At 71.9% G+C, this 54,941-nt stretch carries 51 protein-coding genes, 1 tRNA gene and 3 pseudogenes (2 of these 55 running past the window's edge); 25 read left to right on the top strand and 30 right to left on the bottom strand.

The window, feature by feature from the left end:
* A protein-coding gene (locus tag HGN31_RS12020) for an ATP-dependent DNA helicase (protein WP_168783339.1) crosses the window boundary here: on the top strand, positions 1–1,198 show its 3' portion. The gene continues 374 nt to the left of window position 1, outside the view; only the last 1,198 of its 1,572 coding nucleotides appear in the window; its start codon lies beyond the left edge, outside the window; its stop codon occupies positions 1,196–1,198.
* Between the two features lie 72 nt (positions 1,199–1,270).
* Here the strand turns inward: HGN31_RS12020 and HGN31_RS12015 are convergent, their stop codons facing one another.
* Both HGN31_RS12015 and HGN31_RS12010 read right to left on the bottom strand, forming a co-directional pair.
* Positions 1,271–2,095, bottom strand: coding sequence for an EcsC family protein (locus HGN31_RS12015; protein ID WP_052172179.1), 825 nt, complete (start codon positions 2,093–2,095; stop codon positions 1,271–1,273).
* 181 nt (positions 2,096–2,276) lie between these two features.
* Positions 2,277–2,750 (bottom strand): annotated as a pseudogene (locus tag HGN31_RS12010) (GNAT family N-acetyltransferase); the annotation flags it as partial.
* Between the two features lie 551 nt (positions 2,751–3,301).
* Here HGN31_RS12010 and HGN31_RS12005 point away from each other — a divergent pair.
* Positions 3,302–3,898: a flavin reductase family protein gene (locus tag HGN31_RS12005; RefSeq protein ID WP_168783337.1), complete on the top strand. Its 597-nt coding sequence runs from the start codon at positions 3,302–3,304 to the stop codon at positions 3,896–3,898.
* Positions 3,895–4,443, top strand: coding sequence for an adenine phosphoribosyltransferase (locus HGN31_RS12000; RefSeq protein WP_036703864.1), 549 nt, complete (start codon positions 3,895–3,897; stop codon positions 4,441–4,443). Before HGN31_RS12005 ends, HGN31_RS12000 begins: the two co-directional genes overlap by 4 nt.
* Here HGN31_RS12000 and HGN31_RS11995 read toward each other — a convergent pair.
* The 11 genes from HGN31_RS11995 to coxB all read right to left on the bottom strand — a co-directional run bounded on the left by HGN31_RS11995 (position 4,440) and on the right by coxB (position 14,055).
* Positions 4,440–4,919, bottom strand: coding sequence for a PACE efflux transporter (locus HGN31_RS11995; protein ID WP_342355771.1), 480 nt, complete (start codon positions 4,917–4,919; stop codon positions 4,440–4,442). The genes HGN31_RS12000 and HGN31_RS11995 overlap by 4 nt on opposite strands.
* Positions 4,920–5,022: 103 nt before the next feature.
* Entirely contained in the window at positions 5,023–6,420 is a 1,398-nt protein-coding gene (locus tag HGN31_RS11990) for an FAD-binding oxidoreductase (RefSeq protein WP_168783336.1), read from the bottom strand.
* Between the two features lie 52 nt (positions 6,421–6,472).
* Positions 6,473–7,057 carry a GNAT family N-acetyltransferase gene (locus HGN31_RS11985; RefSeq protein WP_168783335.1) on the bottom strand — a complete coding sequence of 195 codons (585 nt, stop codon included), beginning with the start codon at positions 7,055–7,057 and terminating at the stop codon, positions 6,473–6,475.
* On the bottom strand, positions 7,057–8,265 hold the full coding sequence (locus HGN31_RS11980; RefSeq protein ID WP_244961222.1) for a M16 family metallopeptidase: 1,209 nt from the start codon (positions 8,263–8,265) through the stop codon (positions 7,057–7,059). Before HGN31_RS11980 ends, HGN31_RS11985 begins: the two co-directional genes overlap by 1 nt.
* Before the next feature lie 53 nt (positions 8,266–8,318).
* Entirely contained in the window at positions 8,319–9,710 is a 1,392-nt protein-coding gene (gene thrC / locus HGN31_RS11975) for a threonine synthase (protein ID WP_168783333.1), read from the bottom strand.
* Complete coding sequence (locus HGN31_RS11970) at positions 9,710–10,390, bottom strand: SURF1 family protein (RefSeq protein ID WP_168783332.1); 681 nt, start codon at positions 10,388–10,390, stop codon at positions 9,710–9,712. Before HGN31_RS11970 ends, thrC begins: the two co-directional genes overlap by 1 nt.
* An 81-nt stretch (positions 10,391–10,471) precedes the next feature.
* Positions 10,472–11,290 (bottom strand): cytochrome c oxidase subunit 3, encoded by an 819-nt coding sequence (locus HGN31_RS11965; protein WP_036703875.1) that lies wholly within the window; start codon positions 11,288–11,290, stop codon positions 10,472–10,474.
* 87 nt (positions 11,291–11,377) lie between these two features.
* Positions 11,378–11,899: a cytochrome c oxidase assembly protein gene (locus tag HGN31_RS11960; RefSeq protein ID WP_231572826.1), complete on the bottom strand. Its 522-nt coding sequence runs from the start codon at positions 11,897–11,899 to the stop codon at positions 11,378–11,380.
* 71 nt (positions 11,900–11,970) lie between these two features.
* Positions 11,971–12,273, bottom strand: a complete 303-nt coding sequence (locus HGN31_RS11955) for a hypothetical protein (RefSeq protein WP_168783331.1) — start codon at positions 12,271–12,273, stop codon at positions 11,971–11,973.
* A complete protein-coding gene (gene cyoE, locus HGN31_RS11950) occupies positions 12,273–13,220 on the bottom strand; it encodes a heme o synthase (protein WP_425325320.1) in 948 nt (315 codons plus the stop codon). The genes HGN31_RS11955 and cyoE overlap by 1 nt, the downstream gene beginning before the upstream one ends.
* 4 nt (positions 13,221–13,224) lie before the next feature.
* Positions 13,225–14,055: a cytochrome c oxidase subunit II gene (gene coxB / locus HGN31_RS11945; protein WP_244961220.1), complete on the bottom strand. Its 831-nt coding sequence runs from the start codon at positions 14,053–14,055 to the stop codon at positions 13,225–13,227.
* A 240-nt stretch (positions 14,056–14,295) separates the two neighbouring features.
* Between coxB and tldD the strand changes: the two genes are divergently transcribed.
* The 3 genes and pseudogenes from tldD (at position 14,296) to HGN31_RS11930 (ending at position 17,320) form a co-directional block, all read left to right on the top strand.
* Complete coding sequence (tldD, locus tag HGN31_RS11940) at positions 14,296–15,714, top strand: metalloprotease TldD (RefSeq protein ID WP_168783328.1); 1,419 nt, start codon at positions 14,296–14,298, stop codon at positions 15,712–15,714.
* A gap of 100 nt (positions 15,715–15,814) precedes the next feature.
* A pseudogene (gene dprA / locus HGN31_RS11935) lies at positions 15,815–16,723 on the top strand (DNA-processing protein DprA); the annotation flags it as partial.
* 342 nt (positions 16,724–17,065) lie between these two features.
* Positions 17,066–17,320, top strand: coding sequence for a DprA-like winged helix domain-containing protein (locus HGN31_RS11930; protein WP_168783930.1), 255 nt, complete (start codon positions 17,066–17,068; stop codon positions 17,318–17,320).
* Between the two features lie 897 nt (positions 17,321–18,217).
* Here the strand turns inward: HGN31_RS11930 and HGN31_RS11925 are convergent.
* The 5 genes and pseudogenes from HGN31_RS11925 to HGN31_RS16545 all read right to left on the bottom strand — a co-directional run.
* Positions 18,218–19,579: a FliM/FliN family flagellar motor C-terminal domain-containing protein gene (locus tag HGN31_RS11925; protein ID WP_168783327.1), complete on the bottom strand. Its 1,362-nt coding sequence runs from the start codon at positions 19,577–19,579 to the stop codon at positions 18,218–18,220.
* A gap of 139 nt (positions 19,580–19,718) precedes the next feature.
* Positions 19,719–20,561 carry an ATP-binding protein gene (locus tag HGN31_RS11920; protein WP_168783326.1) on the bottom strand — a complete coding sequence of 281 codons (843 nt, stop codon included), beginning with the start codon at positions 20,559–20,561 and terminating at the stop codon, positions 19,719–19,721.
* The gene (gene tatC / locus HGN31_RS11915) at positions 20,551–21,402 is read right to left on the bottom strand and encodes a twin-arginine translocase subunit TatC (protein WP_168783325.1); all 852 of its coding nucleotides are present in this window, start codon (positions 21,400–21,402) and stop codon (positions 20,551–20,553) included. The genes HGN31_RS11920 and tatC overlap by 11 nt, the downstream gene beginning before the upstream one ends.
* A gap of 3 nt (positions 21,403–21,405) precedes the next feature.
* Positions 21,406–22,047 carry a Sec-independent protein translocase protein TatB gene (gene tatB / locus HGN31_RS11910; protein ID WP_168783324.1) on the bottom strand — a complete coding sequence of 214 codons (642 nt, stop codon included), beginning with the start codon at positions 22,045–22,047 and terminating at the stop codon, positions 21,406–21,408.
* Between the two features lie 226 nt (positions 22,048–22,273).
* Positions 22,274–22,435, bottom strand: a pseudogene (locus HGN31_RS16545) (twin-arginine translocase TatA/TatE family subunit); the annotation flags it as partial.
* Between the two features lie 270 nt (positions 22,436–22,705).
* Between HGN31_RS16545 and HGN31_RS11900 the strand changes: the two are divergent.
* Entirely contained in the window at positions 22,706–23,281 is a 576-nt protein-coding gene (locus HGN31_RS11900; protein WP_036710207.1) for a retropepsin-like aspartic protease family protein, read from the top strand.
* On the opposite strand, the gene HGN31_RS16335 is transcribed toward HGN31_RS11900, so the two are convergent.
* The 3 genes from HGN31_RS16335 to HGN31_RS11885 all read right to left on the bottom strand — a co-directional run bounded on the left by HGN31_RS16335 (position 23,221) and on the right by HGN31_RS11885 (position 25,863).
* Entirely contained in the window at positions 23,221–23,607 is a 387-nt protein-coding gene (locus tag HGN31_RS16335) for a DUF6525 family protein (RefSeq protein ID WP_211096295.1), read from the bottom strand. The two genes, HGN31_RS11900 and HGN31_RS16335, sit on opposite strands and share 61 nt — an antisense overlap.
* Positions 23,608–23,744: 137 nt before the next feature.
* Entirely contained in the window at positions 23,745–24,191 is a 447-nt protein-coding gene (locus HGN31_RS11890; RefSeq protein WP_168783323.1) for a DNA polymerase III subunit chi, read from the bottom strand.
* Between the two features lie 4 nt (positions 24,192–24,195).
* The gene (locus HGN31_RS11885) at positions 24,196–25,863 is read right to left on the bottom strand and encodes a leucyl aminopeptidase (RefSeq protein WP_168783322.1); all 1,668 of its coding nucleotides are present in this window, start codon (positions 25,861–25,863) and stop codon (positions 24,196–24,198) included.
* 178 nt (positions 25,864–26,041) lie between these two features.
* On the opposite strand from HGN31_RS11885, the gene lptF reads away from it, so the two are divergent.
* The 6 genes from lptF to rsmA all read left to right on the top strand — a co-directional run bounded on the left by lptF (position 26,042) and on the right by rsmA (position 34,188).
* Positions 26,042–27,208 carry an LPS export ABC transporter permease LptF gene (lptF, locus tag HGN31_RS11880; protein WP_168783321.1) on the top strand — a complete coding sequence of 389 codons (1,167 nt, stop codon included), beginning with the start codon at positions 26,042–26,044 and terminating at the stop codon, positions 27,206–27,208.
* Positions 27,205–28,326: an LPS export ABC transporter permease LptG gene (gene lptG / locus HGN31_RS11875; RefSeq protein ID WP_036710192.1), complete on the top strand. Its 1,122-nt coding sequence runs from the start codon at positions 27,205–27,207 to the stop codon at positions 28,324–28,326. The genes lptF and lptG overlap by 4 nt, the downstream gene beginning before the upstream one ends.
* Positions 28,323–30,734: an LPS-assembly protein LptD gene (locus tag HGN31_RS11870; protein ID WP_211096294.1), complete on the top strand. Its 2,412-nt coding sequence runs from the start codon at positions 28,323–28,325 to the stop codon at positions 30,732–30,734. Before lptG ends, HGN31_RS11870 begins: the two co-directional genes overlap by 4 nt.
* A 31-nt stretch (positions 30,735–30,765) precedes the next feature.
* Positions 30,766–32,253 carry a peptidylprolyl isomerase gene (locus HGN31_RS11865; protein ID WP_168783320.1) on the top strand — a complete coding sequence of 496 codons (1,488 nt, stop codon included), beginning with the start codon at positions 30,766–30,768 and terminating at the stop codon, positions 32,251–32,253.
* Positions 32,250–33,236, top strand: coding sequence for a 4-hydroxythreonine-4-phosphate dehydrogenase PdxA (pdxA, locus tag HGN31_RS11860; protein ID WP_168783319.1), 987 nt, complete (start codon positions 32,250–32,252; stop codon positions 33,234–33,236). The genes HGN31_RS11865 and pdxA overlap by 4 nt, the downstream gene beginning before the upstream one ends.
* Positions 33,237–33,336: 100 nt before the next feature.
* Positions 33,337–34,188 carry a 16S rRNA (adenine(1518)-N(6)/adenine(1519)-N(6))-dimethyltransferase RsmA gene (gene rsmA / locus HGN31_RS11855; RefSeq protein ID WP_168783318.1) on the top strand — a complete coding sequence of 284 codons (852 nt, stop codon included), beginning with the start codon at positions 33,337–33,339 and terminating at the stop codon, positions 34,186–34,188.
* Between the two features lie 39 nt (positions 34,189–34,227).
* Here rsmA and HGN31_RS11850 read toward each other — a convergent pair whose 3' ends face one another.
* From HGN31_RS11850 to prfA, 3 genes are all read right to left on the bottom strand, one after another.
* Complete coding sequence (locus HGN31_RS11850; protein WP_168783317.1) at positions 34,228–35,166, bottom strand: DUF4167 domain-containing protein; 939 nt, start codon at positions 35,164–35,166, stop codon at positions 34,228–34,230.
* A gap of 215 nt (positions 35,167–35,381) precedes the next feature.
* Entirely contained in the window at positions 35,382–36,245 is an 864-nt protein-coding gene (gene prmC / locus HGN31_RS11845) for a peptide chain release factor N(5)-glutamine methyltransferase (RefSeq protein ID WP_168783316.1), read from the bottom strand.
* Positions 36,242–37,309 (bottom strand): peptide chain release factor 1, encoded by a 1,068-nt coding sequence (gene prfA, locus HGN31_RS11840; protein ID WP_168783315.1) that lies wholly within the window; start codon positions 37,307–37,309, stop codon positions 36,242–36,244. Before prfA ends, prmC begins: the two co-directional genes overlap by 4 nt.
* 415 nt (positions 37,310–37,724) lie before the next feature.
* Between prfA and HGN31_RS11835 the strand changes: the two genes are divergently transcribed.
* The gene (locus tag HGN31_RS11835) at positions 37,725–38,795 is read left to right on the top strand and encodes a cytochrome-c peroxidase (protein ID WP_168783928.1); all 1,071 of its coding nucleotides are present in this window, start codon (positions 37,725–37,727) and stop codon (positions 38,793–38,795) included.
* Positions 38,796–38,871: 76 nt separating this feature from the next.
* On the opposite strand, the gene HGN31_RS11830 is transcribed toward HGN31_RS11835, so the two are convergent.
* Positions 38,872–39,600, bottom strand: a complete 729-nt coding sequence (locus tag HGN31_RS11830; RefSeq protein WP_168783314.1) for a YceI family protein — start codon at positions 39,598–39,600, stop codon at positions 38,872–38,874.
* A 293-nt stretch (positions 39,601–39,893) separates the two neighbouring features.
* Here HGN31_RS11830 and rpsF point away from each other — a divergent pair, with 293 nt between their 5' ends.
* From rpsF to HGN31_RS11805, 5 genes are all read left to right on the top strand, one after another.
* Complete coding sequence (gene rpsF, locus HGN31_RS11825; RefSeq protein WP_036736128.1) at positions 39,894–40,388, top strand: 30S ribosomal protein S6; 495 nt, start codon at positions 39,894–39,896, stop codon at positions 40,386–40,388.
* Between the two features lie 19 nt (positions 40,389–40,407).
* Positions 40,408–40,635 (top strand): 30S ribosomal protein S18, encoded by a 228-nt coding sequence (gene rpsR, locus HGN31_RS11820; protein ID WP_036700444.1) that lies wholly within the window; start codon positions 40,408–40,410, stop codon positions 40,633–40,635.
* 11 nt (positions 40,636–40,646) lie between these two features.
* The gene (gene rplI / locus HGN31_RS11815) at positions 40,647–41,243 is read left to right on the top strand and encodes a 50S ribosomal protein L9 (RefSeq protein WP_036700447.1); all 597 of its coding nucleotides are present in this window, start codon (positions 40,647–40,649) and stop codon (positions 41,241–41,243) included.
* Positions 41,244–41,438: 195 nt separating this feature from the next.
* Positions 41,439–42,344, top strand: a complete 906-nt coding sequence (locus tag HGN31_RS11810) for a hypothetical protein (RefSeq protein WP_168783313.1) — start codon at positions 41,439–41,441, stop codon at positions 42,342–42,344.
* A gap of 73 nt (positions 42,345–42,417) precedes the next feature.
* Positions 42,418–43,593, top strand: a complete 1,176-nt coding sequence (locus HGN31_RS11805; RefSeq protein WP_168783312.1) for a YihY/virulence factor BrkB family protein — start codon at positions 42,418–42,420, stop codon at positions 43,591–43,593.
* Positions 43,594–43,705: 112 nt separating this feature from the next.
* Here the strand turns inward: HGN31_RS11805 and tig are convergent, their stop codons facing one another.
* The 3 genes from tig to HGN31_RS11790 form a co-directional block, all read right to left on the bottom strand.
* Positions 43,706–45,040, bottom strand: a complete 1,335-nt coding sequence (gene tig / locus HGN31_RS11800) for a trigger factor (protein ID WP_036700451.1) — start codon at positions 45,038–45,040, stop codon at positions 43,706–43,708.
* 21 nt (positions 45,041–45,061) lie between these two features.
* Positions 45,062–45,146: transfer RNA gene (locus HGN31_RS11795), tRNA-Leu, on the bottom strand.
* Positions 45,147–45,314: 168 nt separating this feature from the next.
* The gene (locus tag HGN31_RS11790) at positions 45,315–46,994 is read right to left on the bottom strand and encodes an NAD(P)H-hydrate epimerase (RefSeq protein ID WP_168783927.1); all 1,680 of its coding nucleotides are present in this window, start codon (positions 46,992–46,994) and stop codon (positions 45,315–45,317) included.
* A gap of 189 nt (positions 46,995–47,183) precedes the next feature.
* Between HGN31_RS11790 and HGN31_RS11785 the strand changes: the two genes are divergently transcribed.
* Together HGN31_RS11785 and glnA are read left to right on the top strand one after the other, a co-directional pair.
* Positions 47,184–47,522, top strand: coding sequence for a P-II family nitrogen regulator (locus tag HGN31_RS11785; RefSeq protein ID WP_036700453.1), 339 nt, complete (start codon positions 47,184–47,186; stop codon positions 47,520–47,522).
* Between the two features lie 59 nt (positions 47,523–47,581).
* Entirely contained in the window at positions 47,582–48,994 is a 1,413-nt protein-coding gene (gene glnA, locus HGN31_RS11780) for a type I glutamate--ammonia ligase (protein WP_168783311.1), read from the top strand.
* Positions 48,995–49,082: 88 nt separating this feature from the next.
* Here the strand turns inward: glnA and HGN31_RS11775 are convergent, their stop codons facing one another.
* On the bottom strand, positions 49,083–49,868 hold the full coding sequence (locus tag HGN31_RS11775; protein WP_168783310.1) for a heme-dependent oxidative N-demethylase family protein: 786 nt from the start codon (positions 49,866–49,868) through the stop codon (positions 49,083–49,085).
* A 148-nt stretch (positions 49,869–50,016) separates the two neighbouring features.
* On the opposite strand from HGN31_RS11775, the gene purB reads away from it, so the two are divergent.
* From purB to gap, 4 genes are all read left to right on the top strand, one after another.
* Positions 50,017–51,345 (top strand): adenylosuccinate lyase, encoded by a 1,329-nt coding sequence (gene purB / locus HGN31_RS11770; RefSeq protein ID WP_168783309.1) that lies wholly within the window; start codon positions 50,017–50,019, stop codon positions 51,343–51,345.
* Between the two features lie 57 nt (positions 51,346–51,402).
* Complete coding sequence (locus HGN31_RS11765) at positions 51,403–52,443, top strand: flagellar motor switch protein FliG (RefSeq protein ID WP_244961002.1); 1,041 nt, start codon at positions 51,403–51,405, stop codon at positions 52,441–52,443.
* A gap of 202 nt (positions 52,444–52,645) precedes the next feature.
* Positions 52,646–52,789 (top strand): hypothetical protein, encoded by a 144-nt coding sequence (locus tag HGN31_RS11760; protein WP_168783307.1) that lies wholly within the window; start codon positions 52,646–52,648, stop codon positions 52,787–52,789.
* Positions 52,790–53,312: 523 nt separating this feature from the next.
* Positions 53,313–54,314: a type I glyceraldehyde-3-phosphate dehydrogenase gene (gap, locus tag HGN31_RS11755; protein WP_036700467.1), complete on the top strand. Its 1,002-nt coding sequence runs from the start codon at positions 53,313–53,315 to the stop codon at positions 54,312–54,314.
* 465 nt (positions 54,315–54,779) lie between these two features.
* On the opposite strand, the gene HGN31_RS11750 is transcribed toward gap, so the two are convergent.
* A protein-coding gene (locus HGN31_RS11750; protein ID WP_168783306.1) for an antibiotic ABC transporter crosses the window boundary here: on the bottom strand, positions 54,780–54,941 show its 3' portion. The gene runs 141 nt beyond the window's last position; only the last 162 of its 303 coding nucleotides appear in the window; its start codon lies beyond the right edge, outside the window — the gene reads right to left on this strand; the stop codon is at positions 54,780–54,782.

Raw genomic sequence — 54,941 nt, 5'->3', positions numbered from 1 at the left:
CATCCACCGCATCCTCTATACCCCCGTCTACGACCCGCAATACGAACGCCTCGCCGACTGGCTGGCGGGGACCGGCGAGCGCCCGGTGATCGAGGGGCTGAGCGAGCCGGCGCTCGACCGGGCGCTCGCGTTCTACCAGCAGCACGGCTCGATCCCCGGGGCGCTGGCGGCGGCGGGGCTGCGGGGGTCGGACTTCATCCAGGGGTGGAAGCGGCGCGCGGATGCGCTCGACATCGGGCTGATCGACGAATCCTCGATGCTCGACGAGCGCCAGTTCGACGATTTGCGCGAGATCTTTCCGGTGCTGGTGCTGTTCGGCGACCCCGCTCAGCTCGCCCCGGTGGGGCAGTCGGGCGAGATGGTCTTCGACCGCCTCGCCACGGCGCAGAAGCTGATCCTGCACCGCGTCCACCGGCAGGCCGACGACAGCCCGATCCTCGACCTCGCCCATGCGCTCGGCGACCCCGAGGTGGATTTTCCCGCCTTCGAGCGGCTGGTGCGCGAGGCCGCCGCCGGCGACCCGAGGGTGATCTGGGCCGAGCGGGTGGAAAGCGACCTGATGGCGCGCAGCCCGGTGCTGGTCTGGCGCAACGCCACGCGGGTACGGCTGATCTCGGCCTTCCGCGCCGCCCACGGGGCGCCCGGGGACGCGCTTCTGCCCGGCGAGCCCTTGATCTGCGACGGGATCGAGCTGCCGCTGAAGCACCGCAAGAAGCGCATCGACCTCGAGGCGCGGGGCCTCATCAAGGGCGCGCAGGTGGTCTATCTCGGGCCCGGCCGCAAGCCCGGCTTCTCGCGGCTGCACGTGATCGGCGCGCCCGAACCGCGGCTGTCGGCGGCCAGCATCGTCAAGATCGAGACGCCGGACGTCGAGGAACCCTTCATCCCCTTCGCCGCCCGGATGGGCGCGGCGTTCCTGCACGGGGCGGCGGTGACGATCCACAAGGCGCAGGGCTCGCAGTGGCCCGATGTGCAGGTCTTCGCCCCCGACATCTCGGCCGCCGCTTGGTCCAACCGGACCGAGGCCGGGCTGCCGCTGTGGAAGCGCCTCGCCTATGTGGCGATCACCCGCGCGCAGGAGCGGCTGTTCTGGGTGACGCGGGCGCGGCTCGCACGGCCGCAGACGGGGCTGTCGGTGGACGACCTCGCCGCCGAAACGGCGCCGCTGTCGCTCGAGGCCGAGGCCGAGGCGGACTGAGTTCTTTCTTGCCCAAATATCCCGGGGGACGCGCCAACGGCGCGGGGGGCAGCGCCCCCTCTGCTTCCCCCGTCAGCGCCCCGAGGCCCGGCGGGCGTGCCGGACGATGTCGGCGTCCTGCAACTGCTCGATCCGCAGCCGCAGCGCCTCGGTCAGCGCCTCACGCGGCAGGCCGGTCTCGCGCGCCAGCCGCAGCACGCCGAAATGAACCCGCGCGATCTCCTGATAATACCGCGTGAAGGTATAGTTGATGGACGCCCCGGCGAGCGCCCCGAAGACCGGGGTCGCCTGTGCCGCAAGCTTCTGGCCCAGCACCGCGGCAAAGCGCGGCGCGATGCGGGCGATCAGCGTCTGCACGGTCTGGCCGGTGACCGACAGCCGCGCGGCGAGCAGCCCGAGGTCGGTGCCGTCGTCGTCCGACATCGGCCCCGCGGCGGCAAAGACGCGCAGCGCCTCGGACCGGACCTCTTCGCTGGCGGTGTCGAAGCCGTGCTCTTCGGCGATGTCGAGGATGGCGCGCAGCAACATCGTCACCGTCACCGGCAGCTCGACCATCGCCCCCGGCAGCCCTGCGACCCCGCCCGCCGCACCCGAGACGGTCGAGGCGAGGCGGTTGAACCAGTCGCCGCGGTCACGGACGTAGTTGCGCGACCGGCTGGCCGCCCCGAAGGCGCCGTTCAGCGCCCCCAGCGCGATGTCGTCCAGCCGCCCGCGCACGAAGCCCGGCAGGCGCTCGATCAGCCCCTGGGCGCTGCCGCCGATGCGGGCGAGGATGTCCATGCCCATCCCGCCGGCATCGACGTAGCGCCGCGCCAGCTTGTCGATCTGGACGTGGACCGACGGGTCGTCGATCGGCGGCAGGACGGCCTGGCGGCGGGATACGGAGCTTGCGGGCATTGTGTCTCTCTCCTCGGGCGGTCGGGTCGGGCGGTGGCGGTCAGGCTGAGCGGGCAGAGCGCGCGGCCCCCGCCGGGGTGGCGTGGGAGGCCTCGGGGGCCTCGACCTCGACGCAGGACGAACGCATCTCGGGTGTGTCCTCGATCTCGGCCAGCCCGGCCAGCACGTCGGGCCGGGTTTCGCGCGTCACCGCGCCCGCGACCCCAACCCAGGCGCCGGGGCGAAGTTCCAGACCCAGCACCCGGTCGGGGTTGGTGGGCGGCGGCATCTCGACCCCGGTGAGCTTGGCAAAGCCGAAGCGCTGGTAATAGGGCGCGTCGCCGACGAGCATCACCCGCCCCCAGCCCATCGCGCGGGCGCGGGCGAGGCTCTCGCGCATCAGAAGCCCGCCCAGCCCCTCGCCCTGCGCCGTCGGGTGCACCGCCACCGGGCCGAGCAGCAGGACCGAGCGCCCGCCGACCCGCACCGGCCAATAGCGGATCGCCGCCACCAGCGTGTCGTCGCTGCGCAGGGTCAGGCAGAGTTCGGGCACCGGCGGCACCCCGTCGCGCAGGCGATAGGAGGAGAGCGCCGTGCGCCCCGGCGCGAAACACAGGTCGAGCAGCGCCTCGACCTCGGGCGCGTCGGCATCGGTTTCGGGGCAGAGTTCATACATCGGCAACGGCCCTCGGCAGGGAGGAGGGGACGGCAGGCGCCGCACCGCCGCGGGTTAGCATCCGCAGCCGCGGCTTTGAACGGCAAAACTGCGTGTGCGGGGTGAGGGGGGGTGCGGCGGGGTTGGGGCGCGCGGTGCGGCGCTGTCGGCTGGAGCGCTCGGGGTGGCAGGCGGTGTGGGTTGGCGTTCTCTTGGGGTTGGGCGCAGGGGCGGGGTGCGACGCATGGCGGGTTGCAGCGCGGCGGGTTGCAGCGCGGCGGTTTGCGGCGCGCGGCGGAGTGCGGCGCTTGACGGGTTGCGGCGCCCCGCGATCCGGGGCGCGCGGCGGGTTGGGGCGGTAGGGTCGGCGGCCCGGGGCGGGTTGCGACAGCGGGGCCGCCGGCTCCAACGCACTCCGGCTTGCGGCGCGGGGGCGGGCCGGGCAGGATGCCGCCGGCCGGGCTGACCCAAGGGCCGGGCTGGACGCGGGCGGCCGGTGCACGGCCCCCTGCCCCCACGCACCGCCCTGCCGCCGACCCCGCCCCACCACCCGAACCGAGGAGGCCCTGCCGATGTTCTACCGCCCCGAGGCCGGCCACGGCCTGCCCCACAACCCGTGGAACGCCATCGTCGCCCCGCGCCCGATCGGCTGGATTTCGACCCGCGGGCGGCTGGGCGACAACCTCGCGCCCTATTCCTTCTTCAACGCCACCGCCTATGTGCCGCCGCAGGTGATGTTCGCCTCGACCGGGGCGAAGCCCGACCGGCCGGGGACCAAGGACACCGTGGCGCAGGTCGCGGAATCGCGGGTCTTCTGCATCAACATCGCCGATGGGGCGCTGGCGCAGGCGATGAACGCCTCGACCTCGGCGCAGCCGGCGGGGGTCAGCGAGTTCGACCTCGCCGGGGTCACGGCGCTGCCGTGCGAGACGATCGACTGCGCGCGGGTGGCCGAGGCGGCGGCCTCGATCGAGTGCCGCGCGACGCGGATCATCCGCCAGGCCGGCGAGGCCAACCACGTCGTGCTGGGGGTGGTGACCGGGGTCCACATCCGCCCCGATTGCCTGAGGAACGGGATCTTCCGTCCGGCGACAGGGTGGCTCGCGCGGCTGGGCCACAACGATTATTGCGTGGTCACCGACACCTTCTCGATGGACCGCCCCGCATGACCTCTCTGCGCCCGCAAAAGACCGTCAAGGACTACATCCGCAGCATCGTCGATTTCCCGGTCGAGGGGATCGTGTTCCGCGACGTGACCACGCTGTTCGCCGACGCGCGCGGGTTCCGCATGGCGGTGGACCAGCTGCTCTCGCCCTATGCGGGGGTGCCGATCGACAAGGTCGTGGGGCTCGAGGCGCGGGGCTTCATCCTCGGCGGCGCGGTGGCGCATCAGCTCACCACCGGCTTCGTGCCGATCCGCAAGAAGGGCAAGCTGCCCGGCACGGTCATCAGCCAGGCCTATCAGCTCGAATACGGCGAGGCGGTGATGGAGATCCACGACGACGCGCTGAAACCCGGCGAGCGGGTGCTGATCGTCGACGACCTGCTGGCCACCGGCGGCACGGCACAGGCGGCGATCGACCTCTGCCGCAGGCTCGGGGCCGAGGTGGTGGGCGCGGCCTTCGTCATCGACCTGCCCGAGCTCGGCGGCCGCGCGGTGGTCGAGGCGGCGGGGGTCGAGGTCCACGCCCTGACCGAGTTCGACGGCCACTAGCCCGCGGCGGCGTGGCCCGGCATCCCGGGCAGCGGGAAGATGCGGTCGTAGGCCCAGTTGAACAGGTAGCCGTAGACCACATAGAACCCCGCCACCCCGAGGTCGAAGAGGAAGGCGTGCCACAGGCTGATGCCGAGCACCCAGGCCACGAAGGGCAGCAGGATCACCAAGAGCCCCGCCTCGAACAGCACCGCGTGCAGCGCGCGGATCGGGTGCGTCTTGACCACGCTGCCGCGCAGGCGCCTCAGCGCATGGTCGAAGCCGAGGTTGTAGAGATAGTTCCAGATCGTCGCCACGACCGACGAGACGACCCCCACCACGCCGAGCGCGCCGAGGTCGAACCCGGTGATCAGCCAGCCGCCGCCGATCAGGAACACCAGCCCCACGATCTCGAACAGCACCGCATGGCGGATGCGGTCGGGGGTGGTGCGCATGACGGGCGCGGGTGCGGTGGCGGGGGAATCGAGGCTGGGCACGGCAGGCGCTCCGTCTGTCAGGCGGGTCGTCCCGGCAATCGCGGCCCGGTGCGGGCAACAGGTCGTCCTGTCGCGGCCCGGATACCGGCCCCTGCGCCCCGGTTCAACCCAGCACCGCGCCGGGGTTCATGATCCCCAGCGGGTCGAGCGCCGCCTTGATCGCCCGCATCGCCGCCAGCCGGGCCGGATCGCCCCAGCGCGCCAGATCGGCGGTCTTGAGGCGGCCGACCCCGTGCTCGGCCGAGAACGAGCCCTCGCGCGCGACGACCATCGCGTGGACGGCCTCCTGAATGCGGGGGCGCAGCGCGTCGTAGTCCTCGCGCCGGCGGCCGGGGGCGGGAAAGACGTTGTAATGCAGGTTGCCGTCGCCGAGATGGCCGAAAGCGTTGATCCGCATTTCGCCCATCGCGGCCAGCATGGCGCCGGCATCGTCGAGGAACCGCGGGATCTCGGACAGCGGCAGGCTGATGTCGTGCGACGAGATCGCGCCGATCCGCCGGTTGGCCTCGGGCAGATGCTCGCGCAGGGACCAGAACTCGGCCGCCTGCGCGCCGGTCTGGGCCAGCGCGCCGTCGGTGACGAGCCCGGCCTCCATCGCGTCCGCGAGCAGCCCCTCGAGCGCCGCATCCGGGTCGAGGCCCTGCGGCAGCGACAGTTCCAGCAGCACCGACCACGGCGCGCCGGGCAGCGGCTGGCGGATGGCGGGCAGCACCTCGGCGAGGAAGGCGAGCCCCTGCCCCGCGATCAGCTCGAACGCGGTGACGCAGCCGCTGAGCCGCGCCTGCGCCAGCGCCAGCAGCTGCAGCGCCTCCTCCGGGCCGGGGACGGCAAGCATGGCGGTCGCGACGCCGGCGGGCACCGGCGCCAGCCGCAGGCTCGCGGCGGTGATGATCCCCAGCGTGCCCTCGGCGCCGATCAGCAGGTCGCGCAGGGCGTAGCCGGTGTTGTCCTTCCTCAGCCGCTTGAGGTCGTGCAGGATCGACCCGTCCGGCAGCACCGCCTCGATCCCCAGACACAGCGCGCGGGCATTGCCCCAGCGCAAGACGGCCGTGCCGCCGGCGTTGGCGGCCAGCACGCCGCCCAGCTGCGCCGTCCCCTGGCTCGCCAGCGCCAGCGGGAACATCCGCCCGGCGGCGCGCGCGGCCTCCTGCACCGCGGCGAGGGTCAGGCCGGCCTCGGCCACCAGCACATCCTCGGCCGGCCAGACGGCGCGGACGGCGGCCATGCGTTCGAGCGACAGGATCAGGGGCGCGGGTCCGTCCGGCATGACCGAGCCGCCGACGAGCCCGGTCCCGCCGCCGCGCGGCACGATGCCGACGCGGGCGGCGGCGCAGGCGCGGACCACGGCCGCGACCTCCTCGACCGAGCGGGGCGCGGCGACCAGCCCGCCGCGGCCGAGATAGCGCCCGCGCGGGTCGTCGAGATAGCGGTCCTCGACCGGGCGCAGCACCCCCGGGGGCAGGGTCGCGGCCAGGCGGTCGTCGGCGGGCTCTCGCGTCATGTCTTCCCTGCCCAAATCTCCCGGCCATCGTCCGGGGCAGCGCGCTCGGCCCCTAACGGACCTCGGTCCTACCGCGCCGGTCGCCGCGCAGGTTGGCGTAGAGGACGTGATTCCGCCAGCGCCCGTTGATCTGCAGATAGGACTGCGCCACGCCCTCATACTTGAAGCCCGAGTGTTCGAGCAGCCCGCGGCTCGCGGCGTTCTCGGGCAGGCAGGCGGCCTCGATCCGGCTCAGGTCCAGCGTGCCGAAGGCGTGGCCCACCACCGCCGCCAGCGCCTCGCGCATGTAGCCCTGGCGCGCGAAGGGGGCCCCGACCCAGTAACCGAGCGTCCCCATCTGCGCCGGGCCGCGGCGGATGTTGTCGAGCGTGACGGCGCCGACCAGCGCGCCGTCGTGGCGGACGAGGAACAGCGGCAGCGCGGTGCCGCCGCGGCTGGCGCGCGCGGCCCAGTAGACGCGGTTGACGAAGGCGCGGCGCGACAGGTGCCCCTCGTGCCACGCCGGCTCCCACGGGGTGAGGAAGCTGCGGCTTTCGGCCCGCAGCCGCGACCACGCCGGGAAATCGCCGTGCGCGGGCAGGCGCAGCACCAGCCGTTCGGTCTCGAGCCGCGGCGCGGGGCTGCGGCGCAGGAACATCAGGCGGCGAGCCGCTCGGCCAGCGCCTCGCGCGAGGGGCCGCGGCGCACGGGGCCATAGAGCGCCAGCGCCGGGCGGGCGGCGGCGATGAGCCCGGCCGCGTGGTTGCGGACCTCGGCGGCGGTCACCGCATCGATGCGCTGCGCCACCTCTTCGGCATCCGGCACCCGGCCCCAGATCGCCAGCGCCCGGGCGATGCGCTCGGCCTGCCCCGAGGGGCTTTCCAGCCCCATCAGCAGCCCGGCCTTGAGCTGGGCCTTGGCGCGCGCGACCTCGGCCTCGGTCATCTCGTCGGCCGAGCGGCGGATCTCGTCGATGGTCAGATGCGCGAGGTCGGCCAACTGCTCGCCCGAGGTGCCGGCGTAGACGGTCACCATGCCGGTGTCGTCGTGGAACCCGGACTGGGCGAAGATCGTGTAGCAGAGCCCGCGTTCCTCGCGGATGCGCTGGAACAGGCGCGAGGACATGCCGCCCCCCAGCGCCGAGGTCCAGATCTGCGCCGCGTAGAAGTCGGGGGCGAGGTAGCCCGGCCCCTCGAACGCCAGCGCGAAATGCGCCTGCTCAAGCCGCTTGACGCGCCGCGCCTCGGTGCCCTGCCAGCGGGCCGGCTCGCGCCCCGGATCGGTGACGGGGGCGAGGTGGCCGAAGATCTCCTCGGCCTGACGGGCCAGCGTGTCGTGATCGACCGCGCCCGCGGCGGCCACGATCATCTGGCCGGGGCCGTAATGCTCGCGCACGAACCCCGCGAGGTCGTCGCGCGAGAAGCCCGAGACCCGCTCGGCCGGGCCGAGGATGGTGCGGCCCATCGCCTGCCCGGGATAGGCGGCCTCTTGCAGCCAGTCGAAGATCACGTCGTCGGGCGTGTCGAGGCTCTGGCCGATCTCTTGCAGGATCACCCCGCGCTCGACCTCGATCTCGCGCCCGTCGAAGGCCGGGTTCAGCACGATGTCGCCCAGCACGTCGAGAGCCAGCGGCACGTCGCCGGCCAGCACGCGGGCGTAATAGGCGGTGGTGTCGCGCGAGGTATAGGCGTTGATGTAGCCGCCCACGTCCTCGATCGCCTCGGCAATCTGCAGGGCCGTCCGCCGGGCGGTGCCCTTGAAGGCCATGTGCTCGAGGAAATGGGCGATGCCGTTCTGCTCGGCGCGCTCGTCGCGCCCGCCGGCGGTGACCCAGACGCCGACCGAGGCCGAGTGCAGCCCCTCCATCCGGCGGGTGGCGATGCGAAGACCGTTGGTCAGGGTGGTGATGCGAATGTCGCTCAAGCCGTTCTCCGTTCAAGGATCAGCGACTTAAGTGCGGCGTTGTCGTTTTCAACCCGGGTGACCCGCTCGGGCAGGTCCATCAGCCGCGCCATGTGCGGCGGCAGCGGGGGCCTGAGGCCGATCGCCTGCTCGACCGCGTCGGGGAACTTGGCCGGGTGAGCGGTGGCGAGCGTGATCATGGGCGTGCCGTCCACGCGGTGATCGTCGGCGACCTTGATGCCTACGGCGGTGTGGGGGCAGACGATCTCGCCCGTCTCGGCCCGGACGCGGGCGATGGTGGCGAGCGTCTCGGGCTCGGACACCCGGCCCGAGTCGTAGATCTCGGCCAGATGCTCGCGCGCGCCCTGGCTGATGGCGAAGCCGCCCTGCCCGGACAGCTCGGCCATGAGCTGCGCCACCGCCGCCCCGTCGCCGTCATAGGCGCCGAAGAGCGCGCGCTCGAAGTTGGAACTGACCTGGATGTCCATCGAGGGCGAGATAGACGGCTCGACCCGGCCGACGCGATAGTCGCCCGAGGTGAGCGCGCGGTTCAGGATGTCGTTCTGGTTCGTGGCCACCACCAGCCGCTCGACCGGCAGGCCCATCGCGCGGGCGATCGAGCCCGCGTAGATGTCGCCGAAGTTGCCGGTCGGCACGGTGAAGCTGACCTTGCGGTGCGGCGCGCCGAGGCTGACCGCGGCGGTGAAGTAATAGACGACCTGCGCCAGCACCCGCGCCCAGTTGATCGAGTTGACGCCGGCGAGCCCCACGCCGTCGCGGAAGTCGTGGTCGTTGAACAGGTCCTTCAGCCGCGCCTGCGCGTCGTCGAAGGTGCCGTCGATGGCCAGCGCATGGACGTTGGCATCGTCGGGCGTGGTCATCTGCCGCCGCTGCACTGCGCTGACGCGGCCGTGCGGGTAGAGGATGAACACGTCCACGTTGGGCAGGCCGCGGAACGCCTCGATCGCGGCCGAGCCGGTGTCGCCCGAGGTCGCGCCGACGATGGTGATCCGCCGCCCCTCGCGCGCCAGCGCGATCTGGAACAGCTGCCCGATCAGCTGCATGGCGAAGTCCTTGAAGGCCAGCGTCGGCCCGTGGAACAGCTCGAGCAGGTGATGGCCGGGGGCGAGTTGCACCAAGGGCGCGCGGGCGGCATGGCCGAAGCCCTGATAGGCGCGGCGGATCGCCTCGCGCAGTTCGGTTTCGGAAAAGCTTTCCGCAACGAAGGGCTGGACGATGCGGAAGGCGGCCTCCTCGTAGCTCACCCCCTCGAGCGCGGCGATGGCGGCGGCGTCCATCGTGGGCACCGTCTCGGGGACATAGAGGCCGCCGTCGCGGGCGAGCCCGGTCAGCATGGTCTCGGCAAAGGGCAAGGCGGGGGCCTGCCCGCGGGTGGAGATATAGCGCATCAGTCCCCTCGGGTTATCGGGCGCCGGATACGCCAGACCAGCGCGATTGTCATCCCGAGACAGATCGCGGCAAAGGAAAACCACTGGATCGCGTAGCTCAGGTGGTTGTTCGGAATCTCGGTGATGTCGAGCGGCATGGGCATCACCCCCTGCGCGTCGCCGCGCACGGCGGCGGCCACGATCAGCACCGGCTCGGTCCCCAGATGCGCGGCCATGCGCGGCACCTCGCGCGCGAACCAGATCCCGGCCTTGAGGTCCGGCTCGGGCGTGGCCGAGCCCTTCTCGTCGGGCCAGTGCAGGTTGCCGGCCACCGTCAGCGCCACCGGCGGGCGGGGCTTTTTGCGGTCGTCCTGCGGGATGAAGCCGCGGTCCACCATGATCCGCCGGCCGTCCGCGGTCTGGAACGCCGAGACGACGTTGTAGCCGCCGCCGAGGTCGCGGGTGCCCGACAGCACGAGGATTTCCTCGCCCGTGGTGGTGCCGTCCACATAGACGGGGCGGTATTTCATCGACGGGTCCACGGCGGCCGGCAGCGGCACCGGCGTCTGCTCGATCCCCCGCTGGATGGTGGCGAGCTGGTCGTTCTTCCAGGCCATGCGCTGCATCTGCCAGACCCCGAGGCTGGCGAGCACGCCGGTCACGATCAGACCGAGGATCAGGGGCAGCAGCCAGCGGCGCATGGGCTCAGGGTCCGGGTGGCGGCAAAGGCAACGGCGCGCGGGGGCTGGGCCCGCGCGCCGTGGGGTCTTGCGGATGCGGGCTCAGCGGCCCCAGACGTAGATCGAGGCGAACAGGAACAGCCAGACCACGTCGACGAAGTGCCAGTACCAGGCAGCGGCCTCGAACCCGATGTGGTTTTCCGAGTCCATCTCGCCGCGGGCGAAGCGGATCGCGCAGACGGCCAGGAAGATCGTCCCGATGATGACGTGGAACCCGTGGAAGCCGGTCGCCATGAAGAACACGCCGCCATAGACGTTGCCGGCGAGGTCGAACTGCGCGTGGCTGTATTCATAGGCCTGCAGCAGGGTGAAGCAGATCCCCAGGATCACCGCGACGACGGTGCCGCGCAGCGCGGTCTTGCGGTCGTTCTCGTGCACGAGGGCGTGGTGCGCCCAGGTCACGGCGACGCCCGAGAGCAGCAGGATCAGGGTGTTGATCAGCGGCAGGTGCCAGGGGTCGAAGGTCACGACGCCCTCGGGCGGCCAGACGCCGTCCTTGATCGGGCTCATCTCGCCCATCGGGTAGAGCGCGTTCTTGAAGAACGCCCAGAACCAGGCGGCGAAGAACATCACCTCCGAGATGATGAACAGGATCACGCCGTAGCGCAGGCCGATCTGGACGACCGGGGTGTGGTCGCCGGTGTTGCCCTCGTGCGCCACGTCCGCCCACCAGCCGTACATGGTGTAGAGCACCATGAGCAGGCCGATGGCGAACTGCGTCCAGGCGGGCAGGCCCAGGTGGCTCATGCCCTTCATCCAGAACACCGCCCCCGACAGCATGACGAAGGCACCGATGGCGCCGAAGAACGGCCAGACCGAGGGCGGCAGGATGTGGTAGTCGTGGTTCTTGGCGTGGGCCATGTCGTCGGCTCTCCCCGGGGTGTCGTTCAGATCAGGCGTGGTTCAGGCGAAGGCGGTTCAGTTCTGGGCAGGTCAGTTCTGGGTGGTTCAGTTCTGGGCGGTGGCCGGAGGCGCGGCGACGTCGGCCCTGGCCGATTTCTGCGCGTCCGAGCGGAAGAAGGTGTAGCTGAGCGTGATGTCGCGGATGCGGCCGGCGTCGCGGTCGTCGACCATGTCGGGGCTGACGAAGAAGGTCAGCGGCATCTCGATCCGCTCGCCGGGCGCCAGCGTCTGCTCGGTGAAGCAGAAGCAGGCGATCTTTTCGAAGAAATAGCCGGCGGCGTCGGGGCTGACGTTGTAGCTCGCCGTGCCGGTGACGGTCTCGTCCGAGGTGTTCACGGCCTCGTAGAAGGCCATCGAGGTCTCGCCGATGCGGACCTTCATCTCGGTCTGCATGGGCCGGAAGGTCCAGCCGAGGTTCGGCATCACGTTGGCGTCGAAGCGGACGGTCACCATGTCGTCCAGCACCCGGTCGGCGCCCTTGGTGGCGACCTGGGTGGTGCCGGCGAAACCCGTCACCTGGCAGAACCAGGAATAGAACGGCACCGCCGCCCAGGACAGCGCGCCCATCACCACGACGACCGCCACCAGCCGGCGGACCAGCCGGGCGTTGTCAGGCTTGCGGGGGGATTCGGGCGCGGTCACGGCTTCACCTCGGGCGTTGCGGCGGGGGCGGCGGGGACGCGGGCGTTCGGCAGCGCGGCGGCCGGGGTGCCCGGCGCGGCCACGGGGTTGGCGGCCGGGCCGCCGCCGGTGAACCCCGGCTCGGCCGGCAGCGCGGTGGCGCGCGGGCGGTGGTCGAAGGCCTGCATCAGGTCGCCCTGCTTGATCTTGGCGATCGACAGCCCGAACACCAGCGCCACGAACGCCACCAGCACGAGGGCAAGCCCGACGTTCCGGCCGCTGCGGCGGCGGTGCAGCTCGTGTTCGGGATGCAGCGCCATCACCATGTCCCCACGATCGCCTGCACGGCCAGCGCCGCGAAATGCGCGAAGAGGTAGATGAGCGACAGCCGGAAGAACGACTTCTCGGCGCGATAGTGGTCCGCGGTCGCCTCCTCTTCGCTGCGGCGCAGGATGATCCAGCCGCCGCGGATGAAGAGCGCGTTCAGCACCAGCGCGGTGGCAAGGTAGATCGGCCCGCCGATCGAGGTCAGCCCCAGCGCCAGCGCGAAGCCGGCCAGCACCAGCGTATAGCCGAAGATGTGGCGCCGCGTCGCCTGCCGGCCGTGGGTCACGGTCAGCATCGGCACGCCCGCGGCGTGATAATCTTCCTTCATGAACAGCGCGAGCGCCCAGAAATGCGGCGGGGTCCAGAAGAACACCAGCGCGAACATCAGCAGCGATTCGATCCCGATGCCGCCGGTCGCGCAGGCCCAGCCGATCATCGGCGGGAACGCCCCCGCGGCACCGCCGATGACGATGTTCTGCGGCGTCGAGCGCTTGAGCCACATCGTGTAGACGACGGCATAGAAGAAGATGGTGAAGGCCAGGAACGCCGCGGCAAACCAGTTGGCGGCCAGCCCGAGCATCACCACGGCGAGGCCCGACAGGAACAGCCCGACGCCCAGCGCCTCGTCGCGCCCGACCCGCCCGGCCGGGATCGGCCGCTTGCGGGTGCGGTGCATCACCGCGTCGATGTCGGCGTCATACCACATGTTGAGCGCGCCCGACGCCCCGCCGCCCAGCGCGATGAACAGCACCGCGCAGAAGCCGATGAACGGATCGACGTGGACGGGGGCCACGAACAGCCCCACGAAGGCGGTGAACACCACCAGCGACATGACCCGTGGCTTGAGCAGAGCGACATAGTCGCCGAACTTGGCCTCGGGCGCGCCGGAGGCGGCCGTGGCGGGCGCCGCGGCGCCCTCGTATGCCCGAACGTCGGTCACCGGCTCAGTCGACCTGCGCCACGCGGACCGGCTGCGGGGGCAGCGCGGCGCCGGCGTCGGCGGCCATGGTGGTCTTGGCCTCGGCCATCCAGGCGTCATACTTCTCCTGGCTGACGGCCTTCACCACGATCGGCATGTAGGCGTGGTTGATCCCGCAGAGCTCCGAGCACTGGCCGAAGTAGATGCCTTCCTTGTCGGCCGAGAACCACAGCTGGGCGATCCGGCCCGGCACGGCGTCCTGCTTGACCGCGAAGGCGGGGACCGTCCACGAGTGGATCACGTCGGTCGCCGTCACCTGCATCAGCACGGTCTTGCCGACCGGCACCACCACGGCGTTGTCGGTGGCGAGCAGGTATTCGTCCTCGGCGTAGCCGTGGTCGGCGAGCTCCTCGCGCGCCAGCATCAGCGCGTCGAAGGCGATGGCGTCGTTGGGATATTCATAGGACCAGTACCACTGGTGCCCGATCGCCTTGATGACGAGATCGGGGTTGGCCGGCATCTCTTGCGAGCGGAACAGCGCGGGCAGCGAGAAGATGCCGATGGTCAGCAGGATCAGCACCGGGACGAGCGTCCACAGCACCTCGACCGGGGTGTTGTGGGTGAAACGCGCGGGCACCGGGTTGGCGCGGCGGTTGAACCGGACGATGCACCAGACGAGCAGGGCGCAGACGAAGATCGTGATCACGGTGATGATCATCAGCACGAAGTGGTCCAGCCACTGCTGGTCGTGCGCAAGCGGGCTCGACGCCGGCTGGAAGTTCATCCCGCCCGCGAGCGGCTTGCCGATCACCGGCAGGTCCCCCAGCACGTCCTGCGCCGCCGCCGTGCCGGCCATCGCGAGTTGCGCCGCGACTGCACCCGCGGCCGTCAGCGCCGCCGTGATCCGGCCCGTTGCCCAGTTTGCCATTCTTCGTTTCCCGTTCACTGTCCCTCGCCGCCCGCGCGGCCGCGTCCCCCGCCGCGTCTGCGGCCTCTGGTCGCAGCGCATCGGCAGTCCTGTCACAACCATATCTGCTTGCACCCGGCAAGCCTAGCTATCGACTCGGAACGAGAAAACCCTTACCTCCGTCGCCCGATGACCGCGCCCTTCGCCCCCTTCCATGACCTGCTCGATCCCGACCGCGCACTCGCCATCCTGCGCGAGGCGGTGGCGGGGGCCGACGACGGCGAACTGTTCCTCGAACGCGTCCGCGGCGAGGCGCTGGTCTACGACGACGGGCGGCTGCGCAACGCGGGCTACGACGCGAGCCAGGGGTTCGGCCTGCGCGCCGTGCGGGGCGAGGTCACGGGCTTCGCCCATTCCACCGAGATTTCGCTGGCCGCGCTGCAGGATGCCGCGGCGACCGCGCGCCTGGCCGTGGGTGCGGGCGGCCATGTGCTGAGCTCGGCGCCCGCCGGCCCCGGCCCCGCGCTCTATGCCGGGATCGACCCGGTCGAGGGAATCGCCTTCGCCGACCGTGTGGCGCTGCTGCGCGAGATCGACGCCTTTGCCCGCGACCTCGACCCGCGGGTGGTGCAGGTGTCGGCCTCGATGGCGTCCTCGCTGCAAGAGGTGGCGATCCTGCGCCCCGAGGGCGGGATCGTGACCGACATCCGGCCGATGGCGCGGCTGAACGTCTCGGTGATCCTCGAATCGAACACCCGGCGCGAGACCGGCACCGCCGGCGGCGGCGGGCGGCACGCGCTCGGCCTGCTGCTTGCGCCCGCGCACTGGCAGGGGCTCGTGCGCGAGGCGCTGCGGATTGCCGAGGTCAACCTGCGCTCGGTCCCCGCCCCGGCCGGGGTGATGGACGTGGTGCTGGGGCCGGGCTGGCCGGGGATCCTGCTGCACGAGGCGGTGGGCCACGGGCTCGAGGGCGACTTCAACCGCAAGGGCGCCTCGGCCTTTGCCGGGCTGATGGGCCAGCGGGTGGCGGCGCCCGGCGTGACCGTGGTCGACGACGGCACCCTGCCCGACCGCCGCGGCTCGATCACCGTCGACGACGAGGGGACGCCCCCGCAGCGCAACGTGCTGATCGAGGACGGAATCCTCGTCGGCTACCTGCAGGACCGGCAGAACGCCCGGCTGATGGGGGTCGCGCCCACCGGCAACGGCCGGCGCGAAAGCCACGCCCATGCGCCGATGCCGCGGATGACCAACACCATGATGGAGCCGGGGACCGATGACCCGGCGGCGATCGTGTCGGACCTCACGGACGGCATCTATGCGGTGGGCTTCGGCGGCGGGCAGGTGGACATCACCAACGGCAAGTTCGTGTTCTCCTGCACCGAGGCCTACCGCGTCCGCGGCGGCGAGGTGCAGGAACCGATTCGCGGCGCCACGCTGATCGGCGACGGGGCCACCGCGCTCAAGCACGTCCGCGCGATCGGCAACGACCTGGCGCTCGACCCCGGGGTCGGCAACTGCGGCAAGCAGGGCCAGTGGGTGCCGGTCGGCGTGGGCCAGCCGACGCTGCTGATCGGCGGGCTGACCGTGGGCGGCTCGGCGGCCTGACGCGGCGCGCGGGCGGATTTTTCGCGCCGGGCCGTGTGCCGCTAACCATCCGTTAACCCTTCCGTGCGATGAGTCCTCGCAGGATGAGGCGAGGCTCGGGATGGTTGTGCGATCGGTTTCCTTCGCTCCCCCCCACACCCCACCCACCACGAGGGAAGACGATCTCTCCGTGCTTCGCCTCATCCGCTCGCGCCGGGTCGGACCGGCAACCTTTCACCGGCTGATCGCCGACCACGGCAGCGCGGCCGCCGCGCTTGCCGCGCTGCCCGACATCGCCGCCGCCGCGGGGATTGAGGGCTACGCCCCCTGCCCAGAGGGCGTCGCCGCTGCCGAGATCACCGCCGGCCGCCGCCTCGGGGCCGAGCTGATCACCCTCGCTGACCCCCGCTACCCCCCGCTTTTGCGCGAGATTCCCGACGCCCCTCCCGCGCTCTGGGTGCAGGGCGAGGTCAGCGCGCTCGCCCGCCCGCTGATCGCGGTGGTGGGGGCGCGCAACGCCTCGTCGCTGGGGCTGCGGATGGCGCGCGGGCTGGCGCTGGCGCTCTCCGAGGCCGGGATCGGCGTCACCGCCGGCCTGGCGCGCGGCGTCGACACCGCCGCGCACGAGGCGAGCTGCGCCGCCGGCACCATCGCCGTGCTGGCCGGCGGCATCGACCGCATCTACCCGGCCGAGAACCGCGCCCTGGCCGAGCGCATCCGGGCCACCGGCTGCCTGATCTCTGAGCAGCCGCCGGGGCTCGAGCCGGTGGCGCGGCATTTCCCGACCCGGAACCGGATCGTCTCGGGCCTCTGCGCCGGCGTGGTGGTGGTCGAGGCCGCGCACCGCTCCGGCACCCTCATCACCGCGCGCTGCGCGGCCGAGCAGGGGCGCGAGGTGATGGCCGTCCCCGGCCACCCCCTCGACGCTCGCGCCGGCGGCTGCAACGCCCTGATCCGCGACGGCGCGACGCTGGTGCGCAGCGCGGAGGATGTGCTGGCCGCGGTGGGTTTTGAGGCGGGGGCGGGGCGGGGCGGGGTTGGCGGTGGTGCGGGTGGGGAGGATGCGGCCGGCGAGGGCTGTGGTGAGGGGGGACGGTCCCGTGAGGGCGGCGCTGGGGCGGGACAGTCCCGCGAGGGCGGCGCGTCGGCGGGCCGGTCCCGCTCGGCCCGTCCGTCAGGCCAACCCGCCGAGTCGGCCAAAGCGGCGCCGCGATCGGCTATATCGCAACCTACTGCGCGAAGCGCGAAAGGACATGATCACGCGGGCGAACCAAGCACTCAAGCCTCGGCGGCCGCGTACGGAGAGCCGAGCGCCGTCGATCGAGATGCGTCAGCAACGGGCGCGAGGGCGAGTAGGCCCCAGTCGCAATGGATGAGCACCCCGCCGCCGTTCAAGACCCCCCACCCCTCCGCTCTCGGCGGCGGGCCCCGCGAGATTGGCGAGGACTCTGAAACCACGCTGAAGGAGCGCCTCATCAACCTCCTCGGCCCATCGCCGACCGACGAGGACAGCCTCATCCGCTTGCTGTCCGTCCCCGCGGCCCGGCTGGCCCCCCTGCTACTCGAACTCGAGCTGGACGGTCGGCTGGTGCGCATGCCCGGCAGCCGAGTTGCCCTGCTCGACTGAGCCACGCTTCTGGTTGTCGGGGTCAGGGTTTGCCTAGCGGTAGATGCTCACCGGGATCGGTGCGCTCCACCGACGTTGGATCGCCCGTGTTGAGCCAGAAAGAGCTGGCCGGCCGGGAACCCGGGTCGCGGGACAGTCTGGGATAGGCGTGAGGGATAGGCGGTGGACGTGGGCGATAGCGGGGTGACGGTGTGGGGCTCTGAAGCAGGCCGTTGATAGGTATGCCCCTGCCATGGGCGAAAACAGGGCATCGATAATGCCGAAGCTGGCGGACACAGCCGCAACTGGCGGCCTCCACCACGGCGAAAGCGGTGGAGCCCATGCATCGGGCCAAGCCCTTCGAGAGCGAGCGAACAGCACGCCAAGCGACACCCTGTTCAGGATGGCGCGCGAGATGTCCCGCGCGCTCCCCGGCACCAGCAGCGTGCCGAACGGCGCCGCCGCCACCAGCGACATGACCGCGGTCTCGACCAGAAACCTGGCGGCATCCGGCAGTCCAGCAGAGCCCGCAACGGCTAGCGCCGCGACCAGCCGTTGCTGGAGCACCGCGTAGAGCGCGTCAAAGTGATGTAAGTCAGACCACACCACCGCCTAATGCAGAAATCTCGTTGGCCTCACCTACCCACTTCCTCTCGGGTCCCGTTCAGCGCACGAATCCGCTCGGAGCCCTGGTCTAAGCCGTGGCGCCGGCGGATCCAGCCCGCGATCGCCGCGGGCAGATTTGGCGTGCCGTCGGTCGGGGTATTTTGCCGCGCTCACTCACCGTCTCTGCCAGCTGTGGCGCGATGAAGTCGTGGACACCAACGACACGCACGGTTCTTGGTCAGATGGGCGCCGTCACCCGACCCGAGCTGGACCAGGTAAGGCACGGCGCCCCGCCCCTGCCTCGCAATACCCTCAACCAATCGACACCGACGGCGGCGCGGCGCTTGGCCACGTTCCGTCGGTCGTGTCCCTGTCGCGCGTCTTGTCCTGAGCGCTCCAACTCAGGCCGTCCGAAGCGCCCACGACGGGACGAAACGGATCGGGCGCGTCGAGGTCCGGGATCGGCAACTCAGCCGCGAGCACGGGGAGAACGCCGTCTGCGCCGTCAGGAACACCGCCTTGTCCGGCCCACCCCGCTTCCGCCGATTGCCCAAGCATCACGCTGAAAACGCCCCCAGCATCGGCAACCCAGTCGTCGGCATCGCCAGCGCCTGCGCCCTCTGCGGACCATCCCACACCGCCCCCGCTCTCCGCCCCGAAGGCAGCCGCCGGGCCGCCCGACAGGCCGATGCCCGCCCGGGACGCCTCGCTTCCGCCGTGCCCCTCCGCCCCCGCAGCACCCGCCCCCGCACCCGGCCGCACGTCGCCGTGGCGCAGGCGCAGCGCGTGGTGGCCGCCGAGGGCGCCGAGGCGGCCGCGGAAGACCACCTGACCTGCGGCGGTCTCGAGGGTCGCCTGTTCGAGCACCCCCGGCGGCAGCGCGATGCGGTCGCCGGGGCCGAGGGCGCGCAGCTCGCCAAGCGTGATCTGGCGGCGGCAGAGCACGCCGGTCAGCTCGATCGGGGCCTGCCGCACGGCCTCGGCCAGGGGGCCGCGGGCGGGGGCCGGCGGCGCGCTCGCCGTCGGAGCGTCCGCGGTGGGCGCGGGCGCAGTGGCGCGCGGCGGGGCGTGGGGCAGGATGAGCAGCAGCGTCCCGTCGCGCTCGCCCGCCTCGCCGGCGCGCAGGGTGACCGAGACGAGCCGATACGACGTCTCCTCCAGCATCAGCGCGAGGGGGCGGGGGTCGTCGAGGAAACGGGCGTAGCGGAACCCCGCGACGCCATCGAACCCCGGCTGGCCGGCCAGTTCGGCCTCGAGCTCGGCAAGACAGGCGCTGACGAAATCGGCGCAGATCGCCCCGTCGGTGCGGGTCGGGCGGCGGGCGACGGCGCGGCGGGCCGAGACGCGCCCCAGCGCCTGCATCTCGATCAACGAGGTCAGCAGCCCGCTGTCCATGGCCACCGCGCCGAGCCGGTCGCCCGGCCCCTCGACCACCGAGATCAGCGGCTGCTCGGGCAGCAACTCGGGGATCTCGGCCAACTCGGCATGGCCGGTCGTCACCTTGTCGAAGAACACCGCCAGCCCGTGGATGCGGTCAGCGGCGCGGGCGATGGCGGCGGCCACGGCGCGGTCCGGCGGGCGCGGCCCCGCGACGATCCGGGGCGGGTCGGCCTCGGGAGCGCTCGCCCCCTTGCCCCGCACGGCCCGGCGCGCGGCGAGGGCGCGCCGCAGCACCGATCCGCCGGGGGGCTGTCCCGCCGTCAAACTCTGCCCTGCCGCTGCCATGCCCTGCCCGAATCGCTGAGGTTCCGGGGTCAGACTGACAGGGAAACCTTGCCAAGCGGTTACCGCGGCCCAGCCCCGAGGGCAGAGGTTAGATCGCCAGCCCGTGCCGCCCGGCGAGATCGGTGAAGAACTGCCATGCCACCCGGCCCGAGCGGGCGCCGCGCGTCGCCTGCCACTCGATGGCCTCGGCGCGCAGCACCTCGGGGTCCACGGCCAGCCCGTAGGCGGCGCAATAGCCGTCGATCATCGCCAGGAACTCGTCCTGCCCGCAGGGATGGAATCCGAGCCACAGCCCGAAGCGATCCGAGAGCGACACCTTCTCCTCCACCGCCTCGCCGGGGTGGATGGCGCTCGCGCGCTCGTTGTCGATCATGTCGCGGGGCATCAGGTGGCGGCGGTTCGAGGTCGCATAGAGGACCACGTTCGGCGGGCGCCCGGCGAGGCCCCCGTCCAGCACCGCCTTGAGCGACTTGTACTGCGCGTCGTCGTGCGAGAACGACAGATCGTCGGCGAAGAGCAGGAAGCGGCGGTCGGACGCGCCCAGCATCCCGAGCAGCCGGCCGACCGAATCGAGATCATCGCGGGCGATCTCGACCAGCACCAGCGGCAGGCCCTGCGCCACGGCTTCGGCGTGCACCGCCTTGACGAGGCTCGATTTTCCCATCCCGCGCGCGCCCCACAGCAGCGCGTTGTTGGCGGCGTGGCCGCGGGCGAACTGCAAGGTGTTGGCGAGCAGCGTGTCGCGGGCCCGGTCGATCGCCACGAGCTGGTCGAGCGGCACCCGGTTCACCCGCGCGACCGGCTCGAGCCGGTCGGGGGCGGTGTGCCAGACATAGGCGTCGGCCTCGGCGAAGCTCGGCGGCGGGGCGGGCGGCGGGGCGAGCCGGTCGAGCGCGTCGGCAATCCGCTCGAGCGCGGGATCAGTCGTCATCCTCGACCCACAACCCTTCGGCGCGCAGCTCGGCCTCGCGCCTCGTCTCGATCCGCTTCACGAGCTGGATGGCGACCTCGTAAAGCCCGTAGATCACCGTGAAGAGCACGATCTGGCTGACCACGTCGGGCGGCGTCACCATCGCGGCAAGGACGAGGATCGTCACCACCGCATAGCGACGCATCGCGCCCAGACCGGCCGCAGAGACCAGCCCCGCCTTGCCCATCAGCGTCAGCGCCACGGGCAGCTGGAACGACAGACCGAAGGCGAGGATGAACTTGGTGGTCAGCGACAGGTATTCGCTGATCGAGCCCTGGAACACGATCCCGGCCATCTTGGGATCGGCCGGCACCGGCACCTTGGGGTCGTCGGGCAGGCGCAGCGGTCCGCTCTGGAACCCGAGGAAGAAGTCGAAGGCCCAGGGCAGGATGATGAAATACGCAAACGACGCGCCCAGCACGAACATGATCGGCGAGGCGATCAGGAACGGCAGGAACGCCTGCTTCTCGGACCGATAGAGCCCCGGCGCGATGAAGCGCCACAGCTGGTAGGCGATCACCGGGAAGGCGAGGATGAAGCCGCCGAACATGGCGATCTGCATGGCGAGGAAGAAGCCTTCCTGCACCTTGAGCATGATCAGCCCGCACTCCTGCCCGCGCTTGGCCAGCGCGCCGCAGATCGGCTGGGTCAGGAAGTTGAAGACCGGCTGCCAGATGAAATAGCACAGGATCGCGGCCACGACGAAGGCCAGGACCGACCAGATCAGGCGGGTGCGCAGTTCGGCCAGATGCTCGATCAGCGGGGCCGAGCTGTCGTCGATCTCGTCGGGGCGTTGGGCCAAAGGTCAGCTCCGGTCGCTGCGGCGCACGGCGTGAAGCCGGCGCGCGCCGGGCTGGTGTGCGGGTTCGGGGGCGCCCGAGGCGGCCGAGGCGGTCGCCACGGCCGACGGCGCCGGAGGGGCATCGGGTGCGGGATCGGGCAGGCCGAGGCCGAGGCCCGAGACGGTGCTGCCGGGCGCGGCGCTGGCCGGGCGCGGGGAGCCCGTTGCGGAGGACGCGGAGGGGGTCGCGGACGTCGCCGGGCTGGCCGAAGTCGCGGCAGATGCCGAGGCAGCCGAGGTCGAAGTCGTCGCAGCCGGAGCCGCAGGGGGGGGCGCGGCCGGGTCAGGTACCGCCGAGGTGGCGTCGCGCACCGGCTCGAGCGGGTCCCATTTCTCGAACTTGTCCGCGGCGCGGGTCAGCGCGTCCAGACCCAGACCGCGCGGCGAGGCCATCTTCTTGAGGTCGGATATCTCGCGCGTCGCCTCGTGGATGCCCGAGGCCTTGGCCGCGTCCTCCATCGCCGACGAGAACTCGCGCGCCATGCCACGGGCGCGGGCCGTGATGCGCCCGAGCGAGTGGAACATCACCGGCAGGTCCTTGGGACCGATCACGATCAGCGCCACGACGCCGATCAGCAGCAGTTCGGTCCAGCCAACGTCCAACATGATGCGAACCCAGCCCCGGTCGGCGCGGCCGACCCGCTTTTGCGTGCAGTTACAGGCGGTCGGCGTCGCGCGGCGTCACGTCGCGCAGCTCGGCGGCGCGGCGGGCGCGGGCGGCATCGGCTTCGGCCTGGATGCGGTCGGCTTCGGCGCGGGCCTTGGCGGCGGCGGCCTCGAGATCGTCGGCGCTGCGGTCGGCGCGGATCGCGGCGCGGTCGGTGGCGGTGTCCACGGTGCGCTCGACCTCGTCGGCGCCGTCACGGACCCCGCGTTTGAAGGCGGTGATGCCCTTGCCGACCTCGCCCATCAGCGAGGAAACCTTGCCCCGGCCGAACAGGACCAGGACGACGATGGCGATCAGCAGAAGCGCCATGGGGGAAGGTGCGTGCATCGTCTCTCTCCGGTTTAGTCGGGCGTGGGCCCGCTGCGGCGCGCGCGGCCGCTCTTGCGGATATAAGCGGACGGGACGGCGTCCGAAAGGTCTGAATCGCCCCGCAGGCCTCAACGCTGGGTGAGCGGAGGGGGCCGCTTGCCGGGGGTCCGCCCCCGGCAAGCGGCGCGGAACGCTGGCAAAACCGGGGCGCAGACCCCAGATTGGCTGCACGGCGCGCCGCGCCCCGTCCCGCCCCTTTCCGCCCCGTGTCCTGCCGCGAGTTGCCCGATGAGCCCCGACCTCGCCCGCTTCGCCTATCTCGCGCTGCTGCTCGTCGCGGTCGGCGGTTTCCTGTTCGTCGAGTTCCGCCGCGATGCGGGCAGCACCTCGCGCGGGATCCTTGCCTGGGGGCTGATCTTCGTCGGCCTGATCGCCGCCGCCGGGCTCTGGGACGACATAAGCCGCGACGTGATGCCGCGGCAGGAGGTGCTGGACGGCGGGCGGATCGAGGTGCCGCTCGGCAGCGACGGGCATTTCCACCTGACCGCCGAGATCAACGGCGCCCCGGTGCGCTTCGTCGTGGACACCGGCGCCTCGTCCCTGGCGCTGAGCCTGCGCGACGCGGGGCGCGCCGGGATCGACGCCGACCGGCTGGCCTTTGCGGGGCAGGCGCAGACGGCGAACGGCATCGTGCCCACGGCGACGGTGCGGCTTGAGAGCGTGCGGATCGGCGAGATCGAGGATCACGGCGTGACCGCGATGGTGATCGGCGGCGAGATCGACCGCTCGCTGATGGGCATGGACTATCTGCGGCGCTTCGCTCGCGTCGGGTTCGAGGGCGACAGGCTGGTGCTCGAGCGCTGAGCGGGCGTGGCCGCTCGCGGCGCAGGCCGGCGGGGTTGGACCCCGAGCTGGCCGTGGGACCGGCTCACGGCGGGATCGGCGGGGATCTGAATGAGCATCCGGCGTTCGCAGGCGTCGAGCCGCGAAAGGATCACCGCCTCCGCCTCGCCCCGCGCCTTGGCCTTGCGCCAGATGCGCAGGCACGAGGCGGGCGACCACGGCAGCACCGCCTCCGCAAGCCAGCGCCGCAGCGCCGCGGGCAGCGCATCATAGTGGCGCATCGCATCGGCAGCGCGGTGGCGGCCGCGGAACGGGGTCTGGCCGAGGTTGGATCGGGGCGGCGGCATGGCGTCGGTCGTTTCGTGATAGTATAACATATCACACAGCGATCAGACGCGGTCCACCCTCTCCTGCAAGTCACCGATGGGTTCACCGCCGCTCCGTCCCCTGCCCGGCCCGCCAGCACAAACGCCCCGCCCGAGCCTCAGCGCTTGCGCGCCCAGCGGCCGTCCTCCTCGGACCAGTATTCCGCCGCGACCCCGGCCCCGGTCAGGGCCCGCCACTGGCCCCGCGCCTGCTCAAGCGCGGCCGGATCGTTGCCGTCGAAGACGATGCACACCCGTTCGGCCGGGCCGCACTCCGCCGCCTCGACCGCCGCCCCGTCGAGCGCGATCAGGCAGGCCGCCCCCGCGGACGCCCCGCCCGCCACCGTCAGCAGCACCGGCTGCAGCGCGTCGTGCGGCCCGCCGGCGAGCCCGTGCGGCAGGAACCCCTCGCCCTGCCACAGCGCCTCGTCCAGCCGCGCCATGCGGCCCGCGTCGGTGCCGCGCAGCTCGACCCGCCAGCCCGCCGCCCGCGACTTGCCGATCAGCACCGGCAGAAGCTGCTCGGCGGCCGAGCGGGTCAGGTGATAGAAGAGCGCGCTGCCCACCCGGTCACTTCGCCTCGAAGCGGTCCCGCACCAGCCGGTCGAGCGTCATCACCCCCCACCCCGTCGCGCCCTTGGGCGCCAGCGGAGTCTCGCCCGGCGGCAGCGCCACCCCGGCGATGTCGAGATGCGCCCACGGCATCCCCTTGCGGATGAACCGCTGCAGGAACTGCGCCGCGGTGATCGACCCCGCCGGGCGGCCGCCGGTGTTCTTGATGTCGGCCAGCCGCGACTTGATCAGCTCGTCATAGGCCGGCGACAGCGGCAGCCGCCACAGCCCCTCGCCCTCGGCCCCGGCGGCGGCCAGCAGGTCCGCGGCCAGCCCGTCGTCGTTGGAAAAGAGCCCGGCGTTCTCGTGCCCCAGCGCGATGATGACCGCGCCGGTCAGGGTGGCGAGGTTCACGACCGCCGCGGGGGCGAACCGCTCCTGCGCGTACCAGAGCACGTCGGCGAGCACGAGCCGGCCCTCGGCGTCGGTGTTGATGACCTCGATCGTGTCACCCTTCATCGAGCGCACGATGTCGCCCGGCCGCTGGGCGCGGCCGTCGGGCATGTTCTCGACCAGCCCGACGAGGCCGACGACATTGGCCTTGGCCCGGCGCAGCGCGAGGGTGCGCATCACCCCCGCGACGACGCCCGCGCCGCCCATGTCCATCGTCATTTCCTCCATCCCCTGCGCGGGCTTGATCGAGATGCCGCCGGTGTCGAAGACGACGCCCTTGCCGACCAGCGCCAGCGGCGCGGCCTCGCCGCCGCCCTGCCAGCGCATCACCACGACCTTCGAGGGGCTTTCGGACCCCTGCCCCACCCCGAGCAGCGCCCGCATCCCGAGTTCGGCGAGCTGGTCCTCGTCGAGCACCTCGACCTCGAGCCCGAGTTCGCGCATGGCGAGCAGGCGGTCGGCGAAGTCGCTGGTGGTCAGCACGTTGGCCGGTTCGTTGACGAGATCGCGGGTGAAGAACACCCCTTCGGCCAGCGCCGCGCCATCGGCGGCGGCGCGGGCCGCGGCCTCGGGGTCGTCGCAGAGCAGGGTGACGCGGGCCTTGTCCGGCTCGGGCGCCGGGGCCGGGTCGGCGGGGGCTGCAGGCGCGGGCGCATCGGCGCCACCGTCGGCCAGGCGCGCGTCCTCCGCGGCGCCGTGGGTCACCGACTGCGGGATCTCGGCCGGGGCGTCGGCCGCGGCCGCGCCCTTGCGCCCGGCCTTGCCGCCGGGTTTCGGCGCGTCGGTCGCGGAGTCGTCCTCACGCGCCGGGCGCGACTTGTAGACCGAGAAATCATAGCCCCTGAGCGCGATCCCGAGCGCGAGGTCGGCGATCCGGTCTTGCCCGGAGGCGAGACCCGTGGCGACCACCGTGACCTCGCCCTTGCCCATCCGCGCGCCGATCGCGGCGCCCGCCTTGCGGGCCGTCGCCGCGTCGGCCTTGCGCGGCAGGTGCACGAGCTGCACCGCGTCGGCCTCCATCCCGGCCGGGAAGGCAAGGTCCATCGCCGCGCCCGGCTTGACCTCGGACCAGGCCTTCGACCCGAGCGCCCGGGCGATCCCGCGCCGCAGCGCCGGGGCGAGGCCCTTGGGCGGCTGGCCGCGCTCGTCCACGAGCAGGACGACCCGTCCGCCGCGGGTGGAGAGATCGGCCCCGGCGGCCGGCATGAAGCGGATTTCGACGGGATGGGTCATCACGGACAGGCCTTCGATTGGGGAGCGCGGGCGAGCCTAGCCCCGCGCCGGGCGGTTGGCCAGAGCCGGCGGGTGCCCGCCCCCCCGGCCGCCATCCGCCCATCCTGCACCAACGGCTTTCCCGGCCCGGCACGCGGCTGTATCACCCAACCGAGCCCTTTCCCCCCACGGAGCCCGGATGCCCCGGATCGACCGCTATATCCTCACGCAATACCTGACGCAGTTCGGGTTCTTCGCGCTGGTGCTGGTGTCGGTCTACTGGATCAACCGGGCCGTGCAGCTTTTCGAGCAGCTGATCCAGGACGGCCAGACCGCGCTGGTGGTGCTCGAGTTCACCGCCCTCACCCTGCCGCTCGCGATCGCGTTGGTGCTGCCGGTCGCGGCGTTCGCGGCGACGGCCTACGGGACCAACCGGCTCGCCTCGGAATCCGAGCTGACGGCGATGCAGGCGGCGGGGCTCTCGCCCTGGCGGCTGGCGCGGCCGGTGCTGGTGTTCGGCCTGCTCGTTGGGCTGATGGTCGCCGTGCTCGCGCACGCGCTGGTGCCGCTGGCACGGGCGCGGCTGGCCGAGCGGCAGGCCGAGGTGGCCGAGAACGTCTCGGCGCGGTTCCTCAAGCCCGGGGCCTTCCAGTATCCGGCCGATGGGGTCACGCTCTTCATCGGCGACATCGCCGAGGACGGGCGGCTGATCGACCTGTTTCTCGAGGATGCGAGCGATCCGTCCCAGCACTCGATCTATACCGCCGAAGAGGCGCTGGTGGTCCGCACCGACGCCGGGCCGCGGCTGGTGATGTCGCGGGGCATGGTCCAGACGCTCCGGCAGGCGGACGGGGGCGCGCCGCGGCTTTCGGCCACGCGGTTTGCCGACCTGACCTATGACGTCGGCAGCTTCTTCGCCGCCGATGCCCGCAAGGCCCGCGACCTGCGGACCTATTCCACCCTGCGGCTGCTCATGCCCGACGCCGCCCTGCTCGAGGCGACGGGCGCCACCGCCCCCCGCGCCCGCGCCGAGGGGCACGAGCGGCTGGCCCAGCCGCTGATGGCGCCGGTGGCGGCGATGCTGGGGTTCTCGATGCTGCTGATCGGCGGGTATTCGCGCTTCGGGGTCTGGCGGCAGGTGCTCTGGGCGGTGCTGGCGCTGCTGGCCGTGCAGGCGCTGGCGACGGCGGCCGCCAGCCGCACCGCCGAGGCGCCGGGCAACTGGCCGCTGCTCTACCTCGCGCCGCTCGCCGGGGCGCTGGTCGCCGCCGGCGCGTTGTGGAGCGCGGGGCGCCCGAGGCGCATCAAGGCGCCCGCCCTGCCCCCGGCCCCGCCGCCCCTCGCCCAGCCGGGGGCCGCGCCATGATCCTGCAGCGCTACCTCGCCCGCCGATTCCTGCGCCAGTTCCTCGTCGTGGCCGGTGCCTTCGTGGCCATCCTGTTCCTCATCGACCTGATCGAGGAGATCCGCCGCTTCAGCCCCGCCGGCGCCGGGCTCCGCCGGGTCGCGGGGCTGGCCGGGCTGAACATCGTGGCGAGCGTCTATGCGATCCTGCCGCTCATCACCCTGCTGGCGGCCATCGCGCTGTTTCTCGGCCTCTCGCGCAGTTCCGAGCTGGTGGCGATCCGCGCCGCCGGACGCTCGGGCCTCAGGATCGTCGCCGCGCCGGTGGTGACGGCGCTGCTGCTCGGCGCGCTGCTCGTCGCGGTGCTGAACCCGATCGTGGCGGGCACGACCAAGCGCTATGACCAGGCCGCGGCCCGGGTTGCGGGGGCGGCCACCCAGACCGTGTCGCTGGGCAAGGGGGCGGTGTGGCTTCGTCAGGGGGTGCCGGCGCGGACCGCGGGCGCGGGTGAGCGCGGGGGCCAGATCGTCATCCGCGCCGGGCGCGCGAGCCCGGACGCCACGACGCTTTATGACGCGACCTTCCTCGTCTTCGACGCCGAGACCGGGCCGGTCCGCCGCATCGCCGCCCAGTCGGCGCGGCTGTCGCAGGGGGCGTGGGTGCTGGCCGGGGTCAAGGAATGGCCGCTCGGGGCGGCCAACCCCGAGGCCGGGGCGCAGGTGCTGCCGGGGCTGACGCTGCCCACCGACCTGACCGCGGCGCGCATCCGCGACGGCTTCGGCGCACCCGACTCGGTGCCGGTCTGGCAGCTGCCGGCCTTCATCGCCGGGCTCGAGCGGGCGGGCTTTTCCGCCCTGCGCCACCGGGTCTGGTTCACGACCGAGCTGGCGCGGCCGTTCCTGATGGCGGCGATGGTGATGCTGGCCGCCGTCTTCACCATGCGGCCGATGCGCGGGCGCCGCGCCGGAGTCTTGGTGCTCGGCGCCTTTGCCGCGGGCGTCGGGCTGTTCTTCCTGCGCAATCTCGCGCAGGTTCTGGGCGAGGCCGGCAACGCCCCCCCGGTGTTCGCCGCCTTCGCCCCGCCGCTGATCGCGGCGCTTCTGGCGCTGGCCGCGCTGCTGAGGCTCGAGGACGGATGACCCATCGCAGCGCACCCTCAAGCCCTTTGGCAGTCAGCGCCGCCCTCGTCGCGCTGGCGCTGCCGCTGGCCCTGCCGCCCGCCCCGGCCGCGGCGCAGGCGGCCGCCACCCAACCCGCGGCCGCCCAGCCCGCCGCCGGGCAGCCCTGGTGGAAACCCTGGGCGGGCTTCACCGACGGCCAGCGCGCCCGCCCGGCGCTCGCCCCCGGCGCGGGCACGGCCGAGACCCGCGCCGACGGGACCACCACGACCGACGTGCCCCGGGTCGTGTTGACGCCGTCCCGCCCGCCCGCCCGCGACCCCGCCGGGGGGATTTCGCCCGAGCCGGACGGCGCGGCCACGCTGCTCGCCGATCACGTCGAGCTGTCGGGCGACCGCATCCTCACCGCCTCGGGTGGGGTGGTGGTGTGGTTCGAGGGCGCGCGGCTGGTGGCCGAGCGGGTGATCTATGACGGCCGCGCCGGCACGATGACCATCGAGGGGCCGATCCACCTGACCGAGCCGGGCAACGCCGGCACCCCGGACGAGGCGGTGCTGGTCGCGGATTCGGCGCAGCTGGACGAGGGGCTGCGCGACGGGCTTCTGCGCGGCGCGCGGCTGGTGCTGGCGCGCGAGCTGCAGCTCGCCGCCGCCGAGGTGCAGCGCACCGGCAACGGCCGGATGACGACGCTGACCCACGTCGTCGCCTCGTCCTGCCAGGTCTGCGCCTCGGACCCGACGCCCCTGTGGGAGATCCGCGCCCGCCGCATCACCCACGATGCCGAAACCCGGATGCTGCACTTCGAGCGGCCGCAGTTCCGCGCCTTCGGCCTGCCGGTCGGCACGCTGCCCGCGATGTCCGCCCCCGATCCGACCGTCGAGCGGATGACCGGCTTCCTGCAGCCGCGGTTCCGCACCACCTCGGGGCTCGGATTCGGGGTGATGCTGCCCTACTTCATTACCCTCGGCGACAGCGCCGATTTGACCGTGACGCCCTATGTCTCGGCCAGCCGCACCACCACGCTGGGGCTGCGCTACCGCCAGGCCTTCACCAACGGCGCGACCGAGTGGACCGGCGCGATCAGCCGCGACGACATCGAGGACGGCACCCGCGGCTATCTGTTCGGCGCGGCCCGCTTCGCGCTGCCGCGCGGCTACCGGCTGGGGGTGCAGGTGCAGACGGCCTCGGACCGCGGCTACCTGCTCGACTACGGGGTGAGCGACGCCGACCGGCTGTGGAGCGGGGTGACGCTCGACCGCATCGCCCGCGACCGGATGGTGACCGGCCGGGTCGGGCACTACCAGACCCTGCGCGAGGGCGAGCGCGCCTCGACCTCGCCCAGCCTCGTCGCGGACGCGCTGTGGGAACGGCGCTACGCGGCCTTCGGCGGCGAGGCGGGGTTGCAGTTCTCGGTCCATGCCCACCGGCGCAGCTCGGACGACAACATCCTTGGCCGCGACATCGCCCGCGGCTCGGCGCGGCTCGACTGGCAGCGCAACTGGCTGCTGCCGGGGGGCGTGGTGGCGGCGGCGCAGACGCGGCTGGACGCGGACGTCTATCGGATCGGCGACGACGACCGCTTCGACCGCACCGCCGCCCGCGCCATCCCCGCGGCCGCGGTCGAGCTGCGCTGGCCGCTGGTCGCCCGCCAGGGCGCCGCCACCCACCTGCTCGAGCCGGTGGCCCAGATCGCCTGGTCGCCCCGGCTCGAGGACGAGGACGTGGTGCCGAACGAGGATTCGCGGCTGATCGAGTTCGACGAGGGCAACCTCTACATGCTCGACCGCCTGCCCGGCCGCGATTCGGTCGAGGGCGGGCTGCGCGCCAACCTCGGCCTGCGCTGGACCCGGATCGATCCCACCGGCTGGTCGCTCGGGGTGACGGCCGGGCGGGTGCTGCGCGACCGCCCGGACCCCGCCTTCGCCCGCGGCGGCGCGGTGCTGGCGGGCAAGCGCTCGGACTGGCTGCTGGCCGCGACCTACAGCGACGCGGGCGGGCTCGCCATCGCCAACCGGGCGCTCTTCGACGACGATTTCGACATCAACCGCAACGAGTTGCGGCTGGGCTGGCTGCGCCCCGGCTTTCAGCTTTCGGCGGGCTACCTGTGGATCGATTCGCAGACCATCGAGGGGCTTTCGGCGGACGTCTCGGAACTGTCGGCCACGACCGGCTGGCAGCTCGCCCCCGGCTGGTGGGCCAGCGCCGAGACCCGCTATGACTTTGCCGCCGACCGGGCGCAGCGCGCCGACCTGGGGCTGACCTACCGCAACGAATGCGTGAGCGTCGATCTTTCCGTCTCGCGCCGCTTCACCGCATCGGACAGTCTGCGCCCGGACACCGATCTCGGGCTTTCGGTGCGGCTGGGCGGCTTCGGCCGGCGGCCGGACGATCTGCCGGGAACGGTGGCGCGGCGCGCCTGCGTAAGGTAGCGTGGCGCGCATGACGCAGATGAGGACGACGATGCGGCGGATCTTTCACGCGACCCTGACGGCCGGTTTCCTCGGCAGCACCGCGCTGGGGGCGGCGGTGGTCACCGCCACGCTCGGCCTAGGCTGCGCCCTGATGCTGCCGCGGGGCGCCGAGGCCGGACCCTTCGCGCCGGTCGTCTATGTCAACAACGCCGCGGTCACGCAGTACGAGCTCGACCAGCGCATCCGCTTCATGCAGGTGCTGCGCGCGCCCGGCGCGGACCGCGAGAGCGCGCTCAAGGCGCTGATCGAGGACCGCCTCAAGCTCGAAGCCGCGCGCCAGATCGGGATCGCGGTCAGCGACCAGGGGCTCGAGCAGGGGCTCGCCGATTTCGCCGGCCGCGCCAACATGGACGTGGGCCAGTTCACCGAGGCGCTGGCCCGCGACGGGGTGGACCGGCAGGCCTACCGCGACTTCGTCAAGGCCGGCGTCGCCTGGCGCGAGGTGGTGCGCCAGCGGGTCGTGCCGCGGGTGCAGGTGACCGACCGCGAGGTCGAGCAGGCGATGAAGCGCGACATCGAGACCCCGATCACCACCGCCGTGCTGCTGTCCGAGCTGGTCATGCCCGCCCCCCCGGGGCAGGAGGCCGCGGTGCTGGCCCGCGGGCGCCAGCTCTCCGAGACGATCACCACCGAGGGCGCCTTTGCCGCCGCCGCGCGGCGCTATTCCGCGGTGCCGACCGCGCCCCGCGGCGGGCGGCTTGAGTGGACGCCGCTCGCCGACCTTGCGCCGGGGCTGCGGCAGATCATCGAGGGGATGCGCCCGAACTCGATCAGCCAGCCGCTGACCGTGCCGGGGGCGGTGGTGCTGTTCTACCTGCGCGACACCCGCGGGCGGCTGCGCGCGGGCGCGACCGACCAGACGGTGGAATATGTGACGCTCGCCGTGCCCTCGGCGGCGGACGGGGCGCAGGTGCTGGCCCGCGCCGACAGCTGCGGCAAGGTCTTTGTCGAGGCGAACCGCTATGCCGGCGACGTGATCTCGCAGCAGACCATGCCGCTGTCGGCGGTGCCGCTGGACATCGCCCAGCGCCTCGCCTCGCTCGACCCCAACGAGGGGACGGTCATCGACTATGGCGCCGGCGCGCGGGTGGTGATGCTGTGCCGGCGCACCCCGACGCTGGCCGATGAGCCCGTGACGGCGTTCGAGAGCCTGCCCGGCCTGCCGCAGCCGGCGCGCCGGCCGGACCCGGTGCCGGGGGCTGCGGGCCAGCCTGGTGCCGCCGGGGCCACCGCCGCGGGCGGCAGCGCCGAGGCTGCGGCCAACACCGACCGCGCCGCGACGCCCGCCGCGGCCGAGGCGCCCAACGCCGCCAACGCCGCGACCGACGCCGCCGCCGCGGCGGGGCTCGCCAGCGCCGATCCGCCGCTGCAAAGCCGGGCGCAGGTGCGCGAGGCGATCTTCAACCGCAAGATCAACGCCGCCGCCGACGCCTATCTGGCCGAGCTGCGCGCCGACGCCGTGATCCGCAAGCCGTGACGTCCGGCGACACGGGGCGCGCGGCGCCGCTGATCCTGACCTGTGGCGAGCCCGCCGGGATTGGCCCCGAGCTGGCCCCGCGGGCGCTGGCGGCCGGGGTGCCCCTCGTCTGGATGGGCGACCCGCGGCACCTGCCTGCCGGCACCGACTTCGCCGAGGTCGCGGACCCGGCCGACCCGGTGCCCCCCGGCACCCTGCCGGTGCTCCGCCACGATTTTTCCGCGCCCGCGACGCCGGGCACGCCCGACCCCGCCAACGCGCAAGGGGTGATCGACGTGATCGCCCGCGCCGTCGCGCTGGCGATGGCGGGCCGGGCGGCGGGCGTGGTGACGCTGCCGATCTCCAAGGCCGCGCTCAAGACCGGGGCGGGCTTCGCCTTTCCGGGCCACACCGAGTTCCTCGCCCATCTCGCGGGCGGGGCCGAGGTGGTGATGATGCTCGCGTCGACCACCGTCGAGCCGCCCTGCCGGGTGGTGCCGGCGACGATCCACATCGCGCTGGGGGAGGTGCCGGCGGCGCTGACGCCCGCGCTGCTCGAGCGGACGATCCGGATCACCCGCGCGGGGTTGATCCGGGATTTCGGCATCCCCGAGCCGCGGATCGCGGTGGCGGGGCTGAACCCGCACGCCGGCGAAGGCGGCGCGATGGGCTGCGAGGAGCGCGACTGGATCGCCCCGCTCTGCGCGCGGCTGCGGGCCGAGGGCCTCGCCGTGTCGGGCCCACACCCCGCCGACACGATGTTCCACGCCCCGGCGCGGGCGCGCTATGACGCGGCGGTGACGGCCTATCACGACCAGGGGCTGATCCCGATCAAGACGCTCGATTTCGCCGGCGGGGTCAATGTCACGCTGGGGCTGCCGTTCGTGCGGACATCGCCCGATCACGGCACCGCCTTCGACATCGCCGGGCGGGGGCTCGCGGACCCGGCCTCGACCATCGCCGCGCTGCGGATGGCGTGGGACATGGCCGAGGCGCGCCGGTGAGCCGCCGGGCGTGTGTCAGGCGCCGGACCGGGGGTTTCACACCCCCGGACCCCCGTGGGATATTTGTGCAAGGAAGAACGGGGCTGCGGGGCCGTCCGGCATGAGCGCGATCGACGGCTTGCCCCCCTTACGTGAGGTGATCGCGCGCCACGACCTGCGGGCGAAGAAGCAGCTCGGGCAGAACTTTCTGCTCGACCTCAACCTGACGGCGCGGATCGCGCGGGCGGCGGGCGACCTGACCCAGTGCGACGTGCTCGAGGTCGGGCCGGGGCCGGGCGGGCTGACCCGCGGGCTCTTGGCAGAGGGCGCGCGCCACGTGCTCGCCATCGAGAAGGACGCCCGCGCGATCCCCGCGCTCGAGGAGATCGCCGCCGCCTATCCGGGCCGGCTGACGATCATCCATGGCGACGCGCTGGAGGTCGATCCGCTGGCGCATCTGACCCCGCCGATCCGCATCGCCGCGAACCTGCCCTATAACATCGGGACCGAGCTGCTGGTCGGCTGGCTGACCCCGCCCGAGTGGCCGCCGTTCTGGCAGTCGCTGACGCTGATGTTCCAGAAGGAGGTCGCGCAGCGCATCGTCGCAAAACCGGGCAGCAAGGACTATGGCCGGCTGGCGCTGTTGGCGCAGTGGCGCTGCGACGTGCGGATCGTGCTGAGCCTGCCGCCGCAGGCCTTCGTGCCGGCGCCCAAGGTCGAATCGTCGGTGGTGCAGCTCACGGCCCTGTCCGCGCCGCGCTATCCGGCCGACGCGCGGGTCCTGTCCGAGGTGAGCTTTGCGGCCTTCAACCAGCGCCGCAAGATGCTGCGCGCGGCGCTGCGGGGGCTGCATCCCGACATCGAGGCGCTGCTCGAACAGGCGGGGATCGCGCCGACCGCGCGGGCCGAAGAGATCGACCTCGCGCGGTTCTGCGCCCTGGCGCGGGCGCTCGCGGCGGCGCGGGCGGGCTGAGGGCCCAAGGCCCCGCCCGCCCCTGTCACGCTTGGCTCCTTACTCCTCGGCGGGGGCCGGGGTTTCGCTGGCCGCCTCGCCGCGCTTGCGGGCCGTGGTGCGGCGCGGGGCCGCGGTGGTCGTGCGGCGGCGCGGGCGCGGGGCGTCGGCGGGCGCCTCGGCCGCGGGGGCCGCGTCGGCAGCCTCGTCGGCAGCCAGCGGGGCGTCGGCAGTAGCCGGCGCCGGGAGGTCGGCGGGGGGCGCGGTGTCGGTCGCCGCCCGCTGCTCGGGGGTTTCGACCGGACCGGCGGCGTCATCGACGCTCACCGCCTCGGGGATCCCGGCGCGGCCGGCGCGAAGGAAGTCGGGCAGCCCGTCATCGCCCTCGGCCCCGAACCCCGGTGCGGTGTCGGTCTCCGGCTCGCGCGGGGCGCGCTCGCGGCGGTTGTCGTCGCGGCGATCCTCGCGGCGCGGCTCGTCACGGCGGTTCTCGTCACGGCGGGACTCGTCGCGGCGGTTGTCCTGACGGTCGTCGCGGCGGTTGTCGTCGCGCCGGTTGTCCTGACGGTTGTCGCGGTTGTCGGCGCGGTTGTCCTGCCGGTTGTCGCGGTTGTCCTGCCGGTTGTCGCGGTTGTCGCGGTTGTCCTGCCGGCTCTCGCCCCGCCACTCGTTGCCGTTGGTGCGCTCGTCGCGGTCCTCGCCGGACGGGCCGCCCTGCTGGCCGCCGCCGAACTGGGCCTGGCGCTCGGCCTGCTCGCGCTGCGCCTCGCCCAGCATCCGCGTGTAGTGCTCGGCGTGCTGGAAGAAGCTCTGCTCGGCGACGCGGTCGCCGGACAGCTGTGCGTCACGGGCCAGCGCGAGGTATTTCTCGATGATCTGCTGGGGGGTGCCGCGCACCTTGCCCTCGGGGCCGGAGCTGTCGAACACGCGGTTCACGACATTGCCCAGCGAGCGCTGGTTGCGGGACTTGTTGCGCGAACGGGACTTGGAAGATCTCATCGTGCCAATTTTGACTGGTCCGGCGCGGGCAGCGCCTGGATGCGGTTGGGGTCTGATCCTGCGGATCGGCCGGGACCACCTGCCCGGCGCTTCGCGGAAATCTCCGGCAACGGAACGTGTGCGGGATGACCCGTGCGGGGCGTCATGCCCTCGTCACCGGGCCGCTAAACCACGCCGCCCGCGTCATGGCAAGCGGGAATCGCGCGGCGGCGCGATCAATTCCCCGCGGGCGGGGCGAGGCGCCCCAGCACCACCCGGTCACGCCCGTCGAGGTCGGGGCGCACCGTGACCTCGGTCAGCCCCGCCGCGGTGAAGAGCGCCGCGACCGCAGCCCCCTGGGTCGGGCCGATCTCGACCGCGAGCCAGCCGCCGGGGGCGAGATGCGCCCCGGCCCCTGCCGCGATGGCGCGATAGGCGGAAAGGCCGTCGCCCTCGTCGGTGAGCGCCATGCGCGGCTCGTGGTCGCGCACCTCGGGGGAGAGGCCCTCCATCTCGGCGGCCGCGATATAGGGCGGGTTCGAGACGATCAGCTCGAAGCGCCCGGTGACGGCGGCGAGCCAGTCCGAGACGGCGAACTCGGCCGCGATCCCCAGCCGCTCGGCGTTGCCCCGCGCCACCGCGAGCGCCGCGGGCGAGAGGTCCACGCCCAGCCCGCGCGTCCCCGGCCGTTCCGCCAGCAGCGACAGCAGGATCGCCCCGGTCCCGGTCCCGAGGTCGAGCACGGTGCGCCACGGCAAGGTGAGCGCCGCGGCGACCAGCGTCTCGGTCTCGGGGCGCGGGTCGAGCGTGTCGGGGGTGACGGTGAAGCTGTGGCGCCAGAAGGGCCGCTGGCCGGTGATCTGGGCGACGGGCTGGCGGGCGGCGCGGGCGGCGATCGCGGCCTCGAAGCGGGCCGCGACCTCGGGGGGCAGCGGGCGGGCCAGCTCGGCATGAAGCGCATGGCGCGGCACGTTGCCGTAGGCGTGGGCGATGAGGGCCAGCGCGTCGCCGGGGGCGCCGGGGACGCCCGCCGCCTCGAGCCGGCGCACCGCCTCGGCCATCGCGGCACGACCGCTGGGCGGGCTGGCGGGGGCGCTCATCCCCCTGCCCCGTCCTCGGCCGCGGCCAGCCGGGCGGCCTGATCGTGGGCGGTCAGGGCGTCGATGATCTCGGCCAGATCGCCCGCCATCACCCGGTCGAGCGCGTAGAGCGTCAGGTTGATCCGGTGGTCGGTCAGCCGCCCTTGCGGGAAGTTGTAGGTGCGGATGCGCTCGGACCTGTCGCCGGTCCCGACCTGGCTGCGGCGGTCGGCGGCGCGCTCGGCGTCGGCACGGCTGCGCTCGGCGTCATAAAGCCGGGCGCGCAGCACCGCCATCGCGTTGGCGCGGTTCTGGTGCTGCGACTTCTCGGACGAGGTGACCACGATCCCGGTCGGCAGGTGGGTGATCCGCACCGCGGAATCGGTGGTGTTGACGTGCTGGCCGCCGGCGCCGCTGGCGCGCATCGTGTCGATGCGGATGTCGGCGGCGGGGATGTCGATGTCGACCTCGGCGGCCTCGGGCAGCACCGCGACGGTGGCGGCCGAGGTGTGGATGCGGCCGCCCGATTCGGTTTCCGGCACGCGCTGGACCCGGTGGACGCCGGATTCGTACTTGAGCCGCGCGAACACCCCCTCGCCCGCGATCCGCGCGACCGCCTCGCGCACGCCGCCGAGTTCGGACTGGCTGAGCTCGAGGATCTGAAACTCCCACCCCTGCGCCTCGCCGTGGCGCTGGTACATCCTGAGCAGGTCGGCAGCGAAGAGCGCGGCCTCCTCGCCCCCCGTGCCGGGGCGGATCTCGAGGATGGCGGGGCGGGCATCGGCCGCGTCGCGCGGCAGAAGCGCCAGCCGCAGCGCCTGCTCCAGCTCGGGCAGGCGGGCGCGCAGGCGGGCGATCTCGTCCTCGGCCAGCTCGCGCAGTTCGGGGTCGGCCAGCATCGCCTGCGCCTCGGTCAGCGCCGCCTGCGCCCCGCGCCATTCGGCGATGCCGGCGACGACCGGCGTCAGCTCGGCATATTCGCGGCTGATCGCGGCGATCTCGTCGGCCGGCGGGCCGGCGTTCAGCCGCGCCTCGAGAAACTCGAAGCGGCGGGTGATCTGGTCAAGGCGGTCCTGCGGCAGCATGGGCGGGGCTTAGCGGTCCGGCGGGCGGCGGGCAAGCGAGGGGCGGGCGGGCCCGCGGGCACGGGACGGACGATTTTCCCGCCGAAGTTGATCCGTGTCAGAGTGGTGTCAGGATTTCCTGCGATAATCGGCGCAGACACCGGACCAGCCAAGGGAGAGTCAGATGACCCCGCGCACCCTGCTTTATCTCACCAGCGCCCTGCTCGTGATCGGCCCCGCGGCGATGGCGCAGACCGCCGACCCGGCCGCCGCGCAGGCCGACCAGGCGGCGGCGGCGCAGGCCCAGGACACGGGTGCGGCGCCCGCCACGGACCCGGCCGCCGCGGCGACCGCCGAGACGCCCGCGACGGCAGCCGCGCCCGCGGACGTCGCCGGGACCAAGGTCGCGCCCGCCGCCGACCCGCAGTCCGAGGCGATGGCCGCGGCACTCGCCGCCTCGCCCGATGCCGAGCTGCGGACGGCGGCGAGCGAGCTCTTCAAGCCGATCCCGCGAGCGGCGGAACTCCCGCACGGCGCCGCGATGACCCGGGCCAAGATCGACCTCGGCGCGATGCTGTTCTTCGATCCGCGGATGTCGCGCTCGGGCGTGTTCTCGTGCCAGTCCTGCCACAACATCGGCATGGGCGGGGTGGACGGGCTGGAAACCTCGATCGGCCACGGCTGGCAGCAGGGGCCGCGCAACGCCCCAACGATGCTTAACTCGGTCTTCAACGTCGCCCAGTTCTGGGACGGCCGGGCCGAGGATCTGGCCGCGCAGGCCAAGGGTCCGGTGCAGGCGGGCGTCGAGATGAACAACACGCCCGAGCACCTGATCTCGACCCTGAAGTCGATGCCGGGCTATGCGGACGCCTTCAAGGCGTCGTTCCCGGGTGAGGACGACCCCGTCACCTTCGACAACTTCGCCCACGCCATCGAGGCGTTCGAGGCGACGCTGCTCACCCCCAACAGCCCGTTCGACCAGTGGCTGCAGGGCACCGACGGCGCCATGACCGAGCAGGAGAAGCGCGGCCTCAAGGCGTTCATCGACACCGGCTGCTCGACCTGCCACGCGGGCGTGAACTTCGGCGGCGAGGGCTACTATCCCTTCGGCCTGGTCGAGGCACCCGACGCCAGCATCCGCCCCGAGGGCGACATGGGCCGGTTCAAGGTCACCAACACGCAGGACGACGAGTATGTGTTCCGCGCGGCCCCCTTGCGGAACGTGGCGATCACCGCGCCCTACTTCCACTCGGGCAAGGTCTGGAACCTCGAAGAGGCGGTGAAGGTCATGTCGAACGCCCAGCTCGGGACCGAGCTGGCCGAGGATCAGGCGAAGGACATCGTGGCCTTCCTCGGGACGCTGACCGGCGAGCAGCCGCAGATCGTCCACCCGACGCTGCCCGTGCGTGCGGTCGAGACGCCGCACCCCGAGCCGATCGACCTGCCGGCCCAGACCGGCGCGGTCGCGCCGCAGGGCGCCGACGCGGCGGCCCCGGCGAGCAACTGACGGCCATCGCGACGGTATGAAAAGAAGGGGCTGCCCGCTGGGGCAGCCCCTTTTTCGTCTGTGGAGGGGTAGGGGTTCAGCCCTTGCCGGCTTCGACGGCGATGTCGAAGGAGATCTCGTCCGACACGGCCGGCACGAAGGCGCCGAGGCCGAACTCCGAACGGTTGATCTTGCCCTCGATGTCGAACCCGGCGACGGGCTTGCCGGTCATCGGGTGGGCGCCGGCCTCGGTGATCTCGACCTCGAGCGTGACCGGGCGGGTGACGCCGTTCAGCGTCAGGTCGCCGGTGACCTTGGCCTCGTCGTCATCGCCGCGCACGACCTCGGTCGAGACGAAGGTGACGCGGGTGTCGGGCGTCTGGCCCTTGAAGAAGTCGTCCGACAGCAGATGGGCGTCGAGCGCCGGGGCGACGGTGCGGATGGCGCTCAGCGGAAAGCTCGCCTCGACCCTGGATTTGGTCGGATCGGCCTCGTCCAGCGTCACGGTCCCGGTGACGCCGTTGATCACTCCGCGACTCGTGGAGAGCCCGAGGTGGTTGTAGGAGAACACGATCTGGCTGTGCTCGGGGTCGAACGCATAGGTGCCGCTGATGCTCGCGGGGATGGCCGACGCATCGGCGGCCGCCGCCGGGGCGGGCGCGGCGGGCGTGTTCGCGGCGGGCGCCTCGGTCGTGGCGGGGGCCGCGGGCGCGGCCGGGGCGGCCTGAGCGAGGGCGGCGCCCGAGAGGGTGCAGCCGAGCAGGGCGGCCAGCGCGGTGGACCGCAGGGCGTTGGCGGCGGGGGAAAGGGCGTGAAGGGCGGTCATGGGCCGGTCTCCTCAAGCAAATCGGGCCACAGGGGCGCGGGAATGGGGCCGGCGCGTCGCGCACCGGGCGGGGCGTCTTCGGCCCGAACCCCCGGCAGCCGATCGGGTTCCCCCCCGGGCCGGTCCCTTCCCTGCGGCGCCTCGGGCGCGCCACGACGGCGGTTGCATCCGCGCGGCGCCTCTGTATAAGGCCCCATCCTTCCGCAATTTGCGAAACCGGCGCAGCCTCTCGTGGCGGGGCGCGGAAGGCATCACCCGCCTATGAAGCGCGCCCGAGACGAAAAGGGATTGCCATGCCGCTTTACGAGCATGTGCTGATCGCCCGCCAGGACCTGTCGAACGCGCAGGCCGAAGGGCTGGTCGAACATTTCTCGACGGTGCTCGCCGACAACGGCGGGACGGTCAAGGACAGCGAATACTGGGGTGTCCGCACCCTCGCCTACAAGATCAACAAGAACCGCAAGGGCCACTACGCCTTCCTGCGCACCGACGCCCCCTCGGCCGCGGTGCAGGAGATGGAGCGTCTGGCCCGCCTGCATGACGACGTGATGCGCGTCCTGACCGTCCGCGTGGACGAGCACAAGGACGGCCCGTCGGTGCAGATGCAGCGCCGTGACGAGCGCGAAGGCCGCGACCGCCGCGACGACCGCGGCCCGCGCCGGGACGACCGGGGAGATCGCGGGGACCGGGGCGACCGCGGGGATCGCGGCGACCGGGGTGATCGCGGCGACCGTGGCGACCGGGGTGGCGAGCGCACCGAGCGCGCGCCCCGCGACGACCGCAACTGAGGCTTGAGGAGCGACCACAATGGCGACCAAACCGTTTTTCCGCCGCCGGAAAGTCTGCCCCTTCTCGGGCGAGAACGCGCCGGCCATCGACTACAAGGACACCCGTCTGCTGCAGCGCTACATCAGCGAACGCGGCAAGATCGTGCCCTCGCGCATCACCGCCGTCTCGGCCAAGAAGCAGCGTGAGCTGGCCCGCGCCATCAAGCGCGCCCGCTTCCTCGCCCTGCTTCCCTATGCCGTGAAGTGAGGATCTGACCCATGCAAGTCATTCTTCTGGAACGCGTGGCCAAGCTCGGCCAGATGGGCGAGGTGGTGAAGGTCAAGGAGGGCTTCGCCCGCAACTTCCTTCTGCCGCAGGGCAAGGCGATGCGTGCGTCCGAGGCCAACATCGCCGCCTTCGAGGCGAAGAAGGCCGACCTCGCCCAGCGCAACGACGAGACCCGCGCCGAGGCGCAGCAGATCGCCGAATCGCTGGACGGCAAGTCCTTCGTCATCATCCGCTCGGCGTCCGACGCCGGCGCGCTGTATGGCTCGGTGACCCCGCGCGACGTGGCTGATGCCGCCGCCGCCGAAGGCTTCCGGGTCGAGCGTCGCCAGGTCGTGCTGACCGGTCCGATCAAGGATCTGGGCCTGCACACCGTCCGCGTGCACCTGCACCCCGAGGTCGATGCCGAGGTGACCGTCAACGTCGCCCGCTCGCCCGAAGAGGCCGAGCTGCAGGCGTCCGGCAAGTCGATCCAGGATCGCGCCGCCGAAGAGGACGCCGCCGCCGAGTTCGAGATCGCCGAGCTGTTCGACGATCTGGGCGCTGCCGGCCGCGACGAGGACGAGGCGCCGCGCGCCGACCAGGCCTGATCCGGCCTCGCCGCCCCCGCGTGGGGACCGGCGATACCTGATGCGAAAGACCGCGCCCCGGCGCGGTCTTTTTCGTTACGGCATGGGGGATTGCGGGGCACGGGCTGGAACGATCCGCGGCTCGGCCGTGTTGGACAGGCAAAACAACGCCGCCCGCCGCGCGCGCCTCGCGCGGCCCCCAGCAAGGAAGAACCGATGGCCAAGCACCCCGGCGCCGGGCAGATGCCCCAGAACAGCTTCATCCCCGAGGACCGCGGCCTTGGCCGGCGGGTGGACCGGCGGCAGGAAAGCTACGCCCCCTCGCCCTATGCCGCGCAGCGGGTGCTGCCGCATGGCGACGTCTCGCCCGAGGGCGACCGCGCCTGGCCCGAGCCCTCGCTGACCTCGCGCGTGCTGGTCTATGGCGGCGCGGCCGTTGCCGCGGCCGCAGTCACCGCCGGCGCGGTGCTGGCCGTGCGGAAGGTCGCCGACATCGTGTCGGGCAACGACGAGGTGGACCGCGATGCCGACCGCGCCGCCGAGCGTGCTGCCGAGCGCGCCCGCAAGCAGGTCTACGACAGCAGCCGCGGCCGCAGCTCGGCCCCCGCCTTCGCCGCCATGCCCGAGCGTGAGCGCGAGGCGATGCGCGCCCGGGCCCGCAGCCAGGCCGCCGCGGACGACGCCCGTCGTCAGCGGATGCGCGACGAGGCGAAGCGCTCCGAGCGCCCCTCGCGCGCGCCCGAACCGGGCCGCCGTCCCCCCCGCCCCGCGCAGGCACCGCAGCGCAACCTGCTCGGCGAGATCGAGCACACCGCCCAAACCCTGACCCGCAACATCAACGGTATCGTGGGCGCGGTGACGATGGCGATGGCGGCCTTCCGCTCGGTCGCCAACCAGGCCGAGGGCGTCGTGCGCGAGTTCCACGGCACCGCCGACCAGATCCGCGGCTTCCTCGGCACCGCAGGCGCGGGCCGCCCGGAGGCCCCGCGTGCCAGCCGGCCGAGCGACCCGTTCCGCGCCACCCCGCGGCGCGACGTGGTGGACCTGCGCGACCCGAACGACGCGCGGCCGTCCACTCCGGCCGCAGCACAGGGCGACGCGCCGCGGATGCACCGGCTCTGACCGCCGCCTGACGTTCCTCCCTCCCCGGCCGCGCCGCACTGGCGCGGCCCTCGTTTCAGCCCGCGAGACCCGTATGACGCGACCGACCCCTTCCCGTGCCGTGCCTCAGGCGCCCCGCGCCCCGCTGCCGGGTACCACCCCCGCGTCCGAACCGGATGTCTACGCGGCCCTCTTCGGCCCGCTGCCCGACGGGTGGCGGGAACGCAAGGGCTTGCCGCCCGAGCCCGGCGGCGCGGCCGCCAAGGCCGGCACCCGCAAGAGCGGCCAGTCGGGTGCCGCGTCGGGGGACGCCCCCGCCCCCGGACGCCTGCCCGGCCCCGATTCCCCGTGGGAGCTGAGCCGCGAGAGCTGGATCGCGGTCCTCAAGCGCACGGCCACCGAGTTCAGCAAGGACCGCGTGACCTCGGTTTCGGGCGGCGTCACCTTTTTCGCACTTCTGGCCCTCTTCCCCGCGATCACCGCGCTGGTGTCGATCTACGGCCGGATCGCCGACCCGGCGACCATCGCCGACAACCTGTCGCTCCTCGACCGCGTCCTGCCGCCCAGCGCCATCGAGCTGATCGCCGGGCAGGTCACGGCCATCGCCTCGGCGCCGAACACGGCGCTCTCGATCGCGGGGATCGTCTCGATCCTCGCCGCGCTGTGGTCCGCGAACGGCGGGATGAAGGCGCTGATCGACGCGCTGAACGTCGCCTGGTTCGAGACCGAGACGCGCGGCTTCATCCGCCTCAACCTCGTCTCGCTGGGGCTGACGCTCGGGGCCATAGTCGGGATCATGCTGATGCTCGCGGCCATCGCCATCCTGCCCGCGGTCCTCAACGTGATCTTCGCCGGCTCGGCCGCCGAGTCGATCCTGTCCTTCCTGCGCTGGCCGCTCATGGCGGTGCTTCTCATGTTCGGCCTCGCGGTGATCTACCGCTTCGGGCCGAGCAAGGAGGATCCGGAGTGGCAGTGGATCTCGCCCGGCGCGGTCTTCGCCACGCTGGGGCTGATCGTCGCCTCGGTGCTGTTCTCGTGGTACGCCTCGAACTTCGCCAACTACAACGAGACCTACGGCTCGCTGGGCGCCGCCATCGCCATGATGATGTGGCTGTGGATCGCCGCCATCGTGGTGATGACCGGGGCCGAGCTGAACTCGGAAGTCGAGCGGCAGCTCAAGATCGAGAACGGGCTGATCGACCCGGCCGAGGACAAGGCGGCCAAGGATCAGGCCAAGGTCCAGCAGGACAAGGCCAAGGCCGACACCTGATCGCTCGCCGCCCTGACGCAAAAGGCCGCCTCGTCGATGCGAGGCGGCCTTCTTCTTTCCTGCCCGAATATCCCGGGGTGCGGGGCAGAGCCCCGCGATCCCCGAGCCAGGCTCACGCCTCGTCGAGCGACTCGAGCGCCTTTTCCAGCTCTTCCTTGGTCACGCTCTTCTCGGTCACCTTGGCGCCCGAGATGATGTGATCCACGACCTTGTCCTCGAAGATCGGGGCGCGCAGCTGCTGCTGGGCGGCCTCGTTCTGCTGGATGAACTCGAAGAACTGCCGCTCCTGCCCGGGGAAGTTGCGGGCCTGGCGCATGACGGCCTGGGTCATCTCCTGGTCGGTCACGCCGATCTCGGCCTTCTGGCCCACGTCGGCGAGCAGCAGACCGAGGCGCACCCGGCGCTCGGCCAGCTTCTTGTGCTCGTCGGTGGGCTCGATCGAGCCGTGGTTGTGGCCGTGCTCCTCGGGGTGCTCTTCGTGCCAGAGCTGGTGGGCGATCTGCGCCGCCTCGGCCTCGACGAGGCTTTCCGGCAGGTCGAAGCTCACCAGCTCGTCCAGCCGGTCGAGCAGCGCGCGCTTCATCAGCGCCCGGCTCGCGCCCTGGTACTCGGCGCCGAGGCGCTCGGTGATCTGGGTCTTGAGGTCGTCGAGGCTGTCGGCGCCGAACTTCTTGGCCATCTCGTCGTCGATCTCGGCCGCCTTGGGCGACTTGACGGCGTGGACCTTGGTCTCGAACACCGCGTCCTTGCCCTTCAGCGTCGGGTGGCCGTAGTCGTCGGGGAACTTGACGTTCACCTTGACGTCGTCACCGGCCTTGGCGCCGACGAGCTGGTCCTCGAAGCCCGGGATGAACGAGTTCGAGCCGAGCACCAGCGGATAGCCCTCGGCGGTGCCACCCTCGAACGCCTCGCCGTCGACCATGCCCTTGAAGTCGATGGTGACCTGGTCGCCCGACTGGGCGGCCTCGCCCTCGGCGCGGTCGTCAAAGGACTGGGCGTTCTTCGCCAGGTTCTCGAGCGCCTCGGTCACGGCGGATTCGTCGGGGGTGACGGTCAGCCGCTCGAGCTCGACCGACGAGAGGTCGGCCTCGGGGATCTCGGGCAGCAGCTCGTAGGAGACGTTGACGACGACGTCATCGCCTTCGGACCAGCCGGCGCCGTTCTCCATCTCGACCTGCGGCTGCATCGCCGGGCGGGCCTTGGTCTCTTCCATGTGGGCGCGCAGCGCGTCGTCGATCGACTTCTGCATCGCGTCGCCCATGACGCGGGGGCCATAGGTCTTCTTCAGCAGCGCCATCGGCACCTTGCCCTTGCGGAACCCCTTCATCTCGATCTGGGGCTGGGCCTCGGCCAACTGCCGGTCCACCTCGGCGGCCAGATCGGCCGCGGGAAGGGTGAAGCGGTAGCCGCGCTTGAGACCTTGGTTCAGGGTTTCGGTGACCTGCATGGTGCGTCCTTTGTTACCTCGTGGTGCGGGTGAAGGGACTTGAACCCCCACGCCTTGCGGCGCCAGAACCTAAGTCTGGTGCGTCTGCCAGTTCCGCCACACCCGCAATGTCCGACCGGGGCACTGGCAGCACCCCGGAAATCCGGGGCGTTCTAGCAGGGGTGCGGCAGGGGTGCGAGGGGATTCTTGCGCCGCCGGGTGAAGTCGGCCGACCGGGGACGCTGCCCCCGGACCCCCGGGATACTTGGGCAGGAAAGAAGCTGGAACGGCCGGGTCAGAGGCCGAGGTCGCGGAAGACCTCCGGCAGTTGGTCGGGCAGGTCGTCGGCAATGAGGCCGGGGCCGAAGCGGCGGGCGGCCTGTGCGTGGAGGAAGGCGGCCGGCCCCGCGGCATGGAACGGCGGCAGGCCGCGGGCCACCAGCCCGGTGATGATGCCCGCCAGCACGTCGCCCGCCCCGGCGGTGGCGAGCCAGGGGACGTCGTAGGCCGAATGGATGCGCGCCTGCCCGTCCGGGGCGGCGATGACGGTGTCGGGGCCTTTCAGCAGGACCACGGCACCGCAGCGCGCCGCGGCCTCGCGGGCGGCGTCGAGCTTCGAGTAGAGCGGGCCGCGCTGGTCTGCGAGGGCGCGGTGATCATCGCCCAAGGCCTGCCGCTCGGCGGCCGTGGCGTCGACCGGCGGGCCCTCTGCACCGCGCCGCTCGTCGTCGGCAACGGTCATCGTCCGGGGCGGGCGCGGTGCGGCCAGCCGCTCGGCCAGGTCGGGGAACAGGCGCGCGAACTCGCCCCCGTGTGGGGTCAGGACGCATCCCTCATGAAGTCCCTCGAGCCCTCGGGCCGCCAGCGCCGTTAGGGCATCGGCGTCCAGCACGCAGGGGCGTCTGGCAGCAAGCAGCGGGTCGAGCATGGTGCCGGCCCGGTGCACGCCGCAGCCGGGGCCGAGTGCCACCGCCGTGATGCGGCTGTCCGCGAGCAACGCGGCGAGCCCCTCTGCGTCGTCGACGCCCCGCCGCATCAGGGCGTCGGGCGGGCCGGAATGCTCGATCAGCGCGGATTTCGGCGGCGCGAGCGTGACCAGCCCGACGCCCGTGCGCAGGGCGGCGCGCGCGGTCAGGCGGGCGGCGCCGCCGTGGCCGAAGCCTCCGGCGACGATCAGGGCGTGGCCGTGGGTGAACTTGTGGCCGGCATGTTTCGCGAGCCGGGCCGCAGAGAAGCGCCACCGGGTCGCCCGCTCGTCCGCGACATCAAGGGCAGGCCAGACGGCGACGGTGCGGGGGGGGCGCGCTGCCCGGCCATTCTCATATCGCTCTCGCCACTGGCGCAGCCCGATATCCGCCACCACCAGTTCGCCGCAGACCTCGGGCCCCCGTTCCAGCAGGTGGCCGGGCTTGGGGCTGTCGAAGGCCACCGTCATCCGCGCATGCGGTTCGAACCCGCCGGGCTGACGCGGTGCGCCGAGGAAGGCACCGCTGTCGAGGCACAGGCCCGAGGGGCAATCGACTGCGACCACCCGTTCGCGGAAAGAATGCCCGTCCCCGCCCGATCCGCCCATGTAAGCCAGCAATTCCGCTATCTCGCCTTGGGGCGCGCGGGTCAGCCCCGTCCCGAACATCGCATCCACATAGACGTCACAGTTGGGCCCGGCGCGAAAAACGCGGCAGCTCAGCGGCGCGATCTCGCCCATCTCGGCCCACCGCCGCTTCATCTCGGCCGCATCGGGTCCGGGGGTGTTGTCCATCCCCAGCACCCGCACCCGCCAGCCCGTCTGCGCCAGAAGCCGCGCCACCACATACCCGTCGCCGCCATTGTTGCCTGGGCCGCACAGTACCGTGACGCGGCCCGCCTTGGGCCAGCGCAGACGGATATGCCCAGCCACCGCAGCCCCAGCCCGCTCCATCAACTCAAGCCCGGTCACCGCGCCGCTGGCCATCGCCGCGGATTCGAGCGCGCGCATCTCGGCGGTGGTCAAGACTTCGGTCCCGCCGATCCCGCGACTGCTCAAATCTTGTGCACCCTGCCCGTTCACGCGGCGCTCCGTGCCGATTGGCGTCAGCGGTGCCGGAACTGTCCGGCCGCCGCATTGCCCGCGCCGATCAAACCCGCCACCTCATCCCCAACGCAACCCTCACCAAGGACGCCCGCGATGAAAAAGGTCGAAGCGATCATCAAGCCGTTCAAGCTGGACGACGTGAAGGAGGCGCTGCAGGACGCCGGGGTGCAGGGCATGACCGTCACCGAGATCAAGGGCTTCGGCCGCCAGAAGGGCCACACCGAGCTTTACCGCGGGGCCGAATACGTCGTCGACTTCCTGCCCAAGGTGAAGATCGAGATGGTGCTCGCCGACGACCTCGTCGACGCCGCGATCGAGGCCATCATCGGCGCCGCCCGCACCGACAAGATCGGCGACGGCAAGATCTTCGTCTCGCCCATCGAGCAGGCGATCCGCATCCGCACCGGCGAGACGGGCGAAGACGCGGTCTGAGCCGCCCCTTCCCTCCGCCTCGCCCTCACCACGACACTCACGAAACGCCAGGAGACATCATGGCCAAGACGGTCGCCGAGGTCCTTGACCTCATCCAGTCCGAGGAGGTCGCCTATGTCGACGTCCGCTTCACCGACCCCAAGGGCAAGCTGCAGCACGTCACGCTGGACGTGGACCTGATCGACGAGGACTTCTTCGAGGAAGGCTTCATGTTCGACGGCTCGTCCATCGCCGGGTGGAAGTCGATCGACCAGTCCGACATGAAGCTGATGCCCGATCCGGCGTCGGCCTATCTGGATCCCTTCTACGCCGAAAAGACGCTCTGCGTGCACTGCAACGTGGTCGAGCCCGACACCGGCGAGGCCTATGACCGCGACCCCCGCGGCACCGCCGTCAAGGCCGAGGCGTATCTCAAGGCCTCGGGCGTGGGTGATGCGTTCTACTGCGGGCCCGAGGCCGAGTTCTTCATCTTCGACGACGTCCGCTACGCCGTGACGCCACAAAAGGTCAGCTACCAGATCGACGCCGATGCGGCGGCCTGGAACACCGACACCGAGTACGAGATGGGCAACCAGGCCCACCGCGCCGGTCACAAGGGCGGGTATTTCCCGGTCAACCCGATCGACGAGGCGCAGGATATGCGCGGCGAGATGCTGTCCACGATGAAGCGGATGGGCATCAAGGTCGACAAGCACCACCACGAGGTCGCCACCTGCCAGCACGAGCTGGGGATGATCTTCGGCGGGCTGGTCGAGCAGGCCGACAACATCCAGAAGTACAAGTACGTGATCCACAACGTGGCGCACGCCTACGGCAAGACCGTGACCTTCATGCCGAAGCCGATGAAGGGCGACAACGGCTCGGGGATGCACGTCAACATGTCGATCTGGAAGGACGGCAAGCCGCTGTTCGCCGGCGACAAATACGCCGACCTCAGCCAGGAGGCGCTGTATTTCATCGGCGGCATCCTCAAGCACGCCAAGGCGCTGAACGCGCTCACGAACCCGTCGACCAACAGCTACAAGCGGCTGATCCCGGGCTTCGAGGCGCCGGTGCTGCGGGCCTATTCGGCGCGCAACCGCTCGGGCTGCGTCCGTATTCCGTGGACCGAATCGCCCAAGGCCAAGCGCGTCGAGGCCCGCTTCCCCGATCCCTCGGCCAACCCCTACCTGTGCTTCGCGGCGCTGCTGATGGCGGGTCTGGACGGGATCCGGAACAAGATCGACCCCGGCCCGGCCTCGGACAAGGACCTCTATGACCTGCCGCCGGAGGAACTGGACGAGATCCCGACCGTCTGCGGGTCGCTGCGCGAGGCGCTCGACGAGCTCGAGAAGGACATGGACTTCCTGCTCGCCGGCGACGTGTTCACCCGCGACCAGCTGGAAAGCTATATCCGGCTGAAGTGGGAAGAGGTCTATGCCTTCGAGCACACCCCGCACCCGATCGAATACGCGATGTACTACAGCTGCTGAGCAGCGGCTGACCGGACCGGACAGGGCGCCCCGCGGGGCGCCCTTTTTCATGGCGCGGCGTCAGGCCGCAGGACGCGGGCGGGCCGGCTTATGCGGCGTGGCGGATCGGGAACTCGGCCAGCGCGGCGGCCTGGTCGGGCGTCAGGCTCTCCTCGCGGATCACCGCGGTGTGGATCGAGAACACCACCGCCCCCGTCTCGGGCAGGCGAAACAGGCATTGCCGCTCGACCCGGATGAAGGGCAGCGCCGCGTCGGTCGCCCGCCCCTGCGCCTCGGTCCGCGGATTGTGCAGCGGCGCGTTCGAGTGGTGCGCCGTCCCGCGCAAGAGCCCGATCCCCGGCCGCACCCCGTCGAGCAACCGCTGGACCCGGCGCCCCACGTCCTCGGTATAGATCGCCACGGGGCGATGAATCCCCATCATCGGCCGCCCGAACTTTTCGGCCAGCGTCCAGCCGGCCGGAAAGCACAGGATCGCGCCGCCGAGGATATGCTCGCCCGCCGGGCCGGGCAGCATCAGGCAGAAATCCTCGGCGCAGAGCCGCCCCAGCGTCAGCAGCGGCTGGTTCGTGTCGGGCGTAACCTCGACCCCGTCGGGGCGGCGGATGGTCGCGCCGACCGCGTGCCCCCGGCCGGGCAGCAGCCGCAGCACCCAGCGCAGCAGCTCGTCGGCCGCGGGCCGGGCTTCGTCAGACAGCGCGTGGACCGCCTCGGGCCGGGTCTCGATCAGCCGCACCCGCTCGGCCATCTGGGCGGCGTAGGCGTCATCGACGACCAGCCAGTCGTCCTCGGACACGGGGATCGTCCCCGGCAGGCGTCGGGTGCGGGCGTCGGTCCAGGGCGCGAAGCTCAGGCGATTCTGCAGGATCGTGCTCATGGCGCCAGTCAGCGCCGAAGCGCGGGCCGGCGCAATGCGTCCCCGCCGCCCTTCCGGCAGGCGCAAACCGCGGCGCGCCCTGCCCCAGACCGTTGCCCCGCGCGGGGGCTTTGCCTAAACGGCCCCCATCCCCAAGACGAGGCCCGCCATGATCCCCCGCTATGCCCGCCCCGAGATGACCGCGATCTGGTCCCCCGAGACCCGCTTCCGCATCTGGTTCGAGATCGAGGCCCACGCCTCGGACGCCCAGGCCGAGCTGGGCGTCATCCCGCGCGCCAACGCCGAAGCCGTGTGGCGGGCGAAGGACGTCGAGTTCGACGTCGCCCGCATCGACGAGATCGAGGCGGTGACCAAGCACGACGTGATCGCCTTCCTGACCCATCTGGCCGAGCACATCGGCGCCGAAGAGGCGCGCTTCGTCCATCAGGGCATGACCAGCTCGGACGTGCTCGACACCACGCTGAACGTGCAACTCGTCCGCGCCGCCGACATCCTGCTGGCCGACATGGACAAGGTGCTCGCCGCGCTCAAGCGCCGGGCGTTCGAGCACAAGGACACGCTCAGGATCGGCCGCAGCCACGGCATCCACGCAGAGCCGACGACCATGGGCCTGACCTTCGCACGGTTCTACGCCGAGATGTCGCGCGGCCGCGAGCGGCTGGAACGCGCGCGCGCCGAGGTCGCCACCGGCGCCATCTCGGGCGCGGTCGGCACCTTCGCCAACATCGACCCGGCGGTGGAAGAGCACGTCTGCGCGCAGATGGGCCTGACGCCCGAGCCGATCTCGACCCAGGTCATCCCCCGCGACCGCCACGCGATGTTCTTCGCCACGCTCGGCGTCATCGCCAGCTCGATCGAGAACATCGCCATCGAAATCCGCCACATGCAGCGCACCGAGGTGCTTGAGGCCGAGGAGTATTTCTCGCCCGGGCAGAAGGGCTCGTCGGCGATGCCCCACAAGCGCAACCCGGTGCTGACCGAGAACCTGACCGGGCTCGCGCGGCTCGTGCGCATGGCCGTGGTCCCGGCGATGGAGAACGTGGCGCTCTGGCACGAGCGCGACATCAGCCATTCCTCGGTCGAGCGCGGGATCGCGCCCGATGCGACGATCACGCTGGACTTCGCGCTCAACCGGCTGGCCGGGGTGATCGACAAGCTGGTGATCTACCCCGAGAACATGCTGAAGAACCTCAACAAGTTCAAAGGCCTGGTGATGAGCCAGCGGGTGCTGCTGGCGCTGACCCAGGCCGGTGTATCGCGCGAGGACGCCTATCGGCTGGTCCAGCGCAACGCCATGAAGGTGTGGGAAAAAGGCGCCGATTTCCGCGAGGAGCTGCTGGCCGACCCCGAGGTGACGGCGGCGCTCTCGCCCGCCGAGATCGAGGAGAAGTTCGACCTCGGCTATCACACCAGGCACGTCGACACGATCTTCCGCCGGGTTTTCGGCGAAAGCGGAGCGGCGTTCACCGGCTGTTAAGCCGGGCCTGCCATGGTCGGCCGAGAGGGAATCGGGCGGCGTGGCATGGGGACTGCAATGTATCTGACGGCGCCGGGGCTGACGCCCCGGCAAAAGGCGGCTGTCGTGGTGCGCATGATGCTGGCCGACGGCGCCGACATGGACCTGTCGCAGCTGCCGCCCGAGTTGCAGGCGCTGCTGGCGCAGGAAATGGCCGGCATGGACCTCGTGGACCGGGACACCTGCCACGCGGTGCTGACCGAGTTCTGCGACCGGCTGGAAGAGGTCGGGGTCAGCTTCCCCGGCTCGATCGACGGCACGCTCGACTTTCTCGGCGGGCATCTGTCGGCCGACACCGCCAACCGCCTGCGCCGGTTCGCGGCGCTGAACGGCACCGCCGATCCGTGGGAACGGGTGGCCGCCCTGCCCGCCCCGCAGCTCGCCATCCTCGCCCGCACCGAGGCGGTCGAGGTCGCGGCGGTGATGTTCTCGCGCCTGCCGGTCGCCCGCGCCTCCGAGGTGTTCGGGCTGCTCGACCCCGCCCACGCGCGCCAGGTCGCCTATGCGATGTCGCTGACCGGCGGGATCGAGGCGCCCGCGCTGCGCCGGATCGGGCTGGCGCTGATGCGCGCCATCGAAGCGCTGCCGCAACCGGCGATCGAGACCCAGCCGGTCGAGACGGTGGGGGCGATCCTCAACCTGTCCCCGGCGGTTACCCGCGACACCGTGCTGGCGGGCCTCGACGACGACGACGCCGAGTTCGCCGGCCGGGTCCGCAAGGCGATCTTCACCTGGGCCAACATCCCCCGCCGCATCGACCCCCGCGACATCCCCCGCATCCTGCGCGAGGTCGAGGCTGCGACCGTCACCAAGGCGATGGCCGGCGCCACTGGCGACGACGCGGCGACGGTCGAGTTCCTGCTCGCCGGCCTCAGCTCGCGCCTGGCCGAGTCGATGCGCGAGGAGATCGAGGCCGCCGGCAAGGTCAGCGCCCGCGACGCCGAGGAGGCGATGACCGAGGTCGTCGCCGCGATCCGCCGGATGGAACAGGCGGGCGAGCTGTTCCTGATCGTCGAGACCGAGGAGGAGGGGGTGACGATCCGCACGGCGGGGGGGTGACGGAGGGGGCGTGCGTTGAGGAGTGGGTTTTGCGCTGGAGGACGTTCCGAAGGGTGGATCGGGGATTTCAGCGACAAGTGCCGGCCAGCTCGACGGAAGCGCCGATGAGCCGCGTCACGTCTGCCCCCGACCGCAGCCGCGACTTGCGGGGTGACGGCGGGAATGGGTAATGAGCCAACCGCAGCCCGCGAGGAACGCCGCCATGACCAACAGCATCGCGATCGTGCTCGCGGCCCTGATCGTCGGGGTGTTCGTCCTCGACGCGACGGTGCTGCACCTTGGTCTTCCGGTGATGCTCGGCCGGCTCGTCGCCCAGTTCATCGAATGGGTCAGCTTCTGGCGTTGATTGCGGCCGAGGGGCGCTGGCGGGCTCGGGCGTAGCACAGGCCGCGGCAACCTTCCGCGCGACTGCGAACGGCGCGGCGGGCGAGCGGCCCGCGCTACGACTACGGCTCAACGCGACGCCGCCGGCGTACTTCCTGTTGAAGGCGCGCTGTTAAAGGGCTCGCCGCACGGTGGGTCTCAGGTCGTGCGGGGTCCAGTTTCATGTCCTCCCCCCATCCCGAACCCCCGGGTGATCTGCCCGCATTGGCTCTCGTGCCTCGGCGGTCCAGCTCCACGTCGCCTGTCCTGCCGCCTCGGGTCCGGGTGATCTGCCCGCAATTGCTCTGGCGCCTCAGCGGGTCCAGCCCCACATCCGCCGCACTGCCGCCCCGGGGCGATCTGCCCAATGACGCACCCACCGGACTGCCCGTCCGTCGCCCGCCCCGTCCGGGTGGAGCACACGCAATCGCCGCCTTACCGCGCATTGCATTTTCCCCGCGCTTTCGGCAGGACAGCCGCGGGCATTGCACAGGTAGGAGCGAGTCATGGCTGTGAAGGTAGCGATCAACGGGTTCGGCCGGATCGGGCGCAACGTGCTGCGGGCGATCATCGAATCGGGGCGCACCGACATTGAGGTGGTGGCGATCAACGACCTCGGCCCGGTCGAGACGAACGCCCATCTGCTGCGCTACGACTCGGTGCACGGCCGCTTCCCCGCGACCGTGACCGTCAAGGGCGACACCATCGACGTGGGCCGCGGCCCGATCAAGGTCTCGGCCGAGCGCAACCCCGCCGACCTGCCGTGGTCGGACGTGGACGTGGTGATGGAGTGCACCGGCATCTTCACCAGCAAGGAAAAGAGCCAGGCGCACCTCGAGAACGGCTCGAAACGGGTGCTGATCTCGGCGCCGGGCGACAACGCCGACAAGACCATCGTCTACGGCGTCAACCATGACACGCTGACCTCGGACGACATCGTCGTGTCGAACGCGAGCTGCACCACGAACTGCCTGTCGCCGGTGGCCAAGGTGCTGAACGACACCGTGGGGATCACCCGTGGCTTCATGACCACGATCCACAGCTACACCGGCGACCAGCCGACGCTCGACACGATGCACAAGGACCTGTACCGCGCCCGCGCCGCGGCGCTGTCGATGATCCCGACCTCGACCGGCGCGGCCAAGGCCGTGGGCCTGGTGCTGCCGGAACTCAAGGGCAAGCTCGACGGGGTGGCGATCCGGGTGCCGACGCCGAACGTCTCGGTCGTGGACCTCGTGTTCGAGGCCGCCCGCGACACCTCGGTGGACGAGATCAACGCGGCGATCAAGGCCGCCGCCGACGGCCCGATGAAGGGCATCCTCGGCTATACCGAGGAGAAGCTGGTCAGCTCGGACTTCAACCACGACCCGCATTCGTCGGTGTTCCACATGGACCAGACGAAGGTGATGGAGGGCCGGATGGTCCGCATCCTGACCTGGTACGACAACGAATGGGGCTTCTCGAACCGGATGAGCGACACCGCCGTGGCGATGGGCAAGCTGATCTGAGGCGGCTGGTAAGCTGAAAATCAGAGGGGCGGTCCTGACGGGCCGCCCCTTTTCGTTGGTCCAGCTTTCGGAAACTTTGGTGTTGCAGCCTGCGACGGAGTCGGTTGCGAAACGCCTTGACTTGGTGGCGTGTCCTTCCAGCAGTGGATCAGCGTGCAGCACCGGAAGCGCGTGGCGAAAGTCGACTCCGACCGGTTTCCAGCCTCTACGCGAGGCGCTGCTCACCCATGACGCAGCCGAGGCAGCGTCCCGCCGTTATGAATCAAGCCGCGTAACGGCAGCGTAAGCGAAGCCGGTCAATCAAGTCAGCGTCCCGCAGTCGCTGATGGAAAGCTGCTCAATCGCAAGCCCACCGAAGTGCCCGGCCAAGACACCCTATCCCGGCGCCCGCTCATTCTTCCCTGCCAAAAATATCCCCGCCGGAGGCAGCCGACCTCACCCCAAGGCACCCGCGGCGGGTCTGCCTCAGCGCCGGCTGAGCCGCCGGGCGTTGGCGCGCGTGCGCCGGCCATAGGGCTTGAGCGCCGCGGCGAGGATCTCGTCCGCGCGCGCGCCCGTGGCGGCGGACCGCAGCGCGGCGCCCACCGACTCACGCGCCGCGTCGCCCTTTTCGGCAACCATGCGGAA

Source organism: Paracoccus sanguinis (assembly GCF_012689545.1).
Taxonomy (GTDB): Bacteria; Pseudomonadota; Alphaproteobacteria; order Rhodobacterales; family Rhodobacteraceae; genus Paracoccus; species Paracoccus panacisoli.
This window is presented reverse-complemented; position numbering and strand designations above follow the sequence as displayed.

What these genes read in the sequence shown, in the direction of transcription:
- HGN31_RS11760 (WP_168783307.1), top strand. Translation starts at nt 52,646, where the DNA reads ATGACCAACAGCATCGCGATCGTGCTCGCGGCCCTGATCGTCGGGGTG.
- tig (WP_036700451.1), bottom strand. Translation starts at nt 45,040, where the DNA reads ATGCAGGTCACCGAAACCCTGAACCAAGGTCTCAAGCGCGGCTACCGC.
- HGN31_RS11985 (WP_168783335.1), bottom strand. Translation starts at nt 7,057, where the DNA reads ATGTTCCTGCGCCGCAGCCCCGCGCCGCGGCTCGAGACCGAACGGCTG.
- gap (WP_036700467.1), top strand. Translation starts at nt 53,313, where the DNA reads ATGGCTGTGAAGGTAGCGATCAACGGGTTCGGCCGGATCGGGCGCAAC.
- HGN31_RS11765 (WP_244961002.1), top strand. Translation starts at nt 51,403, where the DNA reads ATGTATCTGACGGCGCCGGGGCTGACGCCCCGGCAAAAGGCGGCTGTC.
- tatB (WP_168783324.1), bottom strand. Translation starts at nt 22,047, where the DNA reads ATGTTGGACGTTGGCTGGACCGAACTGCTGCTGATCGGCGTCGTGGCG.
- HGN31_RS11835 (WP_168783928.1), top strand. Translation starts at nt 37,725, where the DNA reads ATGGCCGCGGCACTCGCCGCCTCGCCCGATGCCGAGCTGCGGACGGCG.
- HGN31_RS11955 (WP_168783331.1), bottom strand. Translation starts at nt 12,273, where the DNA reads ATGGCGCTGCATCCCGAACACGAGCTGCACCGCCGCCGCAGCGGCCGG.
- HGN31_RS11990 (WP_168783336.1), bottom strand. Translation starts at nt 6,420, where the DNA reads ATGACGCGAGAGCCCGCCGACGACCGCCTGGCCGCGACCCTGCCCCCG.
- HGN31_RS11790 (WP_168783927.1), bottom strand. Translation starts at nt 46,994, where the DNA reads ATGCGCGCGCTCGAATCCGCGGCGATGGCCAGCGGCGCGGTGACCGGG.
- HGN31_RS11920 (WP_168783326.1), bottom strand. Translation starts at nt 20,561, where the DNA reads ATGACGACTGATCCCGCGCTCGAGCGGATTGCCGACGCGCTCGACCGG.
- rplI (WP_036700447.1), top strand. Translation starts at nt 40,647, where the DNA reads ATGCAAGTCATTCTTCTGGAACGCGTGGCCAAGCTCGGCCAGATGGGC.
- lptG (WP_036710192.1), top strand. Translation starts at nt 27,205, where the DNA reads ATGATCCTGCAGCGCTACCTCGCCCGCCGATTCCTGCGCCAGTTCCTC.
- HGN31_RS12005 (WP_168783337.1), top strand. Translation starts at nt 3,302, where the DNA reads ATGTTCTACCGCCCCGAGGCCGGCCACGGCCTGCCCCACAACCCGTGG.
- prmC (WP_168783316.1), bottom strand. Translation starts at nt 36,245, where the DNA reads ATGAGCGCCCCCGCCAGCCCGCCCAGCGGTCGTGCCGCGATGGCCGAG.
- lptF (WP_168783321.1), top strand. Translation starts at nt 26,042, where the DNA reads ATGCCCCGGATCGACCGCTATATCCTCACGCAATACCTGACGCAGTTC.
- purB (WP_168783309.1), top strand. Translation starts at nt 50,017, where the DNA reads ATGATCCCCCGCTATGCCCGCCCCGAGATGACCGCGATCTGGTCCCCC.
- HGN31_RS11960 (WP_231572826.1), bottom strand. Translation starts at nt 11,899, where the DNA reads ATGGGCGCGCTGTCCTGGGCGGCGGTGCCGTTCTATTCCTGGTTCTGC.
- HGN31_RS11970 (WP_168783332.1), bottom strand. Translation starts at nt 10,390, where the DNA reads ATGCGCCGCTGGCTGCTGCCCCTGATCCTCGGTCTGATCGTGACCGGC.
- HGN31_RS11785 (WP_036700453.1), top strand. Translation starts at nt 47,184, where the DNA reads ATGAAAAAGGTCGAAGCGATCATCAAGCCGTTCAAGCTGGACGACGTG.
- HGN31_RS11805 (WP_168783312.1), top strand. Translation starts at nt 42,418, where the DNA reads ATGACGCGACCGACCCCTTCCCGTGCCGTGCCTCAGGCGCCCCGCGCC.
- HGN31_RS11965 (WP_036703875.1), bottom strand. Translation starts at nt 11,290, where the DNA reads ATGGCCCACGCCAAGAACCACGACTACCACATCCTGCCGCCCTCGGTC.
- HGN31_RS11850 (WP_168783317.1), bottom strand. Translation starts at nt 35,166, where the DNA reads ATGAGATCTTCCAAGTCCCGTTCGCGCAACAAGTCCCGCAACCAGCGC.
- HGN31_RS11885 (WP_168783322.1), bottom strand. Translation starts at nt 25,863, where the DNA reads ATGACCCATCCCGTCGAAATCCGCTTCATGCCGGCCGCCGGGGCCGAT.
- HGN31_RS11810 (WP_168783313.1), top strand. Translation starts at nt 41,439, where the DNA reads ATGGCCAAGCACCCCGGCGCCGGGCAGATGCCCCAGAACAGCTTCATC.
- HGN31_RS11870 (WP_211096294.1), top strand. Translation starts at nt 28,323, where the DNA reads ATGACCCATCGCAGCGCACCCTCAAGCCCTTTGGCAGTCAGCGCCGCC.
- coxB (WP_244961220.1), bottom strand. Translation starts at nt 14,055, where the DNA reads ATGGCCGGCACGGCGGCGGCGCAGGACGTGCTGGGGGACCTGCCGGTG.
- HGN31_RS11980 (WP_244961222.1), bottom strand. Translation starts at nt 8,265, where the DNA reads ATGGAGGGGCTGCACTCGGCCTCGGTCGGCGTCTGGGTCACCGCCGGC.
- rsmA (WP_168783318.1), top strand. Translation starts at nt 33,337, where the DNA reads ATGAGCGCGATCGACGGCTTGCCCCCCTTACGTGAGGTGATCGCGCGC.
- HGN31_RS12000 (WP_036703864.1), top strand. Translation starts at nt 3,895, where the DNA reads ATGACCTCTCTGCGCCCGCAAAAGACCGTCAAGGACTACATCCGCAGC.
- HGN31_RS11830 (WP_168783314.1), bottom strand. Translation starts at nt 39,600, where the DNA reads ATGACCGCCCTTCACGCCCTTTCCCCCGCCGCCAACGCCCTGCGGTCC.
- HGN31_RS12015 (WP_052172179.1), bottom strand. Translation starts at nt 2,095, where the DNA reads ATGCCCGCAAGCTCCGTATCCCGCCGCCAGGCCGTCCTGCCGCCGATC.
- HGN31_RS11900 (WP_036710207.1), top strand. Translation starts at nt 22,706, where the DNA reads ATGAGCCCCGACCTCGCCCGCTTCGCCTATCTCGCGCTGCTGCTCGTC.
- rpsR (WP_036700444.1), top strand. Translation starts at nt 40,408, where the DNA reads ATGGCGACCAAACCGTTTTTCCGCCGCCGGAAAGTCTGCCCCTTCTCG.
- HGN31_RS11865 (WP_168783320.1), top strand. Translation starts at nt 30,766, where the DNA reads ATGCGGCGGATCTTTCACGCGACCCTGACGGCCGGTTTCCTCGGCAGC.
- rpsF (WP_036736128.1), top strand. Translation starts at nt 39,894, where the DNA reads ATGCCGCTTTACGAGCATGTGCTGATCGCCCGCCAGGACCTGTCGAAC.
- tldD (WP_168783328.1), top strand. Translation starts at nt 14,296, where the DNA reads ATGACCGCGCCCTTCGCCCCCTTCCATGACCTGCTCGATCCCGACCGC.
- prfA (WP_168783315.1), bottom strand. Translation starts at nt 37,309, where the DNA reads ATGCTGCCGCAGGACCGCCTTGACCAGATCACCCGCCGCTTCGAGTTT.
- glnA (WP_168783311.1), top strand. Translation starts at nt 47,582, where the DNA reads ATGGCCAAGACGGTCGCCGAGGTCCTTGACCTCATCCAGTCCGAGGAG.
- HGN31_RS16335 (WP_211096295.1), bottom strand. Translation starts at nt 23,607, where the DNA reads ATGCCGCCGCCCCGATCCAACCTCGGCCAGACCCCGTTCCGCGGCCGC.
- HGN31_RS11775 (WP_168783310.1), bottom strand. Translation starts at nt 49,868, where the DNA reads ATGAGCACGATCCTGCAGAATCGCCTGAGCTTCGCGCCCTGGACCGAC.
- thrC (WP_168783333.1), bottom strand. Translation starts at nt 9,710, where the DNA reads ATGCGCTATATCTCCACCCGCGGGCAGGCCCCCGCCTTGCCCTTTGCC.
- HGN31_RS11930 (WP_168783930.1), top strand. Translation starts at nt 17,066, where the DNA reads ATGAGCACCCCGCCGCCGTTCAAGACCCCCCACCCCTCCGCTCTCGGC.